Origin of the sequence: Lelliottia jeotgali (genome assembly GCF_016771845.1) — a bacterium.
Lineage (GTDB): Bacteria > Pseudomonadota > Gammaproteobacteria > Enterobacterales > Enterobacteriaceae > Enterobacter > Enterobacter jeotgali.
On record NZ_JAENMQ010000001.1, the window covers coordinates 1 to 56,845 of the forward strand.

Below are 56,845 nucleotides of genomic sequence, written 5' to 3' on the forward strand. Positions count from 1 at the left end.
TGTGGTGGTACAGCACGAAAGTGGGGGTGATCGACCTGAAGAAAAAGTCGATCACCATGGGTAAAGGATGTTAAATAGTGTTCACCATGTCCCCGAACACCTGTCTACCATGTCCCCGGACCGTACACCCATAGGGAGAGGGTGCAAAAACTAAAAACGGCAACTTGCGTTGCCGTTTTGCGTTTACCTTGCCGCCACCCGGCAAATAAACTCAAATCTTACACGCATCACCGCAATCATCGTCGGCAACCACTGCCTGCGCTTTTTTATCCGCATCTTCAAGACGTTCCGCATTGCGCTCTTGCGCTTCTTCCAGTCCGTTAAACACCAGATTCTCGAGATCAATTTCCATCATGCACCTGCTTAGTTCAGTTTTGCTGTTGGCAGATTATAGGATAAAAAAGTCAGGGAAAGTACCTCACCGCACGTAACGCCAATCCCTGCCATACTCATTCTCGAACGGATAAGAGGAGGGAAAATGATCACACTCTGCAAAACCTGCGGGACATCCTATGACTCTGCGCCTGCACGCTGCGCGATTTGCGAAGACGAGCGCCAGTATGTTCCCGTCAGCGGGCAACAGTGGGTTGATTTTGATACCGTTACACGAAGCCACACCAACAAATGGCAGCAGCTTGAGCCTGGCCTTTTAAGCCTCAAAACCGTACCCAAATTTGCCATCAACCAGCGTGCATTATTGCTGACCACGCCGCATGGCAACGTGCTGTGGGATTGCATCGCCACGCTCGACCCGGCCACGTTAACGCTGATTAAGGCGCTGGGCGGAATCCACGCTATCGCCATTTCCCATCCGCATTATTACACCACCATGCAGGACTGGGCGGCGGCATTTGACGCCCCGGTCTATCTCCACGCCAGCGATCGGGAGTGGGTGATGCGCGACAGTTCGGCGCTGCATTTCTGGGACGGTGATGCTCTGGATATTTTGCCCGGCGTCCGGCTGCTGCGTCTGGGCGGGCACTTTGCCGGTGGCACGGTACTGCATTGGACTAACGACAGCGGCGTTCTGCTGGCCGGGGATATTTTGCAGGTCACGCCCGGCGCGGATCGCGTGTCGTTTATGTGGAGTTACCCGAATATGCTCCCGCTGCCTGGAGCCACGGTAGAGGCGATCACCGACCGTCTGAACGCGGTGGCTTTCGAACGGCTGTACGGCGCATTCGAAGGCCAAAACATCACTGAGAATGCTCATGAAATCGTCATGCAATCAGGGCGGAAATATATTTCTTGTATGAAGTAAAGCGCGGTGGGTAAACTCAGGAAGCGTGATCTTGATCATGCCTAAACTAAAACAGATAAAAGAGACATTGCTATGCAACATATCATTGAAGGTTTTCTCAGCTTTCAAAAAGAGATTTTCCCGCAACGTAAAGAACTCTTCCGCAGTTTAGCGTCCAGCCAGAATCCCAAAGCGCTTTTCATCTCTTGCTCAGACAGTCGTCTGGTCCCAGAACTGGTGACGCAGCAGGAACCGGGACAGCTCTTTGTCATTCGTAATGCTGGCAACATAGTGCCGCCGTTCGGTCCTGAACCGGGCGGTGTCTCTGCGACGATCGAGTATGCGGTTGTGGCGCTGGGCGTGACTGATATCGTGATTTGCGGTCACTCTAACTGTGGTGCGATGAAAGCGATTGCCGACAACGCCAACCTCGATCCGATGCCTGCGGTCTCCCACTGGTTGCGTTATTCCGACGCCGCCAAAGCGGTGGTTGAGAACAAAACCTGGGATACGCCGACCGACAAAGTGAACGCGATGGTGCAGGAAAACGTCTTTGCTCAGCTGAGCAACATCAAAACCCATCCATCCGTAGCGGTGGGCCTGCGCAATAACGCCATCCGTCTGCACGGTTGGGTTTATGACATCGAAAGCGGCGCAATTCTGGCGCTCGATAAAGACAGCAAAACCTTTATCTCCCTGTCTGATAATCCGCAGGTTTACTTCGAGTAAACCCGCGTCAGGGCGGGAATTTTCCCGCCCTGAAACGCTCATTATCCCGGCATGACTTCCCGCTTCAGACCCGCCTTACGCGCCGTTACCGGCAGCAGATCCGCCGCCGCGACGTACCCGTCCGGGTCGAGACAGCGGTTTAATTCCCGCGCTTTCGCCAGAATTTCTTCATTCCAGTAAACGCGTTTACGCTGATCGCCTTGCGTGGTGATGATACATTCCACGTCGCCGTCGACGGCGCGATATTTTCGCCAGCTATTGGCCGGAACGGAAATCACCGAGCGCTCAGGTGCAATCACGCTGACTTCCTCGCCCGCCTGATTCCACGTCACCTCCAGCTCGCCTTTAAACACCATGATCACCTGCACGTCCGGGCACAAATGACGCCCGACCACATGCTCTGGCGCAAGGCGCAGCCATTCCACGGAGAACCCATGCGGATTCACAATCGCTGGCGCGGCGTGGCGATCCTGCGAAATGCCGTAGCCAATCACCGGCGCAATTTCGCCACCGTGACCCGGCAGCACGGAATCCAGCAGACCGTCAGCCGACCAGCGGCGTTCGTCCCCGGTCACTGCACGCTGGCGCATCTCTGCAACAGAATAGTGGCGCAGGGCGGCGATCTCTTCCGGCGGCAGCGGGGCTAACAGCTGTGACGCGTCCGGCAGCGTATCGCCCGCGTTGACGTCGAGCAGCATATTGTCTTTGCTCAGATACAGCCCGTATTCGCTGGCCGCCGCCAGAATCGACGGGTGCCAGATGATCCCCCCGGTGTTATTTCCGCCGAGCACCGTATACACCATCCCGCAGGTCTCTTCTTTACTGACGTTGGTGAAGCCACGGAAAATCCACGTCGGAATCGACAAAATGGCGGGCGCGCTGAACTCGGCTTCGTTTTCGCCGTTCGCCCCCCAGCGAAAACGCCAAGTGCCTTCGTGAATCAAAAACACTTCCGCCGTGAAGTGCAGATGCAGGTTATTGGTCACGCCTTTCGGCATCGCCGCCGCGCCAATGTTAAAGCCGTGTGGTTCAGGAATGTTCACCACCTGCGCCGATGACTGCGTCACGCCAGGCCCGATAAACGAGTAGTTCTGCTTCAGATGCGAGCCAGGCAGCTTGCAGTCAATGAACGCCAGATTGCAGGACACCATATCGTCCGGTGTGATAACGCGGGTTTTGGCCTGCGCCGGGGTAATCGATTGTACTTTCATGTGTTCTCCTGTTAATAACCGGATGCACCCGTGGTCGGGGCGGATGTGCCGCGTGCCTGCGCGATGGCAACGCGTGCGGCACGGCCAAGCTGCATGACGTCGTTGGCGGGGGTGACAAACTGAAAACCTTGTTCGATGCGCAGTCGCGCCGCATCGCCGGAGGTGCAAAATATCCCCGCCAGTTTTTGCCTCTCGCGGCAGCGGCTGACCACCCGCTCAACGGCAGCGAGCATGTCAGGATGCTGAGATTCCGCGCTGGCGCTGCCTGTGAGGGTGAGCGACAGATCGTTTGGGCCGATAAACACCCCGTCCAGCCCGTCGGTTGCCAGAATGGCGTCGAGATTCGCCAGCCCTTCGCGGGTTTCAATCATCGCCAGGGTCAGGATCGCCTGATTCGCGTGCTGCGGATAATCCGCACCGCCGTACAGCAAACCGCGTGCCGGGCCAAAGGAACGCACGCCGTACGGTGGATAGCGGCAGGCGGCGACAAAGTGCGCGGCCTGTTCGGCAGTCGAGATCATCGGGCAGATAATCCCGTACGCTCCGGCGTCGAGCATGCGCATGATCTGCGCCGGGTCGTTGTGCTGAACACGCACCAGCGGCACCGCCGGGGTGGCGGAGAGTGCTTGCAGCATCGTCAGGGCGCTGGCGAAATCGATCATTCCGTGCTGCAAATCCACGGTCACTGCGTCATAACCCTGATGGCCGACAATTTCCGCACTGTAGCTCGACGGGATCGCCAGCCAGCCGTTGATGATTGGCGTGTTTTCCTGAATCAACTCTTTGAGTTTATTACGTCGCATTAAGAGACTCCTGAATCCACTGGCGCAGCGGCGGGGCGATTTCGTCGGGCGCTTCGAGCACCGCGAAATGTCCAGCGGTGTGCACGGTTATCCGTCGCGAGCGAACCGCACTTGCCGAGGCCAGTTGATGATGATGGGGCGTGCAGATCGGATCGTGCGCGCCGTTGATGATAATGATTGGGCATGAGAGTGCGGCCAGTGCCACGCGGTTATCCCGACGGGTGATGGCGATTTCCGTTTGACTGGCAAAGGTATCGTGGCCGCTCTCTTCTGCCATCTGGCAGATAATTTCCCTGAGCGCCGGATCACCCAGGCGCTCGGGTGCAACATACTTATGCCACAAATTTGCAGAGAGCCACTCCGCCAGCCCCTGTTCATGCGCCGTACTAACCGCTTCGCGCCGGGAAGACGCATTTTCCGGCGCATCGGCGAGCGGATTCACCGAGATTAGCGCCAGTCCGGCCAGCCGCTCGGGGGCGTCGGCGGCCATTTGGAGCGCCACGATAGCCCCGAGAGAAAACCCGGCCAGCAGAAAACGTGGCGGCAGGTTTTGCAGCAGACGCCGTGCGGCCTGTGGTGCGGAATCTGAACCCGTCAGGCTGATACACATCACGCTGGAAAGCGCTAATTGTTCAACCAGCGGCTGCCACAGCCGGGCAGTGCAGAGCGTGCCGCCAATCAGCACCAGCGGCAGTTCGGTATTATCGAGCATGACTTACCTCAGGTTGCCGTCCAGCCGCCGTCGACCAGCAGGGCGGTGCCGGTGATCATCGCCGCCGCGTCGGAGGCCAAAAACACGACCGGCCCCATCACATCTTCGACGCGTCCGAGCCGCCGCAGCTTGATGTTCTCCAGCACGTAGCGGCGAAAATCGGGGTTATCCAGCGATTGTCGCGACAGCTCGGTTTCGATAAAGGTCGGGCAGATCGTATTGACCCGAATCCCCGCATCGCCCAGCTCCAGCGCCATCGTTTTGCTCAATCCCTCCAGCGCAAATTTTGATGCACAATAGACGCTGCGATTCGGGCCGCCGACGTGGCCCATTTGGGATGACACATGAATAATGGAACCGGCAATCCCTTCGTCGCGCATCCGCTGCGCCACCCGCTGGCTGATAAAGAAGGTGGCCCGCAGATTTAGCGTCATTACGGCGTCAAAATTATCTTCGCTCACCGTCAAGAAAGGCTCATGGCGGGCCAGTCCGGCGCTGTTCACCAGAATGTCAAAAGCGGGCAACTGCCCCAGCGCCGACTCGACGCTGGCGCTGTCCGTGATATCCAGCGCCAGCGGATGCAGCGTCAAACCGCTTTCGCCCGCCAGCGCGGCGGCGTGTTCCAGCGTGAGGGGATCGCGCGCGGCAATCCACACCTGAGCGCCCGCCTGAGCGAGGGCCACGGCGCTGGCAAATCCCAGTCCTTTGGAGCCGCCGGTCACCAGCGCCCGTTTTCCTCTTAGAGCAAAAGAAGGCGTTTGCGGAAGCGTCATGAATTACACCTTTTCCCGTACGGGCGCAGGCGTGGCGTAGGGCACGTCGGTATTCCCGTAGCGACGTACGCGAATGTTGGCCTGCTCCGCATGTCCGGCAAAACCTTCCAGCAGTGATAAACGCGAGCAGTAGCTGCCGATTTCGGCGGTCGCTTCGTCGCTGAGGACTTTTTGCCAGGTGCAGGTTTTCATAAATTTGCCGACCCACAGGCCGCCCGTGTAACGCGCTGCTTTTTGCGTGGGAAGGGTGTGATTGGTGCCGATCACTTTGTCGCCATAGGCCACATTGGTGCGCGGGCCGAGGAACAGGGCGCCAAAGTTGGTGAGATTTTCGAGGAACCAGTCATCGCGGTCGGTCATCACCTGCACGTGCTCGGAGGCAATGCTGTCCGCTTCAGCCAACATTTCGTCGTAGCTGTCGCAGACAATAATTTCGCCGTAATCTTGCCAGGACTGGCGGGACACGTCGGCGGTTGGCAGTTTCTCCAGCAGGCGCTCGATTTCTGTCAGCGTTTCTTTTGCCAGTTTTAGCGAGTTGGTCAGCAGAATGGCAGGCGTGGTGACGCCGTGTTCCGCCTGACCCAGCAGATCGGTGGCGCAGATTTCCGCATCGACGGTGTCGTCGGCAATCACCAGCGTTTCCGTCGGACCGGCGAACAGATCAATGCCGACGCGGCCAAATAGCTGGCGCTTGGCTTCGGCCACATAGGCGTTGCCCGGCCCGACCAGCATATCAACCGGGGCTAGGGTGTCGGTGCCGAGCGCCATCGCGCCAATCGCCTGAATCCCGCCGAGGGCGAAGATCTCCGTCGCGCCCGCCATTTTCTGCGCGGCGACGATCGCCGGAGCCGGTTCGCCGCCAAACGGTGGGGCGCAGCTGATGATGCGCGAACAGCCCGCGACGTTGGCGGTGATAATCGACATATGCGCCGAGGCCAGCAGCGGATATTTCCCGCCCGGCACATAGCAGCCAACGGCGTTTATCGGGATATTTTTATGGCCTAGGATTACGCCGGGGCGGGTTTCAATTTCCAGGTCACGCAGGCAGGCTTTTTGCGCACGGGCAAAATTAAACACCTGCTCCTGGGCAAACTCGATATCGTGAATATCCTGACGGCTGAGCCTTTTCATGCAGCTGTTTATTTCTGCTTCCGACAGGCGATAATCACGGCGGTCGTAATTGTCGAATTTAATTGATAATTCGCGAATCGCTTTATTCCCGCGTTTTTCAATATCCATCAGAATCAGCTCTACGGTTTCGCGTATTTGCCGCTGCGCTTCCTGACGTTCCTGCACCGGTTTACTGGATTTAAGTTGATAAGCCACGATGTTCTCCTTTCATATTTGAAATGACAGATACCCTCCCGGCGAGCCGGGATAAATAGTAATAAGCGGTTAAATTATTCTCGCGCGGAGGCGAGGGAACGGTTTGCCGATATTTCTGCTGGCAGACTGGCTTTACGTGAATGAACCCAGCGCACCGAAAGCGGTGTTGCGATGGCTGCGAGAATAGACAGACCGGCAATAAACAGATACCCGGACGAGAGATTAATATGCTGCATCATTACGCCCATGATCACCGGGCCGGCAAACATACCGCATGAATAAATGGTCTGGAATAATCCCATGCGGGTGGACTGTTCATCTGAAGAGGTGTTGACCACGCTCAGCGACATAAATGCCGCGAAAGCCATACCAAATGAGAAACCGGCCAGCGCCTGTAACAGATAGATGAGATACAGATTGCTGGTAAACGGAATGCCAAACGAGGAAACCACCTGCAGCAGAATGCCCAGCACGGCGGTTTTGACCAGCCCAAGCCGCTGATAAAACACCGAGCTGCACAGGGCAATTGCCAGAGCGTAGAAGATCAGGTGAATGTTACTCAGCAGAGTTAGAATGCCAGCCTGCGCGCCCAGCTGTTCAGCGTAGATAGGTGTGAGCGTGTCGCGGGTGGCGAACGGCACCAGAATCACGATGGTCGCCAGAATGCCAATCAGCCAGACGGAGCGGTCGGCCAGCTGGAGTTTCGCGCCTGCAATACAGGCTTTCAGAGACGGAGCCTTAACCGGATCGTGAACGTCGCGGATGCGGGTGGTCAGGAACAGGGCCAGCAGGGCGGACACACAGGAGACGAAAAATGCAATGTTGTTCGCAAAATAGTGAATCAACACGCCGCCGATGCAGTTGCCAAGAAACACCCCGATAGGGCCTGCCAGCGCCAGCAGAGCGACCGCTGCCGGGGCTTCTTTGCGATCAAAATAACGGATAAACAGAATGTTATACAGCACCCAGGTAGCCGCGGTGACGCCATCGGCGGCTTTGGCGAGATACAGCGTAATGGCGTTTGGCTCCAGCCAGGCAATCGGCCAGGCGACAATCGGCAGCACCAGCGCTATCTGGATAAAAATTTTGCGGCTCTTCACCACATCAGAAATGATCCCCAGCGGGAAGCGAATCATCAGCGTCGCCAGACCGCTGGCGCCCATGATGATGCCCATCACCTGCGGTTCAATGCCCTGATTGATCATCATCGGCGCAAGAAACGCATCAATGCTGTGAATACAGATGTAAAACAATACGCTGATGATAAAAAACAGCCGGGCTTCCGGGCGGCGTAACAGTGCTCGAAACATGGTTGTGAACCTCTTAATAATTAATGGGTTATAACCAATCAAGTACAACGTTTACCGGTTCATTCCCTCTGGTGACGACCCAATTCGCCCGGTACAATTGACGGTGTGCATACGTATTCAAAAATTGAAGTTACGAAAAGGTTTCAATTTTGTAAAGGTACAAGATCACCATTGTGAAAAAAATAATTTAGACGGTTGCATACGCATGCAAAGATGGTGTAAGACTAAAAAGCACTCACTTTCCAGGCGCTCCTGACGGGGCGATTGTGATACAAAACCTGAATGTGGCAGTGACAGGATAAGGAACCCAGGGTAATGAAGCGTAAGACTTTTGCGGCGGTGACCAGCCAGCAGGTGGCACAGTTAGCAGGTGTATCTCAGTCAGCGGTATCGCGGACTTTCACGCCGGGGGCGAGTATTTCGCCCGCCACGCGTGAAAAAGTGCTCAAGGCGGCACGCGAGCTGGGCTATCGGCCAAATGCGATTGCCCGGTCGCTCAACACCGCCCGGTCACGCATCATCGGCGTGGTGATCTCTTATTTCGATAATCAGTTTTACCCGCAGGTGCTGGAAGCGTTGGCGCAAAAACTGGATACCCTCAACTATCACTTGCTGTTGTTTGTCGGTGACAGGGACGGCAACGTGGACCGGATTTTTGACCAGATCATGCAGTACCGCGTGGATGGCATTGTGCTGGCGTCGGTCACGCTGTCGCTGGATCTCTCGCAGGAGTGTCTGGCCGCCGGCATTCCGGTGGTGCTGTTCAATCGCAGCGAAGAGAGCGGTATGGCGTCGAGCGTCAACAGCAATAACGAAGCCGCTGCGCGCCAGATCGCAGAATTTTTGCTGGCCGGGGAACATAAGCGCTTCGCCTACGTCGGCGGCGTGGCGGACTCGTCGGTGAATATCGCCCGTCAGCGCGGGTATCTTGAGACGCTCGCGGAACACGGCGTCACAGACGTACAGGTGGTGAATGGCAACTATGACGCGCAGCAAACCACGCGCGCGGCGTATTCTCTGTTCACTAACGCACCCGCACCGGACGCCATTTTTGTCGCCAACGACCATATGGCGGTGACGGTGATGGACGTGGCGCGTTACGAATTTGGTCTGCGGGTGCCGGAAGACGTGTCGATCATTGGTTACGACGATATTGGCCCGTCGGGCTGGCCGTCTTATGCCTTAACGTCGGCCTCCCAACCGGTGGAGGCGATGGTGACGGCAACGGTAGAGTTACTGATGAAGCAAATCGACAGCGGCAACATCGAGCCAGAACAAATTACGCTGCCCGGTATGCTGGTGGTGCGCCACTCGGCGCGGCGTCCGCGCACCGGTGTTATCGAAAAAGACGGTTTATCTCTGTTCCAGCCTCAGGAGGTCAAATGAGCAGATTGCCGGGGTTCAGCCCCCAGTTCGACTCCATTCAGCAATTTATTTTGACTCTCACCCACGTGGTGTGGGAGCAAAAGGACATCGGCCAGCTGGCTGACTTTTACGCCACGCCAGTGGTGTTTATCACCCCGGAAAAACAGCTCACTGAACTGTCGCAATTTATGCGCCTGACGCTGGAGGCGATGCACAGTTTTCCGCAACGCTCGGTGCTGACGGAAGATATTCTTTGCAGCCACACTCCGGGTGAAGAGTATTACGCCGCCCAGCGTACGATGGCCTCGATTCGCCATCAGGGGGAAGGATTCTTCGGGGCGCCGACCGGGAACAATGTTTGGGTGCGCACCTGGGCTGACCGAATCTGCGCTGACGGCGCGGTGCGCCAGGAATGGTTGCTTCAGGATCGGGCGGCGATAGTGTCGCAGCTGGGATTGGATGTGCGCGAGTTTGCCCGCAATCTTGCCGCCACCCAGCAGCAGCTCGGTATCCAGCCAGAATCGGCGGAAATCCTGGACGCGCGCTGGTCGGGCGGGCCAGAAGGTGATGATATCGACGGGCCGCTGGCGGGCGTGGTTGAGCGCTATATGACGATGTGGGCTGGCGGCAATGGCGGAACGGTGCCGGGGTTGTATCATCCCGCCGCCACGCTATACGCTCCGGGGCATCACGTCGCCACCGGCGAGCAGGAGATCGGTGCCTGGCTTTCCGGCTATCGCGCCTCGTTTGCGGACAGCGAAACCCAGCTCCACCATCTGATCGTGCGCAAAGACGTGAATGAACCGGTGCGCATTTCCCTGCGCTGGTCGCTGCTCACCTGGCATGACGGTTACGGTAAATTTGGTTCGCCGACCCGTAAACCGGTTTCAATTACCGGTATTACTCAGCTGGAATTACGCGATGGTTTAATTATTCGTGAATATTTAGGTATTGATGAATTAGCTATCTGGTCTCAGGTAGTGAATTAATAAAGGGGAGGTTCGCCTCCCGTCACATTTTTATTAACGCTGTGAACGTTCATTTCTCCATCCATTCCGGGTGCGGGAACTTATTGTCTGAAAATAGATGCAGGAGGTCACATGTCTTCAACTGAAGCAACAAATAAAGCTCCAGCCGTACCCGAGAAAAACAGCTCAAAACCTACGCGAGACGAACCGGTATTACAGGTCGAACGTCGTGACTTTATTGATTTAGTGCCGGAAAAACGCCCGCGCGCCCAATCATTAAGAGGCTTCGACGACTGTTATACAGATATTGTCGATTATATCGTTCGCTGTACCCATAAAATTTGGGATGAGCGCGATGTGGGATTAATTTATACCCATTACACCCACAACTGTGTTTTATATAATGCGCTGGGAACGCTGTATAACCGTGAACAGGTGGTGCAGGATACGCTCCAGCGCTTAATTGCTTTCCCGGAACGTCGCGGCATGGCGACCCAGGTTATCTGGAACGGTAATGACGTCGATGGTTTTTACACTTCCCATCTGGTGACCGGCAGCGGACGTCACACCCAGTTCAGTCATCTTGGCAAGCCGACCAATCGCACTTTCGTTACCCGTACCGTCGCCGACTGCATGATCCACGAGAACAAAATTTATCGTGAGTGGGTGGTGAGCGACAACATGTCGATGATGAAACAGTTGGGTCTGGACACCGATGAAGTCGCCTTTAACATGGCGAAAGAGCAGTTTGATAAAGGCTTCCGCGTCACCGATATCGGCGAGAATGGCCGGATGCTTGGCCAGTATCCGCCGGATGTGGCCTGCGATGTCTCTATCGCCCATACCGACACCGAAGAGCAGCTCCTGCGCTGGCTGCATGAGATTTATAACCGCCGGATGTTGGGCAAAATCAAAGAGATTTACGCCCCGAATGTGCAGTGGCATGGCCCATTAATGAAAGAGCTGTACGGCACGGCGGCGGTGACGCACCAGACGCTGGCGCTGATTGGCATGATCCCGGATGGCGCGTGGCTCCCGCAGCATATCTGCTCCAATCCGTGCGACGAGGGCGGCGTCAAAGTGGCGGTGCGCTGGATTATCGAAGGCCATCATCTGGGCTACGGCGAGCTGGGGAAACCGACCGGTGAACGCCTGTTCGTGATGGGGATGTCCCATTACCACATTATCAACGGCAAAATCGTCGACGAGTGGGTGGTGTATGACCATCTGGCGCTGCTGGCGCAGATCAAACTCGGCCAGATGGAGGACGCGTAATGTCAGCTCAGTCTATTACCGAACAGGTGCGCTGGATCAAGCGCCCTCAGGGTCAGGATGCTCTGGCCGATCGCTCATTGACGGATAAAGTGAGCGCGATTATTGAGCGCGTGAAAGGTGAGGGTGACAGCGCGCTCAGGGCTTTTTCACAGCAGTTCGACAAAGTGGTGCCGGAGCAATTTGAAGTAACGGCGCAGGAGATTGAAACCGCGCTGAGGGAACTCGATCCGCAAACCCGACGCGACAGCGAATTTGCGATTGCTCAGGTGCGCCGTTTTGCCCAGGCGCAGCTGGCGACCATGCAGCCGCTGGAAATCGAAACCCTGCCGGGCGTGCATCTCGGGCATCGTATAATTCCGGTGCAAACCGTCGGATGTTACGTCCCTGGCGGGCGCTATCCAATCCTTTCTGCGCCGGTGATGTCGATTGTTCCGGCGACGGTGGCGGGCTGCGAGCAGATTATTGCCTGTCTGCCGCCGGGTGCACATCCGGCGATGATTGCGGTGTGTCATCTGGCGGGCGCACATCGAATTTTCAAAATTGGCGGTGCGCAGGCGATCGCGGCGATGGCCTGGGGGACTGAAAGCGTTCCGGCGGTGGACAAAATTGTCGGGCCGGGCAATGCCTTCGTCAATGAAGCCAAGCGCCAGGTGTTTGGCAAAGTGGGCATTGACGCCCTGGCCGGGCCGAGCGAAATCTTCACCGTGGCCGACGACAGCGCCGATCCGCGCATACTGGCGGCAGATTTACTGGCGCAGGCCGAGCATGACGTTCATACCCGCGTCGGGCTGGCGACCACCAGCCAGGCGATTGCTGAAGGTACGCAGAGGGAGATCCAGCGTCAGTTAAGCTCGTTGCCAACGGCGGAAACAGCAGGTGAGGCGTGGCGTCGGCAGGGTGAAATCGTGGTGTGTGACACAGAAGAGCAGCTGATTGCCTTCGCGGATCACATGGCGACGGAGCATCTGCAGGTACATACCCGCGATCCGCACGGCACGGCGGCGAAGATCCGCAACTACGGTTCGCTGTTTATTGGTCAGAACGCCAGCGTGGTGTTCTCGGATAAATGCTGCGGGACCAACCACACCTTGCCGACAATGGCAGCGGCGCGTTACACCGGCGGACTGTGGGTGGGAGCGTATGTGAAAGTCTGTACTCATCAATGGATTGACGAGCAGGGCATCGCAGCCATTGCAGAACCAGCGATTCGCCAGAGCCGCACCGAGGGTATGCAGGGACACCGCCGTGCGGCGGAAATTCGCCTCCGGCCAGGGGAGATTGATGCGATTACCTCGGGGATGAGAGACTAAGTTTTGTAGGCTGGGGGCTGTTTCCCCTCACCCTAACCCTCTCCCACAGGAAGAGGGGACTGTCCGGAGGGAGAGGGGACTTTACCACCCTCTCCCTGTGGGAGAGGGCCGGGGTGAGGGCATCAGGCCGCACTTGTTTGTCACTCTTCCAAAAACGGCAATCGACGACGTGCGCGCGACGCGCGTTGTGTTATCGCTTTCGCCATCGCATCACCGATTTCTGCGCACACGGTCAGCCCCTGAACGAAGGGCTGATCGTGCATCAGATAGGGCAACGCGCCGAAGGCGATGCGCCCACGCACGCTGTCGGGCGCAAGTAGTGTGTAATCTTCGCTGACGTCCGGGATCTCATCCCCGTTTTCCTGTAACTGATGGCGCAGGGTCGGGAACGGCAGGTCTTTCGTTTTCAGCGGTTTTTGCCCTCTGGCATCAATAAACAGATCAAATTCAACCTTTTTACCGTCGAAGACAATCACCGTCCGGTTCTCCTGCACGTCCATTTCATACTCTGCCCCCAGCGCCAGGACGCTAATAATCCCCGCTTCGCGCAGCGCCAGCAGACGACGAATCGACTGAGAAGGAATGGCCGCGTAGTTGTCGATGAAAATACGGGAAAGCCCGCCGTCGAAGCGCTTTCGATCCTTGTCGGTCAGATGCGGAACAATTTCCTGCACCACTTCATGCATTCGCAGAATGGTGTAGCGCCACGGCACCGTGCGTTTGTCGCGCTTGTTGCGCTCGACTTCATCGAGATTGGTTTGCGCCCAGCTGAAGGGATCATGTTTGTGGCGTTCGGCGAAGTAGGCGTCATGGAAACTGTCGGCGTCCAGCGCTGTTAAGGCGATGGAGGCGCTCCACTGCGGATCAGCGAGCTCAAGTTCCTCAGCCATCAGGCTGAAAACGCGATCCAGCAGGCCGTCCGACCCGGCGGAAATCTCTTTTTCGATCGCCTGTTCCGTTACGATGCTTAAAGGTTCATAAGGCAGTGGGCAGTAAAAATCCGCTTCCGGCAGAATGCCCGAGCGGGACATCAGCACCATGTTGAGCGCTTCGCTACCTTCGTCGAGCCTGAATTCAACGGGCTGGTTTTCCGGCTCGATAAAGTCACCGTGCTGAATGGCGACCGCCATTACCGCGTCCAGTCCACTAAGCGAGGTGCCCATAATGCCGACACGACAGGCGTCGATTTTGGCTTCCATCAGCCCTGACCACGGGCTTGGGAAGTATGAACGGGTCGACTCGTCGTCGTCCGGCCAGACGTGCCCGGTAGCTATCACGGTGAGATCGTAAATTGCGGGTTCCGCACGGTTCTTCGCCCAGACGCTGACGCCTTCGGGCGTAGCTTCCAGATCTGTGACCTGGCAGGATTCCTGCACGTTGACGTCAAAACCGCGCTGTTTTGCCTGATCGATCAGCTGCAAAAATTGGTCGCGATAATACTCGCCTAACAAAATGCGCGGCAGGAACTGACGGTCGTGAAGCGAGGATTTCTCCACGCCGTAGCGGGCCAGATGCGCGCTGCTTTGGGTGCGCAGCCAGTCGAGGTAAGTGGAAAAGAGGGGGGGAATTTCGATACTGGCAATATTCGCCAGCATCATCCGCGAGTTGTCTTCATCGCTGTAGGGCATTCCTACGCCAGCCTCTTCGGCCTGCTCGTAGATATCGATACTAAATGGCGTCTTATTTTTTAGCAGCGAGAAAAGGGTGTAAATCCCCGTAGGTCCGGCGCCGATAATCGCAATTCTTTTCATTCATCGTTCCCTTGTCCGATTCCTTAGGATGCTGACGCTAATATTTGGCCGGGAGCTTATTCACTTTAATCAATCTGCCCTCGTTCATTTCAACATATCCCCCCGTTTTCAGCTCTGCCAGTATTTTTAAGATCCCGCTGCGGGATAAATTTGTTTTTGCACGGATATATTTTTCAACAGTAGTGCTGGCGCGAAATTCTTCGGTTTCGGTCATCAGTTCCAGCAGTTGATAACGAATAATCTCATATGCCGAAGGCGCGGTATTCTGCAGGGTGTGGTAATAGAGTTTACCCAGAACGCCATTAATATGGCCCACTAGCGTTTCCATCAGGTCATTTTTTCGAATAATCTCATACGCTTGTTCCAGATCCAGGGTGGCTATCTGGCAAAGCTCGCGCGATTCAATCCAGGATTCGCGAAACGTGGAAAATTGCACATCGGCCAGACCCACAATAGCGGGCGCGTAGATGTGGGTAACGACCATTCCGTCGGGGCCTCGGTGAAATTCCGTCGTGCCTTCGAGCTGAATGTAACAGACGGCAACATCATTCACACACAGGGGGAACTTTTGTCCGGGTGGATACGTGGCGAGGGTGGCATGAGGAAGCAGCGCACCGATTAATGTTTCGGCCAGAGGTGTCGCGCGATTCATAGGAAAAGCAGGTTTGTCGTTGTTGCTCATAAAGCGCGTCCTGTCTTCAATGCCGGATTACCCGTACATCAGAGAGTATACACGCTGTTAATATTTCAATGGCAGATGGCGAATCTCAATCAGAATGCCCTTATCCATAATGATGTAACCGCCGGTGCGTAGCTCGGACAATATGCGCATCGTTCCGCTTCGCGACAGATAGCTCCTGTCGATGATGTAGTTTGCTGCGGTGATGTGCAGGCGAATATTGTCCGGTTCGCCGATTAATTCCATCAACTGGAAACGAATGATGTCATAGGCCGACATTTGGGTAATCGCCATGCAATGGTCGTATACCCGCCCCGTGGTATATATCACCAGATGCGAAAGACTCTCCCAAAGATCGTCTTTGGCAATAATTTCATTGGCGAGTGCCAGCGGCACCTGGCCCACGCAGCATTCGTCGAGGGTACGGATGTACATATGCTCTTCGTTTGAGAGCTGGTTACTGATTCCGAAAACAAACGGGGTTGATTCAGAATTCAAAACCATTCCGTCGCCGCGACGGTGCAGGGCGACACTGCCTTTATAAAGCAGGAAGCAGTAGCGAATATTTTCTTCTGTGTAACGAATAACGGCACCTTTGGGATACATCACTTCTGTCGAGAAAGGCTGGAGATGTAGCAAGATCCTTTCTATGTGGTTCAAGGGCTTATGCGTTGAAAATGTATAGCCGCTGGCAAGCCCATCGAGAGACATACGCGTATTCATATTTAATTACACCTGCGAGGATGATTCATTGAGACCATTAATTATTGCTACTGCAAACATTTTTAAAAGTAGTTAATACGGTCTAAGTGTAGACCGAGAAAATGCTTGAAATGAGGAAGGGAGTTGTGAGTTGTCAATAACTTTAGTGTGGTCAATCAATTATTGATCGCGGAAGGGCCTTAAAACACAGAATTTTCGCAGGTTAGTTTATAGTCTACAGATAGACCCAGAAAAAAATTGAGTAACCTAATATGTTTCTATAAATTACTGTTCAGCAAAACAACGTCAGGCAGTACGAATATATCGATAATGTATTATCGATATGCGCACCGCAATATTTAATAGCCACTTCAGTGGCAATAAAGATGATGATAGTTGTTTGTGCTTTACATTGAAGTAGGAAAAAGCTAACCGCAATAAATTAATTCAAATTAATTTGAATGGTTTTCTATTCCGGTGAGCAATTAATACTATATTTTAAGGAATTTATGATGAAAAAGAATCTGATCGTTGCTGCTTTTGCTGTTACTGCTGCTGTGTCTATGTCTAACGTGTTTGCTGCTGCTGGCACCGTGAACTTCACCGGGGAAATTCTGGAGAACGCCTGTAACGTTGATGTGGCTTCTCAGAACCAGACCGTTGACCTGGGCCGCTACAACAAAACTGAATTCAACAATCTGGCAGGGAGTAAAACTGCGGCTAAAGATTTCAACATCGTGCTGAAAAACTGCCCGGCCAGCGTCTCTGCGGCAAAAGTACGTTTTGACGGTACTCCAGAAGTCACAGACTCTACGTTACTGGCCATCGACAGCACCACCGCTGGTGCGGCAACCGGCGTGGCTATCCACCTGATGTCAGCTGATAAAGGTGACTTACCGCTGCATGGTCAAAACAACTACACCTACATGCTGAGCTCAACTCAGGATAACACCCTGAAATTCTACGCACAGTATCAGTCTACTAATGCAACTGTGACTGCAGGTCCAGCAAACGCCGTTGCCAGCTTCTCTGTTGTATACAACTAATTTTCCTTTTTAAGGAAAAGAGTATGAGGTCGTTAATCGGCCTCATTTTTAATTGAGGTATAAAATGAACTTTCTTCGTAAGACTTTTATTGTCGGCGCATTTGTCGCGGCAGGAATTTCTGCAGCCCACGCCGGAGTAATTATTGGCGGCACGCGTGTTATTTATGATGGCAATAAAAAGGAAGCCTCTATTAGCGTTAATAACCCGGATGCCACGCCTTATTTAATTCAGTCCTGGGTCGAAACGCAAAATGGAGGGGCTGAGAAAGCTCCTTTTGTTATTACCCCGCCGCTTTATCGCCTCGATAAAGATCAGCAGAACGTTGAGCGTATTATGCTGACGGGAGCGTTACCTCAGGATAAAGAAAGTCTTTACTGGCTCAATATTAAAGCCATCCCTTCGGCACCAAAAAAAGATAATAGCCTGCAAATTGCCATTAAAACGCGAATTAAGCTGATCTATCGTCCTGCGGGATTAAAAGGCACGTTGCCCGAAGAACTCGCGGAAAAGCTGACCTGGAGTCGGTCTGGCAATCGAGTCAGCGTCAGCAATCCAACGCCCTACGTCATGAACTTCAGTCAGATCAGCGTCAATGGTAAGGAACTGGAAGAGGTGAGCTATGTCATGCCGGGAGCGACCGCTCAGTTTGCGTTACCGAATGGGGTGAGCGGTGGCGCCCTGAAATTCAAAGTGATCAATGACTACGGTGGGCCGGGGAAAGAGCATAACGCCAGTATTTAAAAAATGACCGCAACGTAAGACGGACTTCTGGTTAATGATGATGACAAAACAAAAACAACACTTTAAACCTGCCAGGCTGGCACTTTTTATTGCGGTCGCGCTGGGGACGATAATACACGATGCCGGGGCGCGGGATTTTTTTAACCCTGAACTGCTTGAGGTGGGCAATCCCGGCTCGGGTAAGACCGATCTGTCGATGTTTGAAGCCGGTTCCCAGGCTCCGGGGGTTTATCACGTTGATATTCTTATTGGCGATCAGACGGTGGATACCCAGGACATTGAGTTTGCGTCGGTGAAAGATAAAGACGGCGATTCGGTACTACAACCCTGCCTCAGCCTGGAGCAACTAAAAAGCTGGGGCGTTCGCACCCACCTGTTCCCTAATCTGGCCTCCAGCGGGAAGTGCGTGGATCTGTCTGCGATCCCTCAGGCTGCGGCCGATTTTCAGTTCAGTACCCAGCGTCTGCTGATCAGTATTCCGCAGGCGGCATTGGAACCTCAGGCGCGCGGATATGTGTCGCCTGAACAGTGGGATGAAGGCATCAATGCGGCGATGCTTAATTACAGCCTGAGCGGTGCTAACAACTGGCAGCGTGGCAACAACGGTCGTGCCGACGATGCGCAGTATGCCAACCTGCGTCCTGGTGTGAATATCGGGCCGTGGCGTTTGCGCAATTACACCACCTGGAGTCGTGACACACATGGTCAGGACAAATGGGATACGGTCTATACCTACGCTCAGCGTGATGTGATCCCGCTGAAAGCGCAGTTCACTGCGGGCGATAGCAGTGCGCCAAACGATGTGTTTGACGGTATGCCGTTCCGGGGCGGGCAGTTGGCATCCGACGACGATATGCTCCCGGACTCGCTGAAAGGCTATGCGCCTGTAGTGCGTGGCATTGCCCGAACCAACGCGCAGGTCACGATTCGCCAGAATGGGTATCAAATTTATCAGAGCTACGTTTCACCGGGTGCCTTTGAAATTACCGATATGTACCCGACCGGCGGGGCGGGCGATCTGCAGGTCACGGTAAAAGAGGCCGACGGCAGCGAGCAGCACTATACCGTGCCGTTTGCCTCTTTGCCGGTGCTCCAGCGTGAAGGCCGTCTGAAATTTTCCGTCACCGGCGGCCAGTATCGTTCCTATGACAGCAGCGTAGACAAAACGCCGTTTGCCCAGGGCACCGCGATTTATGGTCTGCCGCACGGCTTTACGATTTACGGCGGCGTGCAGGAATCGAGTAAATATCAGTCACTGGCGAGTGGCGTCGGTAAAAACTTGGGTGATTTCGGTGCGCTTTCAGCCGATGTCACCCAGGCCTGGTCAACGCCGCAGGATGGTCTAAAAACTGACGGTCAGTCATGGCGTGCTCGCTACAGCAAAAACGTGCTGGAAACGGGGACTAACTTTGCTATTGCCGGATATCGCTATTCGACCAGTGGCTATTACGGCATGCAGGAAGTGCTGGACACTTATAGCGACACATCCGGGCTGGTCGAGCGACGCCGAAATCGCATGGAGCTGACCATGAGTCAAACTCTTGGACAGGATTTAGGCACCCTGATGCTGAGTACGGTTCGTGAGGATTACTGGAATTCAGGCCGCACGATGGCCTCCTGGAGCCTGGGTTACAATAACGGCTGGCGTGGGATTAACTACGGCCTGACCTATACCTACAGTAAAAACGGATCATCCACCGGGCGCGGCGAACAAACGTATTACGACAAAGATCAGCAGCTGGCACTGACCATCAGTATTCCGCTGGATAAGTTCCTGCCGCAAACCTGGGCTAACTACAGCATGAACGCCAGTAAACAAAGCGGTACCACGCACTCCGTGGGCTTAAGCGGTATGGCGATGGAAAACAACGCGCTGAACTGGAACGTCCAGCAGGGCTACGGCACCAACGACGTGGGCTACACCGGCGCGATGAATGCCGATTATCGTGGCACCTACGGCGAAGCGACAGTTGGATATGGCTACGACAAAAACAGCGATCGCATGAACTATGGCGTACAGGGTGGGATTTTAGCCCACGCCGACGGCGTGACCTTCAGCCAGCCATTGGGTGAAACCAACGTACTCATCAAAGCACCGGGCGCGAAAGGGGTCAGCATTCAGAACCAGACCGGCGCGAAGACTGACTGGCGTGGCTATACCACGGTGAGCAACGTCACTGTTTATCGTAAAAATGATGTGGCGCTGTTAACTGAAACTTTGCCCGAGGACGTCGAACTTGAACTGACCAACCGCACTGTAACTCCGACGCGCGGCGCGGTGGTGCGTGCGAATTATGTAACCAATGTGGGTCTGCGCGCGCTGATCACGTTAATGCAACCTGGTGCTATTCCCGTGCCGTTTGGGGCCATCGTGAATGTGGATGGCCAGAGTGGGCAGGGCTTTATTGTCGGTGAGGGCGGGCAGGTCTATTTAACTGGGTTGAATCCGAAAGGAAGCCTGACCGTTAAATGGGGTAATGACTCAGATAAAGCATGCCGGGCCGAGTATTCCAGTCGTGCTGAAAATAACCATTCTGGTGTCCAGTCGATGAACGTTATTTGTCGTTAGAGGAAATTATGAGAATTTCTAAATTATTATTTCTGATTATATTATCGTGTTTATTCTCTAAGTCTTCACTTGCGATGACCTGCACGTTAGTCAGTTACTGGAATCCCGTCGTCTCTATTGGCGCAATGACCGTTCAGCGTGACGCTCCTGTCGGAACAATTATTGGTACGGTGACATTAACAAATAGTACCCGGTCAGTAAATTGCTCGGACGCGGGAACCATGTCGCGTTATCGCACATTAACTTATTCAGGTGGTGTGCAATCACCTTTGCCGAATATATACAGAACGAATTTAACGGGTGTAGGTATTCAAACGGATCCTTCCGAAGCGTATTTTACAAATCCGGCGCAGCTCTTCCAGAGTACCAATAGTGGGGCCGGCATTGTGTTTGCAAATCATCATACGATTATTATTAATGTCATCAAAACGGGTGATATCGTGTCAGGCACGCTGGCGATGGGAGAAATCGCCAACGAACAGTTTGATAATGGGTCTGGGGGGAGAATAACGTCTGAATCCGTCACTATGTCAGGCGGTAATTCTATCACCGTATTGGCATGTGGTCTGAGCACCCAAACGTTAACATTCCCGATTGGTGATGTATTTGCATCAACATTTGGCAGCACGCCAGGAACAATTCCTTCAGGCGCGCAAACAACGCAAAACCTGGGGCTGAACTGTGCCACAGGCGCCAATATAAACGTCACGCTTTCAGGGATTCAAAACCCTGATGTTTCTGATAACAGTGTTCTGGCTTTAACCGGGCAGGGAAGTGCGGGCGTAGCTCAGGGCGTTGGCGTTCAACTTCTTTATAACGGTTCTCCATTACGAATTAATAGCCGAATGGTGATGAAACAATCATCAGGGGGCCAGGAATCTCTTCCGCTGACGGCCCGTTATTATCAGACCAAAACGGCAGTTACAACGGGTTCGGCCAATACGTCGGCCACGTTGAATTTAACGTACCAGTAATCAAAAGGACCGAATAATGAACATCAGGAAACTGATAATAATCGGCTGTACTGCGCTGAGTGCAATCATGAATTTGTCTGACGTGAAGGCTGCCGACCCGGTGACCATTAGTGTAACGGGGAGAATTATTGCTTCACCTTGTGAGATCAAAAGCGACAGTGTCAATATCAACGTCGATCTTGGTATGAATATCGAGTCTTCATCATTACAGACACCGGGTTCAGCGACTGGATGGGTTCCCGTAGATGTGAATGTGATTAACTGCCCATCTGCCACCACAAAAGCCACCATCTTGTTTCAGGGCACGGCGGATAGCCTCAATCCCAATGACATGTATCGAAATACAGGGACGGCGACAAACCTCGCCGTCCAGCTGCAGGGCGTCGGTGGAGAACCTTTTGGGAATGGGAAAAGTTTTACCGGCATTATCGTAGGCAATGCCTATTCGTATCACCTGCGAGCGCGAGCCTGGACCCAAAATGGCAACGTTATGCCTGGCACGATTAGCGCCGTCGTGACCGCCACCTTTACTTATCAATAAAAATGAATGCCCCTGCGGGGGCATCCTGGAGAGACCTATGCGCGTTTTTGTAACCTTCAGCGCAGTGATATTGATGGCAGCAGCGTTTTTTGCTCTTGCGGATACGGAAATAAATCTTCGCGGCAATGTGGTCGCAAGCCCGTGTTCGGTTGATACCGACACGGTGAATAAACTGGTGGAATTTGATCCGCTACAGCGGACAGACCTCATCACCGCCGGAACAGGTGGCGCGTGGCAGAACTTTTCGCTACTGGTAAAAAACTGCCCGGCAGGCACACGTCAGGTTACGGTGAAATACCTCGGCACAAATGATATTCAGGACGCGACGGCGTGGAAAAACACCGGCACTGCCACTCACGTTGCGCTGCGCATGACCAATGCCGATCACTCGGTTATTTACAGTAACGGGAGCGCTCAGCAGATTTCGGTGAACTCCAGCACTAACAGCGCTGAATTTCCCCTGTCGGCGAAAATATTTACCCCGCAGGGAAATGCCGGGGCTGGAACATTTGCGGCGACGATCAACCTGGAATTTACCTGGCAGTAAGTCTCTTATTATGCCGAATATCAAAATGGTGACGGTTTGTTAAGCCGTCGCCTGCATTTCGTTTTTGAGGTTACATGATTAACGTCCTGATTAAAGATGATAATGCGTTTTATGACTGGTCAATACACAACTTTCTGAGCGAGATATTTTCACAGGAATATCAGAAGAGGGTGAAATTAACGCTGGAGTTTACACATCAGACGGTGCGCCAGGCCGATATGATTATTATGGGGATGTGCCAGGGCGAGCATTTCACCTGTCACCCTGAGCTGCATTCGCGCACCAAAGGGGTGATCGTTGGTTTAATGGATAAAAAACCGGTGAATACCGCACCGTCACCGGAGTGCATCCGGGATATTGTTTATATCGAACGCAGAGCGCCGCTTCGCGTGATACGCGATGGCATAATCCATGTCTGGAAAGGTCATGAGGAAACGCGTTGTAGCAATTGTTATACCTGCCGACACCGGGCGTTGTCACCCCAGCAAACACGGATTATGGCTGGTTTCTACAGCGGTAAAAATGTGCCGCAAATAGCGCGTGAGCTTAATTTGTCTGAGAAGACGATTTTTTCTCACAAATATCACATGATGGCGAAATTTAATCTCTCCACCGACTATGAATTGCTCCTGCTGCTCGACAGGTTGCACGAACGTCGGCTTTATCCCCATCTCTTCACAAAGTAACAGGGCATAAGGATATGTCTGTTCAAGGATGAATAAGGGGCATTACGTTGGGCTGGATAAAAAGGGATTTAAAACTGAAGAGGAGTATCACGAAATGGTGCGTCCGAGTGGACTCGAACCACCGACCCCCACCATGTCAAGGTGGTGCTCTAACCAACTGAGCTACGGACGCACTGTATAGAATTTTTGATGGTGCGTCCGAGTGGACTCGAACCACCGACCCCCACCATGTCAAGGTGGTGCTCTAACCAACTGAGCTACGGACGCATCATGTTGTCTGTGACAACGGGGTCGAATATTAGCGGCAGTGAGGGGATGAGGCAAGAGGGAAAATGCAATTTTCTTCCGTATTTCACGCGATTGCTTCATTCCCGCGCAAAGTGAAGAGAAAGTAGCCGCCCGAAGGCGGCTCGCGGATAATTAACGCGCAGCGCGTTGCAAAATCACGGCTGATGGTTGGCGTTGCAGGAAGCGCATGCGCAGCATCATCAGGACGGCGGCGGAGGTTAAACCTATGATAAAGCCCATCCAAAAACCGGCGGGGCCCATTCGGTCCACCACCAGGTCGGTCAGAGCCAGCACGTAGCCGCACGGCAGTCCCAGCACCCAGTAGGCGGTGAAAGTGATAAAGAAGATCGAACGTGTATCTTTATACCCACGCAAAATGCCGCTACCGATAACCTGAATCGAATCAGAAATCTGGTACACCGCTGCCAGCAGCATCAGCTGAGAGGCGAGGATCACCACTTCAGGATTGTCGTTGTAGAGCAGGGCAATCTGCTCACGCAGCAGCACGGTAAAGATGGCGGTGCACGCCGCCATGCACACGCCGACCATCAGGCCAGTACGTGCCGCGGTTTGTGCATCCAGCGTCGAGCCTTGTCCCAGACGATAGCCTACGCGGATGGTTACCGCAGCCGCCAGCGACATTGGCAGAACGAACATCAGCGAGCTGAAGTTCAACGCAATCTGGTGGCCCGCAACGTCGACAATACCCAGCGGCGAGACCAGCAGCGCGACAACCGCGAACAGCGTTACTTCAAAGAACAGTGCCAGTGCGATAGGCAGGCCGAGCTGAACCAGACGTTTCATCACCGCCATATCCGGCTTGCTAAAGCTTTGCTCGTTGCGAATGTCACGCATCGAGCGCGCTCTTTTGACGTACGACAGCATGCTGATGAACATCACCCAGTACACCGCCGCCGTCGCCACACCACAGCCCACGCCGCCCAGTTCAGGCATCCCGAAGTGGCCGTAGATAAAGACGTAGTTGACCGGAATATTCACCAGCAGTCCGATAAAGCCAAACACCATGCCGGGTTTGGTTTTTGCCAGCCCTTCACATTGGTTACGCGCCACCTGGAAGAACAGGTAGCCGGGTGCGCCCCACAGCAGCGCACGTAAATAGCCGACGGCTTTATCGGCTAGTGCCGGGTCGATATTGTGCATTGAGCGGATAATGTGGCCCGCATTCCACAGCACAATCATGACGAGAATGGAGACGAATCCGGCGAGCCAAAATCCCTGACGGACCTGATGGGCGATGCGTTCGCGTCGACCTGAACCGTTAAGCTGGGCGATAACCGGCGTTAAGGCCAGCAGCAGACCGTGGCCGAAAAGAATGGCCGGAAGCCAGATGGAGGTCCCGATCGCGACGGCGGCCATATCAGTGGCGCTGTATCCGCCCGCCATGACCGTATCCACAAATCCCATTGCGGTTTGGGCGACCTGCGCGATGATCACCGGTATTGCCAGGGGTAATAACTGACGCGCTTCATTCATGTACTTCTGCACGTGAACACCTTTTAATTTGTTGTTATTTGAGAGACTAAAAAAACCCGCCGAAACTGGCAGCAAGAAGAAAATGCAGGGGGAGTGCCAGCTATTGTAGCGGGGTTTAGCTATTTATCTAGTGAAAAAATCGCCAGAAAATGCCCCTTACTGGCAACCTGTTTTTCCAGATGTTATTGTGATGCGATTAAAACGGTGTCACCACCGTTGGCATAAAACAGGAGTGGTAAGCATGTTTACTGGTATCGTGCAGGGCACAGCAAAACTGGTGTCCATTGAGGAAAAACCCAATTTCCGTACCCATATTGTCGAGCTGCCGGAATATATGCTCGACGGGCTGGAAACCGGGGCATCGGTTGCACACAATGGCTGCTGTCTGACGGTGACAGAGATTGACGGTAATCGTATTAGCTTTGACCTGATGAAAGAGACGCTGCGTATTACCAATCTCGGTGAGCTGGTGGTGGGCGATATGGTCAACGTCGAACGCGCGGCGAAATTCAGCGATGAGATCGGCGGGCATTTAATGTCGGGCCATATTATGACCACCGCTGAAGTGTCGAAAATCCTGACCTCGGAAAATAACCGTCAGATCTGGTTTAAAGTGCAGGATGCCTCATTAATGAAATACATTCTGTATAAAGGATTTATTGGCGTGGATGGGATTAGTCTGACGGTAGGTGAAGTGACCCCGACGCGTTTCTGCGTGCATTTAATTCCAGAAACCTTACAGCGCACGACCCTTGGCGCGAAAAAACTCGGCCATCGGATTAATATCGAAATTGATCCGCAGACCCAGGCGGTCGTGGATACCGTTGAGCGGGTTCTGGCGGCGAAAGAACTGGCAAGTAAATTGACGGCGCAAGACGAATAAAATAAACCCCGGATATCCGGGGGTTATTCATTGAAGATGACCTCGTTTGTTGCCGGGTGGCGCTGCGCTTACCCGGCCTACAAAACAACAAATTTCCCGGTTTTGTAGGCCCGTGCAAACGAAGTGCCGCCGGGCGATTTTCATTCACCGCGCCACGCGCAATCCATGCTCTACACCACGGCTAAACACCACCTGCCATAGCTGAATATCCCGCGCGCGAAATGCCCCTGCGCAGGCATTCAGGTAATAGCTGAACATCCGTTTGAAGCGTTCCGAATAGTTATCAGCGATTTCTGGCCATGCGGCCTGAAAACGTGAATGCCAGGCCATGAGAGTTGTGTCGTAGTCTGCGCCAAAGTTGTGCCAGTCTTCGACTATAAAGTGCGACTCACTGGCATCGGCAATCTGGCGAACGGAGGGCAGGCAGCCGTTCGGGAAGATGTATTTGTTGATCCACGGGTCAACCGAATGGTCCGTCTTTTTGGAACCGATAGTGTGTAGCAGGAAAATCCCCTCGGGTTTCAGGTTGCGGTCGGCAACCGTGAAATAGGTACTGTAGTTCTTCGGCCCTACGTGCTCAAACATCCCCACCGAGACAATACGGTCAAACTGGTCATCGAGGTCACGATAATCTTGCAGCAGAATGGTCACATCCAGCCCGGCGCAGCGCTCTTGCGCCATTTTTTGTTGCTCGGCGGAAATGGTCACGCCGACGACGCTGACGCCATAATTTTTGGCCATATAATACGCCAGTCCACCCCAGCCGCAGCCGATATCCAGGACCCTCATGCCGGGCTGAAGCTGCAGCTTTTCGCAGATTAAACGCAGTTTAGCCTGCTGTGCATCTTCGAGAGTGGTAGCGTCTTTCCAGTAGGCACAGGAATATTGCATGAAGGGATCAAGCATGCGGCTGAAAAGATCGTTACCCAGATCGTAATGTTCTTTGCCGACAATCCATGCCCGCTTTTTACTTTGCAGATTGAGCAATCGCGCAGAGGCGATACGCAGGGTATCTTTCAGGCGGTGAGGGAGCTGGTTTTCCAGCCCAGCGCGCAGAACGTTATGGAAAAACATATCCAGCCGTTCGCAATCCCACCAGCCGTCCATGTAGCTCTCGCCCAGACCGAGCGAACCTTCCTGCAGAACGCGTTTGAAAAAATCGGGGTGTTTTACCTGAATATCGGAGGGGGCAGACCCGTTAATCGCGACGCCCGCCCGACCCAGTAATTCATTGACGATCCGAAACCAGTCATTGTCCCGGACATTGACTTCTTCTATACACGATGAACTCATAGCTTCTCCATCACCTGCTGTGATCAGAACCTTCAAACAGCGTAGCCGTTTTTTATGGTTTGTGAGAAATCCCACGGTTTTTCCGTGAGGCTAATATCCGACGTAGAACAGAGGAAGGGAGATAACCCTTACCGAAAGGCCTTCCATGGTAAAACGGGAGCACTCCGGCTCCCGTTAACACATAATATTTATCGTATTTGTGTGAAGCAAATTTAGTATAGGCCGCAAAAATCGGTGATTCAACAGAAAGTTATTAGCAGCCTAATCACTGAAATGTCACATAATTGCTGGCGCGATTATGCCCGAGAGGATTCTGTCTGCGAAGTGACGTCAGACGAGTCCTGTGCCGAAGACTGCATGCGATAACCCAGCGCGGCGAGCAGTACGGTGGCGAGCATCACGCTGGTCGTTGTCATCAGCGGCGTGGCGATAAGCGCTGAAACAATCAAACTTGCCAGGAAACACAGCCCCAGTTGCAGGGTATTTTGCAGCGCAGCGGCGCGACCTGTCGCATGAGGGAACGGACGCAGCGCCTGAGCTACCACGATAGGGTAGATTGCACCGTTCGCCACCGCCATCACGCAGAAGGGGATCAGAATTTCAGTCAGCCCAACGTGCGGGATAAAGCCAACGGCCCAGGTCGCAATGACGCTGATTGCGAAGAGTACCAACAGCCACGGCAGCATCTGCTGTCCCTGCCATTTTTGCAGCGCCGCGCGGCAGCCGTAACCGCCGACCAGGAACGCGATGGTCTGCGGAACATAGCTCAGGCCGATCACCGCCGGACTGTAGCCCATGTCATGCAGAATAAACGGCGAACCGGTCAGCCACGCGAAGAAGCTGGCGGAACAAGCGGCGTAAACCAGTACGTTGCCACGATAGGCGCGTGAGCGCAGCAGTGACAGGAAGGTCACGCGGTCATCGTTGTTCTCAGCGGGTTTTGCTGGTGCAGGTTTGAGCGTAAACGCCGGTAACATCAGCACCAGTGTGATGATGAACAGCGTGGCGAAAATCGCCTGCCAGTCAAAGTGCACCAGGATCCAACTGCCGAGCAGGGGCGCCAGCGCCGGTGAAAGACCGACCAGCGGCATAATGGTGGCAAAAATGCGGTTCACGCGTGAGGCGGGATAGTAGTCGGTGACCAGCGCCTGCCAGGTTACGGCGGCCGCACACACCCCGAATGCCTGCACAAAACGTAGCACCAGCAGCCAGGTGGCATCGCGCACCCACAGCATCCCCAGACAGGCGACGGCAAAGATCGCCAGACCTAAAAGTAAAATGGGCTTGCGGCCATAGCGGTCGGAAAGCGGTCCCCACAGCAGCTGCGCTAAGGCAAAACCGGCGAGGAACAGGCTCAGGCTGGCGCTGATCGCGGCGGCAGGCGTCTGTAAATCTTCCTGCATCGCGGCGAACGCAGGCAGATACATATCGGTGGCCAAAAAGCCCAGCACGCTTAAACCGCCGAGCCAGATCAGAAATCCTTTGTTGGGTTGCATTGTTTTTATGTCCTAAAGAGGCAGGTATTCATTGGCGCAAAGTGTAGGGAGTGCAAAGTTCCTTGTGAAACGCTAATATTTGGTGGTTGCATTCAAAAAATTTGCAGGCAAAAAATGTGGTCTGAATATTCGTTAGAAGTGGTGGATGCGGTCGCGCGTAACGGCAGCTTTAGCGGCGCGGCCCAGGAACTGCACCGCGTTCCGTCTGCGGTGAGTTACACTGTGCGCCAGCTTGAAGAGTGGCTGGCGGTTCCGCTGTTTGAACGCCGCCATCGCGATGTCGTGTTGACGCCTGCGGGCGTGTGGTTTTTGAAGGAAGGGCGATCTGTTATCAAAAAAATGATGATCACCCGCGAACAATGTCAGCAGATTGCCAACGGCTGGCGCGGTCATCTCGCCATTGCGGTGGATAACATCGTCAAACCCGAACGCACGCGCCAGATGGTGGTCGATTTCTATCGCCACTTTTCAGACGTTGAGCTGCGCGTGTCGCAGGAGGTGTTCAACGGCGTGTGGGATGCGCTGTCGGACGGCAGGGTAGAGATGGCCATCGGCGCAACGCAGGCGATCCCGGTGGGTGGACGCTATGCGTTTCGGGATATGGGGGCGTTGAGCTGGACCTGCGTCGTCGCCCGCGATCATCCTCTCGCCGCGATAGAAGGGCCGCTGAGCGATGACACGTTGCGCAACTGGCCGTCGCTGGTGCTGGAAGATACGTCGCGATCGCTGCCGAAACGCATCACCTGGCTGCTGGATAACCAACGGCGCGTGGTGGCCCCTGACTGGGAAACCTCGGCGACCTGCCTGTCGGCTGGCTTGTGCGTCGGGATGGTGCCGGTGCATTTCGCACGTCCGCGTATAGATCGCGGCGAATGGGTGGCGTTAACCCTGGAAAACCCGTTCCCGGATGCAGCGTGTTGCCTGACCTGGCAGCAAAACGATATGTCACCGGCGCTGGAATGGCTGCTGGCCTATCTGGGAGATAGCGAAACGCTGAACAGAGAGTGGTTGAAGGAGCCGGAATAACCGGCCCCTCAGAGGCGATTAACGACGATAGTCGCGGAACGGACCGTCAGCGACGGAGCGGCGTTCAATCAGGCGCGGGTGGACTTCAATCGACTGTGACTCTTCACGTTTGCTGACGATGCGGTCCATCAGCATGTTAAAGGCGGTTTCACCCAGCGAGTCTTTCGGCTGGTGAATCGTCGTCAGCGCCGGAGTGAAGTAACGGGCGTTGCGCACGTTATCGTATCCGATTACCGAAATATCCTGCGGCACGCGTAAACCAAGCTCATCTGCTGCGCAAAGTGCGCCCATCGCCATAATATCGCCACCGATAAAGACCGCGGTTGGGCGATGTGACTGGGAGACAATCTGCTGCATCGCGCGATAGCCGGATTCCGGTTCGAAGTCGCCCTGCACGATCCAGTTTTCTGGCACCGTGATCAGCGCTTCTTCCATCGCTTTCATAAAGCCAGCCAGACGACCAGCACCAGTATTACGCTCCAGTGGGCCTGGGATCACGCCGATTTCGCGGTGACCGCGTTCAATCAGGTAACGGCCCGCCATATAGCCACCTTCAAAGGCGTTGTCGTTCACTGAATCGGTGAAATCGGCGCGGGTATCGCCCCAGTCCATGACCACCATAGGGATGTGACGATACTCTTCGAGCATCGACAGCACGGATTCCGGATATTCAGAACACATTACCAGCAGGCCATCGACGCGCTTTTGCGCCATCATCGACAGGTAAGCACGCTGTTTTTCCTGGCTGTTCCAGGCGTTACCCAGGATCAGGGTGTAGCCCTTCTGGAAACAGTTTTTCTCAACCGCTTCGATGATTTCCGCAAAATAGGCGGCTTCGCTGCTGGTCGCCAGCAGTCCGATCGATTTAGTGTGATTCACTTTCAGGCTGCGCGCTACGGCACTTGGGGAGTAGTGCAGTTCTTTGATAGCTGCCCACACGGCGTTGCGCGTCTCTTCCGCAACAAAACGTGTTTTGTTAATTACATGTGATACGGTTGTAGTGGAAACGTTTGCGCGTTTCGCCACATCTTTAATTGTTGCCATTACATGTCACTCCAGACCATATCTTAAACTCCTGAAATACTTAAAGGTAAACGTTTGCCTTCTCTCACCCTTATCTCGCAATGTGAATTGCGATACGCCGGGAAAACGACTCAAAACGTCAGGAGGGGGTCAGTGGCCGGTACGCTTATAAATTTAGCGTGGAATTTTGTCTTATCTTGATGAAAAGGGGAAGCGCAAAAACGGTTATCAGTCTAAATCCAGGAAGATTTTTGGGGTAAACTGTGTAAAAATGAGCAAGCTCACTTTTCGTGGGGTGATTAAAAGGAGAAAAATTGATGAGTGCCGATCTTAAGTTTTCGCTGACCACTACCGTTATTGTGCTGGCTTTGATTGTTGCAGCAGGTCTTACCGCAGCCCTGCACTGATTTAAACGGGGGAGAGTTCTCTCCCTCGTCTCTTCTCCCGATTGTTACTCATCCCGCAAAAATCTTTTGCTAATTTGTTAACTTCTCATTTTTTGTGATTGATGTCATGCTTTTGACATCTTAGTCCCGTGTCGCGCGATGACACGGTTTGCGGAGTTAACAATGAAAATCAACTTTCCCTTGCTGGCCCTGGCGATTGGCGCTTTTGGCATCGGCACTACCGAGTTTTCCCCGATGGGACTCCTGCCGGTGATCGCCAAAGGCGTGGACGTCTCTATTCCGGCAGCGGGTATGCTCATCAGCGCTTATGCGATAGGGGTGATGGTCGGTGCGCCGCTCATGACCTTGCTGCTCTCACATCGCGCCCGCCGCAATGCGCTGATCTTCCTGATGGCGATTTTTACCCTCGGCAACGTGCTGTCGGCGATTGCGCCGGATTACACTACGCTACTGCTGTCGCGCATTCTGACCAGCCTGAACCACGGCGCGTTCTTTGGTTTAGGGTCGGTGGTAGCCGCGAGCGTAGTGCCAAAACACAAGCAGGCTAGCGCGGTGGCGACCATGTTTATGGGCCTGACCATCGCCAACATTGGCGGCGTTCCGGCGGCGACATGGCTCGGTGAAGTGATTGGCTGGCGCATGTCTTTCCTCGCAACGGCCGGACTTGGCGTGGTGGCGATGGTCGCACTGTTATTCTCTCTGCCGAAAGGCGAGGCAGGCGAGCGCCCGGATGTGCGCAAAGAGCTGTCGGTGCTGGTGCGTCCACAGGTGCTGTCTGCTCTGTTAACGACGGTGCTCGGTGCAGGCGCGATGTTCACGCTCTACACCTATATCTCTCCGGTGCTGCATGACATTACCCATGCGACACCGCTGTTCGTTACGGGGATGCTGGTCCTGATTGGTGTCGGTTTCTCGCTGGGTAACTATCTTGGTGGCAAGCTGGCGGATCGTTCTGTGACCGGCACGCTGAAAGGATTTCTGACTCTGCTGATCGTGATTATGCTCGCCATTCCGTGGCTGGCGCGCAATGAGTTTGGTGCGGCCATTGCGATGGTGGTGTGGGGGGCTGCGACCTTCGCGGTGGTTCCACCGTTGCAGATGCGCGTGATGCGGGTGGCGCACGAAGCTCCCGGTCTGTCGTCTTCCGTGAATATCGGTGCCTTTAACCTCGGCAATGCACTTGGTGCGGCTGCGGGTGGGGCGGTGATTTCGGGCGGGCTGGGGTACAGCTTTGTTCCGGTAATGGGGGCAATTATCGCCGCACTGGGTCTGTTGCTGGTCCTGACGTCGGGGCGCAAACAGCCGGAACCCGTTAGCGTCACCGAGTAATCAAAAAACGCAGAAGGGCTGCCCCTTCTGCGTCTCAGTTATGCAGCGAAGTTTTTCGCCACAAATTCCCAGTTAACCAGTGCCCAGAAGTGCTCAAGGTAGTTCGGGCGAGCGTTACGGTAATCGATATAGTAAGCGTGCTCCCACACATCGACGGTCATCAGCGGTTTGGCGCTGGTGGTCAGTGGGGTGCCTGCGTTAGAGGTGGAAACGATAGCCAGTTTGCCATCCGCCTCTTTTACCAGCCACGTCCAGCCAGAACCGAAGTTCTTAATGGCTGCGTCAGTAAACTTCGCTTTAAAATCAGCAAAGCTGCCGAAGGCCGCATTAATCGCCGCAGCCAGTTCACCGGTCGGTTCACCGCCCGCGTTTGGCGCCAGGCAGTGCCAGTAAAACGTGTGGTTCCACACCTGAGCGGCGTTATTGAATACGCCGCCTTCAGAGCTACGCACGATCTCTTCCAGTGTTTTGCCTTCAAACGCGGTGCCTTTCACCAGGTTGTTCAGGTTTGTGACATAGGTCTGATGGTGTTTGCCGTAGTGGTATTCCAGGGTTTCCGCCGAAATGTGCGGAGCCAGGGCGTCTTTTGCATACGGTAATGCAGGTAATTCGAACGACATTGCTTCTCTCCTTATTATAGTTTGCGCATCAATAACCCTATTGAGTGCAGGGATAGAGTAGCAAATTGAAAGGGGAGGCAAAAGAGGAACTTACCCTGCTGGCGGAGCAGCAGGGCAGGGATTAGCGGATCGTTTTTGGCGTCATCACGCGGCGTGCGCCGACGTAGTGGCGAACCCAATAATCTTCGCTGAGGGAAGTGATTTGAATATCCTGACCGCTACGCGGAGACTGAATGAATTTTCCGTTGCCCACGTAAACGCCTACGTGGTCAGCGGTGCCACGACCCTGAGTGCGGAAGAACACCAGATCGCCGCTTTCGAGTTCACCGCGATCGACGGACGCCGCATCGCGCAGGTGATACATCTCGTTTGCGGTACGCGGAATACGGAATTTCACCAGATCTTTATACGCGTAGTAAACCAGACCACTGCAATCGAAGCCGGTACGCGGTGAAGTGCCACCCCAGTGATAAGGTTTGCCTATTTGTCCCATCAGCTTGTTCATCGCGGTTTTTTGCGCTTTCTGCACGCGAACTTTATGCACCTCAGAGAGTTTTGCCGTTTTACCCACTTTTACGCAGTTAGTTTTATGCCCTTTACGAACGGTGCATTTTTCCGGAGCGATTTTTGCGGTGGTGCGGGTCGGTTTGCTGCGGGTTTTACTGGTGAGGGCTTTGCCGGAGGTGGTCTTCTGCTTGTGAGCTGTGGTGGTTTTTTTCTTTTCGCTTTTACTGGTGCTGGTCGTTTTTTTCTTACGTTCTGTGGTTTTCGCCAGATGAGATTTTTGCACGGCAGAATGCCGCGCCTGCTCAGAGGCATTAGCCGCTGGCATGAAAGCGAGAGATGTAAATAGTAAAGCACAGAGCGTGATCGAGACTTTTTTTATCCGCGCCACTGAGCATTCCCCTGAATTAGATGCGGGTCATCAATAATACCCACGTATGATTTACAAAGCCCGTCGATTCTAATGCATAAAACTGCGAGATGTTAATAGCATTTTTCAATCTAAAATTCTGTTTCGTTAGCAAGTGCAAAAAAAAACGTCAATCTGTTGCACTATTGCTCGTCCCTTAAGCAAAACCACAGCTTACGCAGGGATAAGCTATCTTAGAAATGCAACTTCAACGGATAACCGTTAAGATATATACAGGTGACGAAAATGTTATTTTCCGATGTCTCTCTGACCCGCTACAATGTCAGACGATTGCCGTAACAGAAGTTAAAGGAAGCAAGACATGAGCACTACTATTGAAAAAATCCAGCGCCAGATCGCTGAAAACCCAATTCTCCTGTACATGAAAGGTTCACCGAAGCTGCCAAACTGCGGTTTCTCTGCGCAAGCCGTTCAGGCTCTTTCTGCCTGTGGCGAGCGCTTTGCTTACGTTGATATCCTGCAGAACCCGGATATTCGCGCTGAGCTGCCGAAATACGCTAACTGGCCGACCTTCCCGCAGCTGTGGGTGGACGGTGAGCTGGTCGGCGGTTGTGACATTCTGATTGAAATGTATCAGCGTGGCGAACTGCAGCAGTTGATCAAAGAGACCGCTGCGAAGTATAAAACTGAAGAGCCAGACGCAGAGTAAGTTTTGCATCAGGCAAAAAAAAGCGACCATTACGGTCGCTTTTTTTATTCCTCGCTTTCGCCCATCGGCAGCGGCCAGCCGCCCAGACGCTTCCAGCGATTCACAATCTCACAGAACAATTCTGAGGTGCGTTCCGTATCGTACAGCGCCGAATGCGCCTGGGTGCCGTCGAAATCAATACCGGCGGTGATACAGGCTTTTGATAACACCGTTTGGCCCAGCGCCAGCCCGCTCAGTGCGGCAGTATCGAAGGTCACGAAAGGATGGAATGGGTTACGCTTAAGCGAGGCGCGCTCGGCGGCGGCCATCATAAAGCTGTGATCGAAGGTGGCGTTATGCGCCACCATGATCGCGCGATTGCAGTTGCTGTCTTTCATGCCTTTACGGACCATTTTGAAAATGGCGTGCAGGGCGTCATATTCACTCACCGCACCGCGCAGTGGGTTCGTGGGGTCAATGCCGTTAAAGGCCAGCGCTTCTGGCTGTAGGTTCGCGCCTTCAAACGGTTCAACGTGGAAATGCAGCGTGGTGTCCGGTATCAGCCAGCCCTGTTCATCCATTTTCAGTGTGATGGCAGCAATCTCAAGCAGCGCATCGGTCTTAGCGTTAAATCCAGCTGTTTCTACATCAATAACAACAGGATAAAAACCACGAAAACGGTCACACAGACCGGTAAGTTGAGCGTTATCGGACATCAGGGTCTCTTACAAGGGAAAAAAAGCAGTGCGTATTATGGCAAAATTTGCGAGGGGATGCAGCAAAACAACGGGCGCAGAACGCGCCCGAAGGGATCAATTGCCCAGACCGCGACCGGCGTCTTTGGCTTCGATCAGTTCGATTTTATAACCGTCAGGATCTTCAACGAAGGCAATCACAGTGGTGCCGCCTTTGACCGGACCCGCTTCGCGCGTCACGTTACCGCCGTTGCTGCGAATGCGCTCGCAGGCTTCGGCCGCGTTATCCACTTCCAGCGCGATGTGGCCGTAAGCGGTGCCCAGCTCATAGCTATCGACATCCCAGTTGTAGGTCAGCTCAATTACCGCTTCGTCACTTTCCGGGCCATAGCCCACGAACGCCAGAGAATATTTATATTCCGGGTTTTCGCTGGTGCGCAGCAATTGCATACCCAGTACGTTAGTGTAGAAATCGATAGAACGTTGCAGGTTGCCAACGCGCAGCATGGTGTGAAGTAGGCGCATATTTTCCTCTTAACCAACTCAATGGCTTATCTTTTTGAACAGAAACGATGTTTTAGTATAGCGGCGAATCATCGCCGCTATCAATGGACAACCGAGGAATTACAGAGAAGGGTAGTCGGTGTAACCTTCAGCGCCGCCGCCATAGAAGGTCTCTGGACGCTGTGGGTTTAGCGCCGCTTTGCGCTGCAGGCGTGCGACCAGGTCCGGGTTGGCAATGTAATCACGGCCAAAGGCTACGGCGTCGATCAGACCTTTGCCGATCAAGTCTTCTGCTTTCTCTGGCGTATAGGCACCGGCACCGATAATCACTCCCTGGAAGCGCGCACGCACTTTCTCACGGAAGGCATCAGAATACGGCGCACCGCCTGCCCAGTCTGGCTCGGACATGTGCAGATACGCAATGCCGCGTTTCGCCAGCTCTTCAATCAGATACAGCGCGTCAGCTTCTTCGTTCGGGCCGTTGTCGACGTTCTGGAAGGAACCGATCGGAGAAACGCGAATACCGATACGATCCGGGCTCCACTCCTGGCACACCGCATCGACCACTTCCAGCACCAGACGGGCGCGGTTTTCTACGCTGCCGCCGTACTGATCGGTACGTTGGTTAGAAGAGGGAGACAGGAACTGGTGCAGCAGGTAGCCATGCGCAGAGTGCAGTTCAACCAGGTCGAAACCGGCTTCACGGGCATTGGCGACGGCCTGGCGGAAATCATTCACGATGCCAGGGATTTCATCGAGTTCCAGCGCGCGAGGGGTAGAAGTATCGACGCGGATCGCATGACCGTTTTCATCACGCAGCGACGTACGTGTACCTGCATTCAGCGCGGAAGCGGAAACCGGTGCCTGCCCGCCAGGCTGGATGCTGTTGTGCGAGATACGGCCCGTATGCCACAGCTGAACTGCGATGCGGCCATCATCAGCATGAACGCCCGCAGTGATTTTTTTCCACGCAGCGATTTGCTCAGGGCTGTGCAGACCCGGTGCGCCAGCATAGCCTTTCGCCTGAGCGGAGATTTGAGTGGCTTCGGAAATGATCAGGCCAGAGCTGGCGCGCTGACGATAGTATTCGCCCATCAGCGGGGTCGGGATATCACCCGGCTCAATGCTGCGCAGACGAGTCAGCGGGGCCATCAGTACGCGATTTGGTGCAGTAACCGCACCGATTTTCAGTGGGGTAAATAATTTTTCAGTTGACATCATGACTCCTGAGTAGACCGGTCGACTAGTGATTTGATAAATAAAAACGCCTGTTAAACGCCAGGCGTCGTAATACTGTTCTTCACATGCGCCAGCGCGCTTTCAAGCGGCACGGCGCTGCGGGAAATTTTGGCCTGCAAATTTGCGCCTAACCACAGCGCATATAACACCTGGGCCTGAGTCAAAGGATCGCCGCTGAAATTCAGCGTTTTTTCTTCGCGACCTTTTTCCAGCGCCTGAGCCAGCAGGGCAATAACACCGCTGGCCCCTTTGTCCATCGCCGTGCGCATGTCTTCTGAGAGATCGCACACTTCGGCAGACAATTTGACGGTCAGGCAACCGCTGATAATGCCCTGCTGGCAGAACTGGTTCAGCGTTTCCTGATAGTAGTTGAGCACACGATCGCGATAACACCCTTCGCCGCTGGCAAAGTGGGTGGCGAGACGCTGATGGTAGCCGGCATAGTGCCGTTCCAGCATTGCCACGCCAAACGCCTCTTTGGAGCGGAAGTAGTGATAGAACGAACCCTTCGGCACCTCAGCGGTTTTTAACAGCTCGCTAAGGCCCATTCCGGTAAACCCACGATGCATGCAAAGACGCTCGCCGGTAGCCAGAAGATGTTCGCGTGTATCGTGTTCAGTATTTTTGCTCATGGCGCTGAATGTACTAGACCAATCGGTCTAATGCAAGTCTCACGATTTTCGACAGGTGTTCATGATGTCCATCTGCTGCTGATAAACCGCTGATTTTACGTTCATCATACCGAGAACTGTCGAGAACAAATTATCCTGAGAAACCGCTGTTTTCGCCGCCTGGTCACGCAAGCACGGCTCATTGACGCCGAAGTTATTCACGTAATCGGGCGACAGCCAGAACATAAACGGAATATGCGTCTGTTGCGTTGGGGCCAGCATATAAGGTGTGCCGTGCAGATACAGCCCGTTTTCGCCCAGCGATTCGCCGTGATCGGAAAGATACACCAGCGCGGTATTCATCGTCGTCTGACGCGCTTTCAGAGCATCAATGGTTTTACTGACAACGCTATCCGTATACAGAATGGTGTTGTCATAAGTGTTCATGAGCGCCTGATGGTCACAGTCCTGAATCTGATTGGTATCGCAGGTCGGGGTAAACTGGCGATATTCCTGCGGATAGCGTTGATAATAAGCCGGGCCGTGACTGCCCATTAAATGGATAACCAGCACGGAATCTTGCTTCAGCCCGTCGAGCACGTTATCCAGACGATGCAGGTTCACGTCGTCGATACAGGATTTATCTTTGCAGAACTGATCCAGTTTCCACTGGGTCATGTCCGTATGCGGGATGCGATCGCACGCCCCTTTACACCCCCCGTCGTTTTCACGCCACAGCAGATTTACCCCCGCGTGCGCAAGCACATCGAGCAAACCTTCCTGATGACGGGCTAAATCTGCGTCGTATTTTTTGCGCGGCATACCAGAGAACATGCACGGCACGGAGACCGCGGTTTCTGTGCCGCAGGAGGAGGCCTGCGGGAAGTTAATCATGCCTTGTTTTTTCAGCTGCGGATTGGTTTCACGCCCGTAGCCGTTAAGAGAGTAGTTTTCTGCGCGAGAGGCTTCACCAATCACCAGTACCAGCACTGTTTTTTTCTTCTGCGCCAGAATAACCGGGCCTTTGTGCGCATCCTGTCCGATACGGACCAGAGTCTGATCGCCCGCAAACCAGCGGTTTTTACTGTATTTGGCAATGGCGCTGACGTAGTTCGCCGGTGTTACCATTTTGACGATAGCTTTGTTATTGCGAAACAGGGAGGCGTAATCCTTATAAAAGACCGAGGCGACCAAAATAATCACCATCAGTGCGCCGAGGATAGCGGCGACGCGCATCAGCAGCGTGTACCACCATTTGCCGGAACGAATGCGAACAAACATCAGTACGATGGACGGGATCAGACCGATAACCGCAATCCACAGCAGCATCTGTGGTGTCACCAGTGCGGTGGCTTCCTGCGAGTTGGTCTCGAAGATGTTGACCATCATGTTCTGATCGATGACGGCTCCGTAGGTGTACATAAAGTACGTCGCGCCGGCACAACCCAGCGTCAGCAGGATCATCAGCGGCTTGCGGATAAACGGAATATTAATCAGGCTGAAAATAATCACCCAGCCACAAAACAGAACCAGCGGAACAGAGGCTGCAAACAAGATATCGTGCAGATGGGCAGGGGCAATAATCTCCCAACTGCGTTGAATAAACAGCGCATTCAGGAGCGTGAAAAACAATGCACAACCCAGAGTAAATTTAATATCGTTACACTGTAACTTTTTTGCAAACCACATCATAAAGAAAACCGTCTGTTTTTATTGATGGGGCGAGTATAGGGAACGAAGATTAGTGAAACCTTAATGCCACATTTGTGTGCTAAAGCCCTTGCAGATGGCGCAGTTAGCGTCTTCACTGAAGGTGATAATCGATTTCGGGAGGTGTGTGTGGCAGAGCAACTGGAGTTTTTCCCCGTCCAGAGCCCGTGCCGGGGAATTTGCCAGTCGGATGAGCGCGGCTTTTGTCGGGGCTGTATGCGCAGCCGCGATGAGCGTTTTAACTGGCAAAGTATGAGCGACGCGCAAAAGCAGGATGTGATACGCCTGTGCAGACAGCGTTTGTTGCGTAAATTACGCGCAAACAAACCGTCGGATGCCGAAGAACCCCAGCAACCTTCACTTTTTTAGCGGCGGATATGCGTATACTCATGACATCACTTCCTTGAGGTAATTGTTATGGTTCAGCGTATTGCCCTTGCCCCGCAGGGCCCGGAATTTTCACGTTTTGTTATGGGTTACTGGCGTTTGATGGACTGGAATATGTCCCCGCGCCAGCTGGTCAGTTTTATCGAGGAACATCTTGATCTCGGGATCACCACCGTCGATCATGCCGATATTTACGGCGGATATCTGTGCGAGGCTGCTTTTGGTGAGGCGATGAAACTGGCTCCGCATCTGCGTGAGCGCATGGAAATCGTCACCAAATGCGGTATTGCCACCACTGCCCGTGCGGAAAACGCGCTGGGTCATTACATCACCGACAGCGACCACATTATCAAGAGCGCTGAGCAGTCGCTGGTCAATCTGGCGACCGACCGTCTGGACCTGCTGCTGATTCACCGCCCCGATCCGCTGATGGATGCGGATGATGTGGCAAAAGCGTTCCTTGCGTTGCATCAGAGCGGGAAAGTGCGTCACTTTGGTGTGTCGAACTTTACCCCGGCGCAGTTTGCGCTGCTGCAATCTCGTCTGCCGTTTACGCTGGCGACCAACCAGGTCGAAATCTCCCCGGTTCACCAGCCGCTGCTGCTGGACGGCACGCTGGATCAGCTGCAACAGCTGCGCATTCGCCCAATGGCCTGGTCTTGCCTGGGCGGCGGGCGTCTGTTCAATGACGACGAATTCCAGCCGCTGCGCGATGAGCTTGAGACGGTTGCGCGTGAGCTGAACGCAGAAAGCATTGAGCAGGTGGTGTACGCGTGGATCTTGCGCTTGCCGTCTCAGCCGCTGCCGATTATTGGTTCGGGCAAAATTGAACGCGTACGTTCTGCAATTGCTGCAGAAGAGCTGCAGATGACACGCCAGCAGTGGTTCCGCATCCGCAAAGCGGCGCTGGGTTACGACGTTCCGTAATCGCCCATACCTATGACATTCCGGTGAAATCATTGCCCCTGGTCTAAACTTTAGGGGCAAAAATAAACCCGAGGAGGTCATATGAAGCGTTTTGCTCTGGCAGTTATGACGCTGGTGGTTTGCGCAGGCGCGCAGGCAGCCAGCGACAAAGTTGAAATGAATCTCGTCACCTCGCAGGGGATTGGCCAGTCCATAGGCTCTATCACCATCAGCGAAACCGATAAAGGGCTGGAGTTTGCGCCCGATCTCAAAGCACTTCCTCCCGGTGAACATGGTTTTCATGTTCACGCCAAAGGCAGTTGTCAGCCGGCACTGAAAGAAGGGAAAGCCTCTGCGGCAGAAGCTGCTGGTGGTCATTTTGACCCGCATCACACCGGTAAACACGAAGGGCCGGAAGGCGCCGGGCACGAAGGTGACTTGCCCGTGCTGGTGGTCAATAACGACGGCAAAGCCACCGATCCGGTGGTGGCTCCGCGTCTGAAAAAACTGGATGAGATAAAAGGCAAAGCGCTGATGATCCACGTCGGCGGGGATAACATGTCCGATCAGCCTAAACCCTTAGGTGGTGGCGGGGCGCGTTACGCTTGCGGAGTGATTTGATCGCTAATCGTGCCCGGTGGTGGGGCTTGTTCCAGCTGAGAGAGCGAGCAGTGTAAACGCCAGATCAGTGAGGCTAAATCGCGCGCTACCGGCAGATGGTGGTGCGCGAGCGTGTCGCAAATACGTTGCAGTTCGGCGAGGGTAATGGCCAGCGGGCGCTGCTGGACGCCGCGAGTACTCATCACATCCCGTAGCAAGGAAATACAAATATCGCGCACCTGAGACAGCGGGTCGGAACGGGTTTCCCATGCCCGCAGTTGCCACACCACGTGCGAACAGTTCAATAACACTACGCCCCAGCGCAGCAACCAGCGACGTGATAACTCGTCCTGACTGTTGTTCAACTGGCTAACGTGATGATATACCAGTGATTCATATTCGCTTTCGCTAAGGTGGGGTTTGCGGCTGAGCTGATCGACAAACCCCGTGCGCAGTTCTCGAATGTGACGCCGACTTTTACGCGCATCGGAGCCAGGGCGCAGAACCGCAAACGCCAGCCAGGCCAGTCCAACGCCCAAAATCTTCGCCAGATTGTCATTCAGAAAATCACCAAAATCATATACCGGTGGATTGGTGACTGAAATAAACGAGCCCATAAAGACGATCAGTTGCCCCCATAATCCCGCGAGTTTTGGCATTTGCAATTTCAGTAGCTGCATCGTGGTGAGCAGCGGGAACAGGAATAACAGGAATTGCCACAGATCGGTTATCTGTACCATCAGCCCAAATTTCACGGCGAAGCTGAACAGCGAAAGTAAAATCAGGGTGCGCAGGAGCAGCGTCAGGGAGTTAAAGGGCGAGGCCGCGACGGAATAGAGCACGCAACTGATGGCCGCCAGCGTCAGCGCCGCCGAACCGGATTCCCACTGGGTGGTGATGCTCCACGCGCCAACCAGCGTCAGGGCGCAGAAGGTGCGAAACCCGCTCCATAACGCTTCCATATTGTCCGTGTGTCTTGCCAGCGCGGGGCTGCCCGGTACATTAAATTCGGTAATCGGCGTGGCATCCTCAACGGCTTTTATCCAGCGGCTGCTGCGTAAATATAAGCGGCAGAAATAGAGCAGGCGCTGCCAGAACGCGCGATGTCGATAATCATATTCATCCGTTGGGGCGAGAGGGGCAAGAATGCGCGCTACTGCTAACATATCCGTCTGCGGATTCGCCAGCGCCGCCAGAAGGCGATCGATAATTTCGCGGGTGTTTTCAGGCGGATTTGGCCAGTTGAGCAGCATTCTTCGCAGACCGGAGAGGGCGCTGGTCATTCTTAACTGCTGATGGAGAAGATAATTCAACAGCTTATTCTGCCGACGAAAGCGGTAATGGCTCCAGAAAGCCTGAATACGCAGCAAGTTCATGGTGAGGATCTGCCCGATAACTTTTTCGTGGGCAAGACGAATGGTATCACTGGAATCAGGTTGCCAAAGCAAACTCGCGTGTTCCAGCAGACGCACATGCATGGTTTTTAACGCCGAGATGAGCGTGGTACCGTCAGAAGTGCTCGGCAGGATCATCATCATTACGCCGCCACACAGGATACCGATGATCACTTCGCATACGCGCGCCTGGGCGATATCCCACAGCTCAGTGGTATCCAGAATATTGACCACCGGGAAGGCGATAATGGCGGCGGTGTAACCCGCCAGCTGGAAAGCATAGGCGACGTTATTGGTGAAATGGGCACAGGCCCAGGTGCAAAACCCCAGCCAGGCGGCCATGCTGAATAAAAATAGCCACGGATCGTTAAGCGTGTGTCCGGCGATAATTAATGCCGCCGTTGCCCCTAACAGGCTCCCTGCAACGCGCCCGAGACTTTTGCTGATTACGCCACCGACGGTGGGAAAGCTGACCACCGCGGCAGAGGTCATGGCCCAGTAGGGCTCATCCAGATTCAGATAATAGGCCACCGTGAGCGCCAGACACATGGCGATACCGTTGCGCAAAGCATATCGCCACTGCGCCGGGGAAGCTTTAAACCACGGCATATTGCGCCACGAGAAAGCGCGGATGTTCATCAGCGCGTTCCGATAGACACGGTGCAGGTCGTACCGGAGACCAGGGTGATATCCTTCGGCAGGTTATCAAATTCAACGCGAACCGGCACCCGCTGGGCCAGACGCACCCACGGCACATTCGGTTTAATATCAGGCACTAAGCCAGAGTCAGTTTCGACACTCTGATCGTAAATAGCGCGCCCGATACTGTAAACGTGACCCTGTAACACCGTCGAGCCGCTGTACAGAGTGATTTGCGCAGAGGCGCCTTCCCGAATATGGCGCAGTTTGGTCTCTTCAAAATAGCCGACGACATAGAATGAGTGGCTATCCACCAGGGCAAAAACTGGCTGGCCCTGGGTGGCATAGTTACCTTCGCGTGTGGATAAGTTGGTGACCCATCCGTCAACGGGCGCTTTAACCACCGTTTGCGTCAGCTGCCACTGGGCTTCTTTGAGCGTCGCTTCCGCCACTTCTACGCTAGCCTGCATGGCTTTTACGTTGATATTAGCGGTATCCAGATCTTCAGCAGAGATGAAATTTTGCGGCAGGTGGCGGCGACGATTAGCTTCATTATTCGCTTTTGCCAGATCGGACTGCGCCTTTGCTACCTGCGCCTGGGCGTTGAGCACAGCGATATGGAATGGCGTCTCATCAATGCGGAACAGCACATCTCCTGCTTTGACTTTCTGATTATCTTTAATGAGCAGAGAGGTGATACTGCCAGACACCTGTGGGGTGATACTGACCTGCTCGGCGCGGACTTTGCCGTCGCGCGTCCACGGAGACTGCATGTAATAATTCCACAGCCACCAGCCAGCAATCACAGCCAGGGCCAGAACAAACAAACTGGAAAAATATTTAAGGGTTTTCAGGGACATATTCACCACGCAATCAACAGAGCCAGGCCAAGGCATACGGAAAGAGTAAACAACGACAGATCCATCAGCATGGGATGCCAGATTTCACCGGAATACATCCAGTCACGCAGCAGTCGGTGGGCCACAAGCCAGATCAGAAAACCCAGCATAACGGCTTTAAAAATAGGCGGGAAATAGACGGATGCACCGACAATCAGGTCCTGAAGGGGTAACCCTGCACAGCTAAAAGAGAACTTCACGAGCAGAGATCCTTTGCAGTGGTAAATGGACCCAGAGGGTCTGTGTTAACACGATGAAGTGCCTTAATTAAGTGTAAATCATTCGTTCAAAATTGATGAATGCAGTATTGCATTTGTTTTGCCAATATAAATGCTGCACACTATTCTAAAATCAGTATAATAACTTAGCAAGCTAATTATAAGGAGATGAAATTGGAATCGCCACTAGGTTCTGATCTGGCAAGGTTGGTACGCATCTGGCGTGCTCTGATTGACCATCGCCTGAAACCTCTGGAATTGACGCAGACGCATTGGGTTACGCTGCATAACATTCATCAGTTACCGCCCGAGCAGTCGCAAATCCAACTGGCAAAAGCGATCGGCATTGAGCAGCCGTCACTGGTGCGTACGCTCGATCAGCTGGAGGAGAAGGGGCTGATTTCCCGGCAAACCTGCGCCAGCGATCGCCGTGCCAAACGCATTAAGCTCACTGAGAAAGCAGCACCTATCATCACTGAGATGGAAGCTGTTATCAGTAAAACGCGAGGGGAGATCCTGTCCGGGATAACGCCTGCTGAGCTGGAACAGCTGATTGATATGATTGCTCGTCTTGAGCAGAACATCAATGAGCTCCAGACCCGCGATTAACGCCATAAAAAAGCCTTGCTACGCAAGGCTTTCTTTTTATTTGGACACGACTACCCGATTTCGCCCCGTCGCTTTAGCTTCATACATGGCTTTATCCGCGCGTTCGACGCACTCCTCGGCAGTGACCATTGGCGACTGCGCAGTATAAATGCCCATGCTGATGGTAATCGGTTCCGGAAGTTCGCCATGCGTTGTGTCACGGTCAAAACTGCTCAGCGTCAAGCGAATGCGTTCCGCCACCTGTTTTGCTGCCTCAGAAGGCGTATTCGGCAGCAGCAAGACAAACTCCTCTCCGCCGATGCGTGCGGCGATATCCTGCGGGCGTACTGAATCCATCAGCAGATTGGCGACAAACTGCAAGACCTTGTCACCCTGCAGATGCCCGTAGGTGTCATTAATGCGTTTGAAACGATCCAGATCGCTGACAATCACCGACACGGGTTTGCTTGCAGAAGTCGTACTGAGCGAGTGACTCAAGGATTCGTAAAAGTAGCTGCGGTTGTAGAGTCGCGTCAGGGCATCGCGGATGGAATTCTGGTAAGACTGCTGGTATTTAAGATGTGAAACCCGGTAGAGACTAAAAACATCGTGAAGTAGGGCAAAAATAATCAGCAGGGTGGCTGTCGTTTCGAATAGCCGTGAGTGATACCAGGCAAACCCCTCAACGTGATCTGACGATAAAAGAGTGGCCAGGGTAATTACATAGCAGACACATAAAAAACTGCCGCTGACCCAAAATAGATTACGCAGACGCGTAATGGCCAGCATGGTTATTAATGCGGTTATCCAGAGGACAATCAGAATAATATTAACCACCTGACTCCATAATACCGTCATCTGTCGACTTTCATTATTGACCAAATCCAGTGACAGCAAACTGCTATGGCTTGACCAGAGCCATGTCAGGGTAATCATGGTTGCCGTAAAAATAAATATCCCGCAGATGATGAATTTATACATCAAACGCGTTAATGGATAGTGACGCAATGTAAAAAGCACCGTTGCGAGGATGAACAGGCAGGCCATCATGATGTTACGCATCATGAAGAAAATCATCGCGTCATTGTAGTTGATACGATGCGTGCCATAGGGGTTTAGCCACCCTGGAAAGTTGCTCATCGTTCCGGCCAGCAGAATGGCAGAACCCGCAAAGGCAAACGCAATGGCGAGCAGGAAAACCCGATCTTTATCGCACCAGTATTTCATCGCCATAAAAAAGGCAATAAACAAATGAAATACCAGCAGAAATATCGTCAGGGTTGGGAATAAAAAGGGTGACAGCGCCGGGACAAAAACGGCTATTTTCGAATAAAAGGCGTGAAATAGACCAAAAAAAACCAGGCAGGCAAAGAAAAAGGAAACATAGCGGTTTCCCATATGTCGATTAATCAAAATCATAGGCAATTTAACTGGCAGATAGTGCGTTATTTAACAGGGGTAATGAGACGCGATCTTATCAAATTCCAGAGGAAATACTTTGCGCGGGGACAATATAATGCTGCGTTATTAATTTGTGCGGTGAATGTATTTAAAGCGAATAAAGAATATGAATGATACTTAATAAGTATGGATGTGGCCGTGAGCCACATCCATCAGAGAATTAGCGCGGGGATACAGTAACCTGGCTACCGTTACTCGCCAGTACAACACGTTGGCCGCTAGAAAAACGAGTGTTGCCCTGTTTCTGCACCACCATAATGGTGTTGCCGTCGTCTTTACGGATTTCCAGCTCAACGCCCTGAGTTTTGTTCATTGAGCCTTGAACGCCTTGACCGGCTACGCCACCCGCAACAGCACCTGCAGCGGTTGCCAGAGAACGCCCAGTGCCACCACCGACGGTGTTACCCAGGAAACCACCCAGCACGGCACCGCCAATTGCGCCAATCACGTTGTTGTCGTCGCCACCCTGGATCTGAACCGGGCGAACGTTAACAACAGTACCGTAAGTGACGTTCTGAACTTGTTTGGCTTCGGAGGCGGTGTAAACGTCACCAGAAAGGGAGTCGTTGTTCACGCAGCCAGCCAGAGTTAACCCAATCAGTGAAACGCCCAGTACACGTAAAATCATTTGAATCTCCTGTTCACCCAAAACGCTCAATCTGAGCATCCGTTATGGCTAAATTATATGGCATTGGGAGCCATAGATCATATCTTTGCACTAACAATAAGAAAATTGTACTTGAATTTGACTTAACGAGACATAAACAAAGCGCCTGGGATGTTTGAGATCTGACATTGTTAAAAAAATATTAGTGCGTCATAGAAATACCCCTCCGTTTATGGTGGAGTGGTGACCCCACGCCCAGGCTAATTAAGGAAAGTGCATGAAATCGGGTCGCTATATCGGTGTTATGTCCGGCACCAGTCTTGACGGAGTCGATGTTGTCCTTGCCGCTATTGATGAAAACATGGTGGCGCAACAGGCAAGTTTGACCTGGCCTATCCCCGTCGAACTGAAGGAAGCGATTCTGAGCATTTGTCAGGGCCAGCAATTGACCCTGTCGCAGCTTGGGCAGTTGGACGTAAAACTGGGATCGCTGTTTGCCGATGCAGTTCTGGCGCTGATGAAGCAGGAAAATCTTCAGCCGCAGGACGTGGTAGCGATTGGCTGTCACGGGCAAACCGTCTGGCACGAACCGCTGGGTGATGCGCCGCATTCAATGCAAATTGGCGATAATAATCAGATTGTGGCGAAAACCGGTGTCACCGTGGTCGGGGATTTCCGTCGTCGTGATATCGCCCTTGGTGGGCAGGGCGCGCCGCTGGTTCCGGCCTTTCATCAGGCGCTGCTGGCGCATCCGGTTGAACGTCGTATGGTGCTCAATATTGGCGGTATTGCCAATCTGTCGATGCTGATTCCTGGGCAACCGGTGCGCGGCTACGACACGGGACCGGGTAACATGCTGATGGACGCCTGGATCTGGCGTCAGCGCGGCAAAGCCTATGATAAAGACGCGCAGTGGGCCTGCGAAGGGAAAGTCATTCTCCCGCTGTTACAAACGATGCTGAGCGACCCATATTTTGCGGCGCCGGCTCCAAAAAGCACCGGACGGGAATATTTCAACTACGGCTGGCTTGAACGTCTGCTCGCCCCGTTCCCGGCACTGGCCCCGCAGGATGTACAGGCGACGCTGGTGGAGCTGACGGCCATTTCTATTTCTGAACAGGTCTTGCTGAGCGGCGGCTGTGAACGTCTGCTCGTTTGCGGTGGCGGCAGCCGTAATCCGCTGGTGATGGCGCGCCTCGCTGCACTGCTGTCTGGTATCGAAGTGACAACCACCGACGCGGCCGGGATCAGCGGTGATGACATGGAAGCGCTGGCCTTCGCCTGGCTTGCCTGGCGTACGGTTGCTGGATTGCCTGGTAATCTGCCTTCTGTCACCGGGGCGCGTGAAGCCAGCGTGCTGGGCGCGATTTTTCCGGCTAACCCGCGTCAGAATCAGAGTTAACTGAAACAAAGGTCTGGCTGTTACGGTTAAAATCCACAGGAATACAGGAGGGTGACTTCACCCTCCATGACCAGGATAGTCTTCGGAACAGGCCCATGAAAAAATACCTTCTCGTTTTCGCCCCTCTCTTACTCGCGGGTTGCAGCTACTACAACCAGTTCGTCGATCGCATGAATACCGACACGCTGGAGTACCGCTGCGACGAAAAACCGCTGACCGTGAAGCTGAATAACCCGCGTCAGGAAGCCAGTTTCATCTATGACAATAAAATGCTGAACCTGAAACAAGGAATGTCCGCGTCCGGAGCGCGTTACACCGACGGGATTTATGTTTTCTGGTCGAAAGGGGATGATGCTACGGTCTACAAACGCGACCGCGTGGTGCTAAGCAACTGCGAGTTGCAGAATCCGAAGCGTTGAGATTTTTCCAGGGGCGGCGCACAATAGCGCCACCCAATTCTAATTTCAGCTAACGCCATGTCAGATAACGAAGAATTGCAGCAAATCGCGCATCTGCGCCGTGAATACACCAAAGGCGGCCTGCGCCGTCCGGACCTTCCCGCTGAACCACTCGTGCTTTTTGAACGCTGGCTGAAACAGGCCTGTGAGGCCAAACTGGCCGATCCCACGGCGATGGTCGTCGCGACGGTGGATGAAAACGGTCAGCCGTATCAGCGTATTGTTCTGCTGAAACATTACGACGAAAAAGGGCTGGTGTTTTATACCAACCTCGGCAGCCGTAAAGCCCATCATCTCGAAAACAACCCACGCATCAGCCTGCTGTTCCCCTGGCATATGCTGGAGCGTCAGGTGATGGTGACGGGCAAAGCCGAACGCCTGTCGACGTTTGAAGTGCTGAAGTATTTCCACAGTCGTCCGCGCGACAGCCAGATTGGCGCCTGGGTCTCCAGACAGTCGAGCCGTATTTCGGCGCGCGGCGTGCTGGAGAGCAAATTCCTCGAACTTAAACAAAAATTCCAGCAGGGTGAAGTGCCGCTCCCGAGCTTCTGGGGCGGATTCCGCGTGCCCATCGAACAGATGGAGTTCTGGCAGGGCGGCGAACATCGCCTGCATGACCGATTTTTATACCAGCGCGACAACGACGCGTGGAAAATCGACCGTCTGGCTCCGTAATCGGCGAAATTTGTTGTCTTAAGCGCTAGCGCTGGATGGGCTGGCGCTTTATTCTATGTCACTTTCGCGTTAGGCGAAAAGTCGTGTACCGACAGAGGTGCAGTCGTTTATACATGGAGAATTTGATGGCAAGCAGTAACTTGATTAAACAATTGCAAGAGCGGGGCCTGGTGGCCCAGGTGACGGACGAAGAAGCGTTAGCAGAGCGACTGGCGCAAGGCCCGATCGCGCTCTATTGCGGCTTCGATCCCACCGCTGACAGCTTGCACTTGGGGCATCTTGTTCCATTGTTATGCCTGAAACGCTTCCAGCAAATGGGCCATAAGCCTGTGGCGCTGGTGGGTGGTGCGACCGGTCTGATTGGTGACCCGAGCTTCAAAGCCGCCGAGCGTAAACTGAATACGGAAGACACTGTGCAGGAGTGGGTGGACAAAATTCGCAAGCAAGTTGCGCCATTCCTCGATTTCGATTGTGGTGAAAACTCCGCGATCGCAGCCAACAACTACGACTGGTTTGGCGGCATGAACGTGCTGACTTTCCTGCGTGATATCGGCAAGCACTTCTCCGTTAATCAGATGATCAACAAAGAAGCGGTTAAGCAGCGTCTGAACCGTGACGATCAGGGCATCTCCTTCACCGAGTTCTCCTACAATCTGCTGCAGGGTTATGACTTTGCCTGCCTGAACAAACTGCACGGCGTGGCCCTGCAAATTGGCGGTTCCGACCAGTGGGGCAACATCACGTCCGGTATCGACCTGACGCGTCGTTTGCATCAGAACCAGGTCTTCGGCCTGACCGTTCCGCTGATCACCAAAGCGGATGGCACCAAATTCGGTAAAACCGAAGGTGGCGCAGTCTGGCTCGATCCGAAGAAAACCAGCCCGTACAAATTCTACCAGTTCTGGATCAACACCGCCGATGCGGACGTTTATCGCTTCCTGAAATTCTTCACCTTTATGGACATTGAAGAGATCAATGCCCTGGAAGAAGAAGACAAAAACAGCGGCAAAGCCCCTCGCGCGCAGTATGTGCTGGCCGATCAGGTCACCAGCCTGGTGCACGGTGAAGACGGTCTGGCAGCGGCGAAACGCATCACCGCAAGCCTGTTCAACGGAACCCTGAGCGACCTGAGCGCTGAAGATTTCCAACAGCTGGCGCAGGATGGCGTGCCGATGGTTGAGATGGAAAAGGGTGCTGACCTGATGCAGGCGCTGGTTGATTCCGAGCTGCAGCCGTCTCGCGGCCAGGCGCGTAAAACTATTGCGTCGAACGCGATCACCATCAACGGTGAAAAGCAGGCCGATCCGGAGTACACCTTCTCCGACAGCGATCGCCTGTATGGCAAATACACGCTGCTGCGTCGCGGTAAAAAGAATTACTGTCTGGTTTGCTGGAAGTAATAACATGTGTTTGAGGGGCGTGGGAAACCACGCCCTTTTCTTTTGTCAGGGTTGTGGTAAGAAAAATGAATAACATCCTCGCCATTCAGTCCCACGTTGTTTTTGGTCATGCCGGCAATAGCGCTGCCGAGTTCCCCATGCGCCGCCTGGGGGCCAACGTTTGGCCACTCAATACCGTTCAGTTCTCTAACCATACGCAATACGGTAAATGGACCGGCTGCGTGCTGCCTGCCTCGCATCTGACGGAGATAGTGCAGGGTATCGCGGATATCGACCAACTGAAGCGCTGTGACGCCGTTCTGAGCGGTTATCTGGGGTCGGCGGAGCAGGGTGAGCATATCCTCGGTATTGTACGTCAGGTGAAAGCGGCGAACCCGTCGGCCAAATTCTTCTGCGACCCGGTGATGGGTCATCCGGAAAAAGGGTGCATTGTGGCGCCGGGCGTGGCGGAGTTCCACGTGCGTCATGCGATGCCTGCCAGCGACATTATTGCGCCAAATCTGATCGAGCTGGAAATCCTCTGCGAGCATCCGGTGAATAGCGTCGAAGAAGCCGTTGTCGCATCACGGGAACTGATCGCTCAGGGGCCTGAAATCGTGTTGGTGAAACACCTGGCCCGTGCGGGAATCAGCGGTGACCGCTTTGAAATGCTGCTGGTGACAAAAGACGAAGCCTGGCACATCAGCCGTCCACTGGTCGACTTTGGTGTGCGCCAGCCCGTTGGCGTGGGCGATGTCACCAGCGGGTTATTGCTGGTGAAACTGTTGCAGGGTGCCTCGCTTCGAGATGCGTTAGAACACGTGACCGCCGCGGTGTACGAAATCATGATCGCGACAAAACAGATGGATGAGTATGAGTTGCAGGTGGTTGCGGCGCAGGATCGTATCGCGAAGCCGGAGCATTACTTTAGCGCGACACAGCTTTAAAATATTGCCGGGTGGCGCTGCGCTTACCCGGCCTACAGAAGCAACAACACGTAGGTCGGGTAAGGCGAAGCCGCCACCCGGCAAAAACGACTTAATTCAACCCTTCAGCTTTCAACGCTGCCGCCACGCCCGGACGCGCCGCTACACGTTCCATATACGACTCAATATGGCTTAACCCTTCCATATTCAGCTTCACCGCACGCGCCCAACGCAGAACCGTAAACAGATACGCATCGGCGATGGTAAAGCGCTGACCGCTAATCCACTGATCGTCTTTCAGAGACTCGTTAACGTACTGCAGCTTTTTCTCGAGCAGGGCACGAACGGTTGGCTTGTACTCTTCTGGGGTATCAGGGCGGAACAGCGGGGTAAAGCCTTTGTGCAACTCGGTGGCGATGTAGTTAAGCCACTCCAGCGTCTTGTAGCGTGAAATACTGCCTGTCGGTGCCAGCAGTTGGCGATCCGGTACGGTGTCCGCGAGGAACTGCATGATCGCCACGCCTTCGGTAAGCAGGGTACCGTCGTCCAGCACCAGAGCCGGAACCTGTCCTTTCGGGTTAATCGCGAAATAGTCCTCGCCATTTTCCAGACGTTTTTTCATCAGGTCTACGCTGTCCAGCGTGAAATCTTTGCCGCTCTCGCGCAGAGTGATGTGCGATGCAAGTGAACAGGCACCTGGTTTGTAGAACAGTTTCATCGGTAACTCCTTTTTGCTGAGGTTATGGACATGTTAATGCGCGAGCTAATAAAAAAAAAGCCGCTAACGCACAGTTAGCGGCTTCTCTTCAGTCGTTTCCCGATGACAATTACGCGGTAGCGGTATCCGTCGCTTTCGCCGTTTTGTCGTCGTCCTGAGTCATACGATTCAGTTTAGGTGCTGTCAGCAGCATCAGCACAGCGATAACCGCAGTGGCGATACCGATCTGCATAAATACGCGACCATAAACTTCCAGAGAGACCAGAGGATCTGTGACGTTTTCTGGAACCGCCATCAGGTTTGCAATTTTACCTGCAATCAGTGCTGCACCCGCAGTGGTCAGGAACCAGCTACCCATGATGAAGCCCATCAGACGCTGTGGAACCAACTGCGCAACCATCGCCAGGCCCAGACCAGAGATCATCAGCTCACCGATAGACTGCAGCGCGTAGCTCAGAATCAGCCAGTTTACAGACACGATACCAGCGTCGGTAGCAAACTTGGTGCCCAGTGGCAGAACCAGGAATGCACCAGAGCACAGCACCATACCGATAGCGAATTTGTGCGGCATCGGCAGACGGTCACCCATCTTGTTGTAGATAGCGGCCAGAATCGGGCTACCAATCATGATCCAGAACGGGTTCAATGCCTGGAACTGCTCAGGTTCAAACGCGATGCTCAGGATTGAGTGCTCAACGTTACGAATCGCGAAGAAGTTCAGGGACGTTGGCATCTGGCTGTACAGAACGAAGAACACAATCGCCTGCAGCATCAGAATAAAGGCGACAACCATCTTACGACGGGCTGCGCCGTGCAGTGCAAAGGCTTCTTTCGCAAAGATGCAGATGATACCCAGAGCAACAACACCCAGAACCGCACGAGCAACACCCTGGTTGTGCAGCAGCCAGGTCGCGATAGTGGCAAGGATTACCACGCCCACGATAGTTGCCAGCAATTTGCCCATATGAACCGGTTCGAAGTCAGGCTTGGAACCGTAGTCTTTCACCCAGCGTTTGCAGAAGGCAAAGTTCACCACGGTGATCAACATACCGACTACAGACAGTGCGAATGCCACGCTCCAGCCGAATTTCGCCGCGAGCCACGGTGTTGCCAGCATAGAGAAGAAGGAACCGATGTTCACCGACATATAGTACATGGTGAATGCGCCGTCGAGACGCGGGTCATCTTTGTTGTAGCAAGTAGAGAGCAGGGAAGACGGGTTCGCTTTGAACAGACCGTTACCAACTGCAATCGTCGCCATACCCATATAAACAATGGCTGCATCGTGACCGGACCATGCAACCAGCGCATAGCCGATTGCCAGAACGATGGCACCCAGCATAATTACGCGTTTGGTACCCAGTACTTTGTCACCTAACCAGCCGCCGACGGCAACCAGACCGTACACCAGAGCACTGAAAGAGGAGAACAGAGTGATGGAATCCGCTTCAGACATACCCAGTTGTTTAACCAGGTAAACAGCCATAATCCCTTGCAGGCCGTAAAAACCAAAACGCTCCCACAACTCAATAGAGAAAATGAGATAGAACGCTTTAGGTTGTTTGAAAGCGTTTAAACTTACGCTCTCTTCTGTTGGTTTATTGTTTGCAGTAGACACATATACCTCTTTTTTTACATCCCATATTAACGGGGGTGTTCATAGCGTAATTGACCGGAGTCCATTCGCCTTATAGTTATATTGGGAGGGGAAACGGCGGGTAATGTTCACTATCCTGACCCATCTGGCAAGGTGTTTGTAATACTCTGTTACATATAACCGAAGTGGTATAATACGCAGGTCATGCAAATGTTATTTAGCGTTAAATCTCACAGCCAGCGAATTAGTGGTTTTTTTCACTGCGCAGACCCGCAAATAAGCCCTGTATGGCGATATGTTCTGCTAAACCGTCATTAAAGCAGTGGTATGGTCCATAATCTTAAAAATGACTGGTTTAATCTGTCGCTGTAGATCGGTCATGGCTTGTCTGTGCAAGGGCTTAGCCCTCGTTTATACACAAAAATCCAACATCACGTTATCACAGTGATCGCGATCACAGATGTATAGAAAATTTCGCTGACGAAAAAACAATTAACCTGCTTGAGTGTTAATGAACCGAATAATCGACAGGTGAAGAACACAGTGAGGCGGATAATTATTGGTCAAAAGGAAGGTTTACGGTTAGGCCTTCCTTTAGTAAGGGATTGATTTCGTGAGGGGATAATACACAAGCAGCCAATATCAGAGATCGACCTTCTCTTTAAATTCGCATAAATCTTCAATCAGGCACGAGCCGCAGCGGGGCTTACGGGCGATGCAGGTGTAGCGCCCATGCAGAATCAGCCAGTGGTGGCAATCGACTTTAAACTCGGCAGGAACCACTTTCAGCAGCTTTTCTTCAACCTGTTCGACATTCTTACCCGGCGCGAAATGGGTGCGGTTACAGACGCGGAAGATATGCGTATCGACGGCAATCGTCGGCCAGCCGAAGGCGGTGTTGAGCACCACGTTCGCGGTTTTTCGCCCTACACCCGGCAGCGCTTCCAGCGCAGCTCTGTCTTCTGGCACTTCACCGCCGTGCTGTTCCACCAGGATACGACAGGTCTTAATCACGTTCTCGGCCTTGGTGTTGAACAGGCCAATAGTTTTGATATACGACTTCACGCCGTCCACGCCCAGCTCAAGCATGGCCTGCGGCGTGTTGGCGACAGGGTAGAGCTTCGCCGTGGCTTTGTTGACGCTCACGTCAGTTGCCTGGGCGGAGAGCAGCACCGCGATCAGCAGTTCAAAAGGCGAGCTAAAATTCAGCTCCGTTGTCGGATGCGGGTCGTTATCCCGCAGGCGCGTCAGGATCGCAATGCGTTTCTCTTTATTCATACAGCCTTCTCAGGGAGTCCTTCCTGCACGCTACGCTCGGCGGCGCGGCGTTTACGTTTCTCATCAATGAGGTATTTTATCGCCAGCATCATGCCCAGGCCAATAAAAGCGCCCGGTGGCAGCATTGCCAGCAGGAACGGCGTGTCGGTGTGGAAAACTTCAATGCGCAGGACTTTTGCCCAGCCGCCCAGCAGCGCATCCGCGCCGTCAAACAGCGTGCCGTTACCCAGAATTTCACGCAGCGAGCCAAGCACGAACATCGCGCAGGTTGCACCCATACCGATAGCAAAGCCGTCCAGCGCCGAGATCAGCGGATCGTTCTTCACCGCAAAGGCTTCCGCGCGGCCCACGACAATACAGTTGGTGACGATCAGCGGGATAAAAATCCCCAGCGACTGATACAGACCGAACGCGTAGGCGTTGATCAGCATCTGCACGATACTCACCACCGAGGCGATGATCATCACATAAATCGGGATACGAATTTCCGAAGGCGTCCAGCGGCGCAGGGCGGAGATCGACAGGTTGGTCAGGGTCAGCACCAGCGTTGTCGCCAGCCCTAATCCGAGTGCGTTTGTTGCGGTCGATGTGACGGCCAGCAGCGGGCACATCCCCAGCAGCTGGACCAGCGCGGAGTTGTTTTTCCAGAGACCCTGGACAATAACCTCTTTAACCTGGCTCATTACTACTCCTCACAGCTGGGCAGATTGTTGAGTTGCGCGGGCAACGTTTCGGCGTACAGCCCCGCGCGTTTCACCGCATTTACCACTGCGCGCGGTGTAATGGTCGCACCGGTAAACTGGTCAAACTCGCCGCCGTCTTTTTTCACCGCAAAGGCGGTGTCATTTTCACCGTGAATGACTTTCCCGGCAAAATGCAAAATCCAGTTACCGAGGCGAAGCTCAATTTTATCGCCAAGACCTGGGGTTTCGTGGTGTTCTGTCACGCGCGTGCCCAGAACCGTACCTGAGAAATCAGTCCCCACCAAAAGCCGAATCGCACCAGAATAGCCATCCGGTGCGGTTGCTTCCATCACCGCGCCCACGGCGTCATCACCCTTGCGTGCGATGAAAATACGGTGCTCACCTTTGCCTAGCTGCGGAGCCTGAACGATAAAGCAGCTTTTCTGCAGGTCATTATCGTAAAAATCCGATGGGATCACCTGGTCAAATAGCGCTTTTTGCTGCTTTGAAGCCTGTTCATCAATGGTGTTTTTTGTGAGTTCATTCACCAGCGCGGTCAGTCCCGTCAGGGCTGCGGCGAAAATCGCCAGC

58 protein-coding genes and 2 tRNA genes (1 of these 60 cut by a window edge) are annotated in these 56,845 nt (G+C 53.7%); 27 read left to right on the plus strand and 33 right to left on the minus strand.

Features of this window, described 5'->3' with window-relative positions; translation table 11 throughout:
• Positions 1–211 precede the first annotated feature (211 nt).
• Positions 212–352: a hypothetical protein gene (locus JBO43_RS00005; protein ID WP_103949095.1), complete on the minus strand. Its 141-nt coding sequence runs from the start codon at positions 350–352 to the stop codon at positions 212–214.
• Between the two features lie 126 nt (positions 353–478).
• Between JBO43_RS00005 and JBO43_RS00010 the strand changes: the two genes are divergently transcribed.
• Both JBO43_RS00010 and JBO43_RS00015 read left to right on the plus strand, forming a co-directional pair.
• The gene (locus JBO43_RS00010) at positions 479–1,261 is read left to right on the plus strand and encodes an MBL fold metallo-hydrolase (RefSeq protein ID WP_202673431.1); all 783 of its coding nucleotides are present in this window, start codon (positions 479–481) and stop codon (positions 1,259–1,261) included.
• Between the two features lie 72 nt (positions 1,262–1,333).
• Positions 1,334–1,969 (plus strand): carbonic anhydrase, encoded by a 636-nt coding sequence (locus JBO43_RS00015; RefSeq protein ID WP_095281775.1) that lies wholly within the window; start codon positions 1,334–1,336, stop codon positions 1,967–1,969.
• A gap of 41 nt (positions 1,970–2,010) precedes the next feature.
• On the opposite strand, the gene JBO43_RS00020 is transcribed toward JBO43_RS00015, so the two are convergent.
• The 6 genes from JBO43_RS00020 to JBO43_RS00045 all read right to left on the minus strand — a co-directional run bounded on the left by JBO43_RS00020 (position 2,011) and on the right by JBO43_RS00045 (position 8,104).
• On the minus strand, positions 2,011–3,180 hold the full coding sequence (locus tag JBO43_RS00020) for a cupin domain-containing protein (protein WP_202673432.1): 1,170 nt from the start codon (positions 3,178–3,180) through the stop codon (positions 2,011–2,013).
• Between the two features lie 11 nt (positions 3,181–3,191).
• Complete coding sequence (locus JBO43_RS00025) at positions 3,192–3,983, minus strand: HpcH/HpaI aldolase family protein (protein ID WP_202673433.1); 792 nt, start codon at positions 3,981–3,983, stop codon at positions 3,192–3,194.
• Positions 3,973–4,695 carry an alpha/beta fold hydrolase gene (locus tag JBO43_RS00030; RefSeq protein ID WP_237729894.1) on the minus strand — a complete coding sequence of 241 codons (723 nt, stop codon included), beginning with the start codon at positions 4,693–4,695 and terminating at the stop codon, positions 3,973–3,975. Before JBO43_RS00030 ends, JBO43_RS00025 begins: the two co-directional genes overlap by 11 nt.
• 8 nt (positions 4,696–4,703) lie before the next feature.
• Complete coding sequence (locus tag JBO43_RS00035; protein ID WP_103949091.1) at positions 4,704–5,468, minus strand: SDR family NAD(P)-dependent oxidoreductase; 765 nt, start codon at positions 5,466–5,468, stop codon at positions 4,704–4,706.
• 3 nt (positions 5,469–5,471) lie between these two features.
• Positions 5,472–6,794, minus strand: coding sequence for a histidinol dehydrogenase (gene hisD / locus JBO43_RS00040; protein WP_202673434.1), 1,323 nt, complete (start codon positions 6,792–6,794; stop codon positions 5,472–5,474).
• A 74-nt stretch (positions 6,795–6,868) separates the two neighbouring features.
• Complete coding sequence (locus tag JBO43_RS00045; protein ID WP_202673435.1) at positions 6,869–8,104, minus strand: MFS transporter; 1,236 nt, start codon at positions 8,102–8,104, stop codon at positions 6,869–6,871.
• 315 nt (positions 8,105–8,419) lie between these two features.
• Between JBO43_RS00045 and JBO43_RS00050 the strand changes: the two genes are divergently transcribed.
• The 4 genes from JBO43_RS00050 (at position 8,420) to hisD (JBO43_RS00065) (ending at position 13,022) form a co-directional block, all read left to right on the plus strand.
• Complete coding sequence (locus JBO43_RS00050) at positions 8,420–9,490, plus strand: LacI family DNA-binding transcriptional regulator (RefSeq protein ID WP_095281781.1); 1,071 nt, start codon at positions 8,420–8,422, stop codon at positions 9,488–9,490.
• On the plus strand, positions 9,487–10,458 hold the full coding sequence (locus JBO43_RS00055) for a nuclear transport factor 2 family protein (RefSeq protein WP_202673436.1): 972 nt from the start codon (positions 9,487–9,489) through the stop codon (positions 10,456–10,458). The genes JBO43_RS00050 and JBO43_RS00055 overlap by 4 nt, the downstream gene beginning before the upstream one ends.
• A 111-nt stretch (positions 10,459–10,569) precedes the next feature.
• Positions 10,570–11,712 (plus strand): nuclear transport factor 2 family protein, encoded by a 1,143-nt coding sequence (locus tag JBO43_RS00060; protein ID WP_103946424.1) that lies wholly within the window; start codon positions 10,570–10,572, stop codon positions 11,710–11,712.
• Positions 11,712–13,022, plus strand: coding sequence for a histidinol dehydrogenase (gene hisD / locus JBO43_RS00065; RefSeq protein ID WP_237729895.1), 1,311 nt, complete (start codon positions 11,712–11,714; stop codon positions 13,020–13,022). Before JBO43_RS00060 ends, hisD (JBO43_RS00065) begins: the two co-directional genes overlap by 1 nt.
• Before the next feature lie 140 nt (positions 13,023–13,162).
• Here hisD (JBO43_RS00065) and JBO43_RS00070 read toward each other — a convergent pair whose 3' ends face one another.
• From JBO43_RS00070 to JBO43_RS00080, 3 genes are read right to left on the minus strand one after another with little or no spacing between them, the layout of a single operon-like run.
• Complete coding sequence (locus JBO43_RS00070) at positions 13,163–14,773, minus strand: FAD-NAD(P)-binding protein (RefSeq protein WP_202673437.1); 1,611 nt, start codon at positions 14,771–14,773, stop codon at positions 13,163–13,165.
• Between the two features lie 37 nt (positions 14,774–14,810).
• Complete coding sequence (locus JBO43_RS00075) at positions 14,811–15,455, minus strand: winged helix-turn-helix transcriptional regulator (protein WP_202673438.1); 645 nt, start codon at positions 15,453–15,455, stop codon at positions 14,811–14,813.
• Positions 15,456–15,512: 57 nt separating this feature from the next.
• Positions 15,513–16,175, minus strand: coding sequence for a helix-turn-helix domain-containing protein (locus JBO43_RS00080; RefSeq protein ID WP_095281786.1), 663 nt, complete (start codon positions 16,173–16,175; stop codon positions 15,513–15,515).
• A 491-nt stretch (positions 16,176–16,666) separates the two neighbouring features.
• Here JBO43_RS00080 and JBO43_RS00085 point away from each other — a divergent pair, with 491 nt between their 5' ends.
• The 7 genes from JBO43_RS00085 (at position 16,667) to JBO43_RS00115 (ending at position 23,259) form a co-directional block, all read left to right on the plus strand.
• Positions 16,667–17,200, plus strand: a complete 534-nt coding sequence (locus JBO43_RS00085) for a fimbrial protein (protein WP_095281787.1) — start codon at positions 16,667–16,669, stop codon at positions 17,198–17,200.
• 64 nt (positions 17,201–17,264) lie between these two features.
• Positions 17,265–17,942, plus strand: a complete 678-nt coding sequence (locus tag JBO43_RS00090) for a fimbrial biogenesis chaperone (protein ID WP_095281788.1) — start codon at positions 17,265–17,267, stop codon at positions 17,940–17,942.
• 40 nt (positions 17,943–17,982) lie between these two features.
• Positions 17,983–20,511, plus strand: a complete 2,529-nt coding sequence (locus tag JBO43_RS00095; protein ID WP_202673929.1) for a fimbria/pilus outer membrane usher protein — start codon at positions 17,983–17,985, stop codon at positions 20,509–20,511.
• An 8-nt stretch (positions 20,512–20,519) separates the two neighbouring features.
• Positions 20,520–21,485, plus strand: a complete 966-nt coding sequence (locus tag JBO43_RS00100; protein WP_103946419.1) for a fimbrial protein — start codon at positions 20,520–20,522, stop codon at positions 21,483–21,485.
• Between the two features lie 16 nt (positions 21,486–21,501).
• On the plus strand, positions 21,502–22,026 hold the full coding sequence (locus JBO43_RS00105) for a fimbrial protein (RefSeq protein ID WP_202673439.1): 525 nt from the start codon (positions 21,502–21,504) through the stop codon (positions 22,024–22,026).
• Between the two features lie 37 nt (positions 22,027–22,063).
• The gene (locus JBO43_RS00110) at positions 22,064–22,573 is read left to right on the plus strand and encodes a fimbrial protein (protein WP_095281791.1); all 510 of its coding nucleotides are present in this window, start codon (positions 22,064–22,066) and stop codon (positions 22,571–22,573) included.
• 74 nt (positions 22,574–22,647) lie between these two features.
• Positions 22,648–23,259 (plus strand): helix-turn-helix transcriptional regulator, encoded by a 612-nt coding sequence (locus JBO43_RS00115; RefSeq protein WP_095281792.1) that lies wholly within the window; start codon positions 22,648–22,650, stop codon positions 23,257–23,259.
• A 95-nt stretch (positions 23,260–23,354) separates the two neighbouring features.
• Here JBO43_RS00115 and JBO43_RS00120 read toward each other — a convergent pair.
• The 3 genes from JBO43_RS00120 to mdtK all read right to left on the minus strand — a co-directional run bounded on the left by JBO43_RS00120 (position 23,355) and on the right by mdtK (position 25,053).
• Positions 23,355–23,431: transfer RNA gene (locus JBO43_RS00120), tRNA-Val, on the minus strand.
• 18 nt (positions 23,432–23,449) lie between these two features.
• Positions 23,450–23,526, minus strand: a tRNA-Val gene (locus tag JBO43_RS00125).
• Between the two features lie 153 nt (positions 23,527–23,679).
• Positions 23,680–25,053 (minus strand): MdtK family multidrug efflux MATE transporter, encoded by a 1,374-nt coding sequence (gene mdtK, locus JBO43_RS00130; RefSeq protein WP_095281793.1) that lies wholly within the window; start codon positions 25,051–25,053, stop codon positions 23,680–23,682.
• Between the two features lie 229 nt (positions 25,054–25,282).
• Here mdtK and JBO43_RS00135 point away from each other — a divergent pair, with 229 nt between their 5' ends.
• Positions 25,283–25,924, plus strand: coding sequence for a riboflavin synthase subunit alpha (locus tag JBO43_RS00135; RefSeq protein ID WP_103946415.1), 642 nt, complete (start codon positions 25,283–25,285; stop codon positions 25,922–25,924).
• A 144-nt stretch (positions 25,925–26,068) separates the two neighbouring features.
• On the opposite strand, the gene cfa is transcribed toward JBO43_RS00135, so the two are convergent.
• Together cfa and punC are read right to left on the minus strand one after the other, a co-directional pair.
• Positions 26,069–27,217: a cyclopropane fatty acyl phospholipid synthase gene (gene cfa, locus JBO43_RS00140; RefSeq protein WP_103946414.1), complete on the minus strand. Its 1,149-nt coding sequence runs from the start codon at positions 27,215–27,217 to the stop codon at positions 26,069–26,071.
• A gap of 296 nt (positions 27,218–27,513) precedes the next feature.
• Positions 27,514–28,713, minus strand: a complete 1,200-nt coding sequence (gene punC / locus JBO43_RS00145; protein ID WP_202673440.1) for a purine nucleoside transporter PunC — start codon at positions 28,711–28,713, stop codon at positions 27,514–27,516.
• Between the two features lie 114 nt (positions 28,714–28,827).
• On the opposite strand from punC, the gene punR reads away from it, so the two are divergent.
• Positions 28,828–29,739 carry a DNA-binding transcriptional activator PunR gene (gene punR / locus JBO43_RS00150; RefSeq protein ID WP_095281797.1) on the plus strand — a complete coding sequence of 304 codons (912 nt, stop codon included), beginning with the start codon at positions 28,828–28,830 and terminating at the stop codon, positions 29,737–29,739.
• Positions 29,740–29,757: 18 nt separating this feature from the next.
• On the opposite strand, the gene purR is transcribed toward punR, so the two are convergent.
• The gene (purR, locus tag JBO43_RS00155) at positions 29,758–30,783 is read right to left on the minus strand and encodes an HTH-type transcriptional repressor PurR (protein WP_095281798.1); all 1,026 of its coding nucleotides are present in this window, start codon (positions 30,781–30,783) and stop codon (positions 29,758–29,760) included.
• Positions 30,784–31,079: 296 nt separating this feature from the next.
• Between purR and cydH the strand changes: the two genes are divergently transcribed.
• Complete coding sequence (gene cydH, locus JBO43_RS00160) at positions 31,080–31,169, plus strand: cytochrome bd-I oxidase subunit CydH (protein ID WP_095281799.1); 90 nt, start codon at positions 31,080–31,082, stop codon at positions 31,167–31,169.
• A gap of 162 nt (positions 31,170–31,331) precedes the next feature.
• Positions 31,332–32,498, plus strand: a complete 1,167-nt coding sequence (locus tag JBO43_RS00165) for an MFS transporter (RefSeq protein ID WP_202673441.1) — start codon at positions 31,332–31,334, stop codon at positions 32,496–32,498.
• A 38-nt stretch (positions 32,499–32,536) separates the two neighbouring features.
• Here JBO43_RS00165 and sodB read toward each other — a convergent pair whose 3' ends face one another.
• Together sodB and JBO43_RS00175 are read right to left on the minus strand one after the other, a co-directional pair.
• Positions 32,537–33,118 carry a superoxide dismutase [Fe] gene (gene sodB, locus JBO43_RS00170; RefSeq protein WP_103946411.1) on the minus strand — a complete coding sequence of 194 codons (582 nt, stop codon included), beginning with the start codon at positions 33,116–33,118 and terminating at the stop codon, positions 32,537–32,539.
• 121 nt (positions 33,119–33,239) lie between these two features.
• A complete protein-coding gene (locus tag JBO43_RS00175; protein ID WP_095281802.1) occupies positions 33,240–34,013 on the minus strand; it encodes a C40 family peptidase in 774 nt (257 codons plus the stop codon).
• Between the two features lie 340 nt (positions 34,014–34,353).
• On the opposite strand from JBO43_RS00175, the gene grxD reads away from it, so the two are divergent.
• Positions 34,354–34,701 carry a monothiol glutaredoxin 4 gene (grxD, locus tag JBO43_RS00180; RefSeq protein WP_095281803.1) on the plus strand — a complete coding sequence of 116 codons (348 nt, stop codon included), beginning with the start codon at positions 34,354–34,356 and terminating at the stop codon, positions 34,699–34,701.
• A 44-nt stretch (positions 34,702–34,745) separates the two neighbouring features.
• Here grxD and rnt read toward each other — a convergent pair whose 3' ends face one another.
• The 5 genes from rnt to eptA all read right to left on the minus strand — a co-directional run bounded on the left by rnt (position 34,746) and on the right by eptA (position 39,418).
• Positions 34,746–35,396: a ribonuclease T gene (gene rnt / locus JBO43_RS00185; protein WP_095281804.1), complete on the minus strand. Its 651-nt coding sequence runs from the start codon at positions 35,394–35,396 to the stop codon at positions 34,746–34,748.
• Positions 35,397–35,492: 96 nt separating this feature from the next.
• A complete protein-coding gene (gene gloA, locus JBO43_RS00190; RefSeq protein ID WP_012017189.1) occupies positions 35,493–35,900 on the minus strand; it encodes a lactoylglutathione lyase in 408 nt (135 codons plus the stop codon).
• Positions 35,901–35,999: 99 nt separating this feature from the next.
• Entirely contained in the window at positions 36,000–37,097 is a 1,098-nt protein-coding gene (gene nemA / locus JBO43_RS00195; RefSeq protein ID WP_095281805.1) for an alkene reductase, read from the minus strand.
• A gap of 53 nt (positions 37,098–37,150) precedes the next feature.
• Complete coding sequence (locus JBO43_RS00200) at positions 37,151–37,750, minus strand: TetR/AcrR family transcriptional regulator (protein ID WP_095281806.1); 600 nt, start codon at positions 37,748–37,750, stop codon at positions 37,151–37,153.
• A 39-nt stretch (positions 37,751–37,789) separates the two neighbouring features.
• Positions 37,790–39,418, minus strand: coding sequence for a phosphoethanolamine transferase EptA (gene eptA, locus JBO43_RS00205; RefSeq protein WP_202673930.1), 1,629 nt, complete (start codon positions 39,416–39,418; stop codon positions 37,790–37,792).
• Positions 39,419–39,568: 150 nt separating this feature from the next.
• On the opposite strand from eptA, the gene JBO43_RS00210 reads away from it, so the two are divergent.
• The 3 genes from JBO43_RS00210 to sodC all read left to right on the plus strand — a co-directional run bounded on the left by JBO43_RS00210 (position 39,569) and on the right by sodC (position 41,353).
• Positions 39,569–39,808 carry a DUF1289 domain-containing protein gene (locus tag JBO43_RS00210; RefSeq protein ID WP_103946474.1) on the plus strand — a complete coding sequence of 80 codons (240 nt, stop codon included), beginning with the start codon at positions 39,569–39,571 and terminating at the stop codon, positions 39,806–39,808.
• Between the two features lie 48 nt (positions 39,809–39,856).
• Complete coding sequence (locus JBO43_RS00215; protein WP_095281807.1) at positions 39,857–40,753, plus strand: aldo/keto reductase; 897 nt, start codon at positions 39,857–39,859, stop codon at positions 40,751–40,753.
• 81 nt (positions 40,754–40,834) lie between these two features.
• Positions 40,835–41,353, plus strand: coding sequence for a superoxide dismutase [Cu-Zn] SodC (sodC, locus tag JBO43_RS00220; RefSeq protein ID WP_202673442.1), 519 nt, complete (start codon positions 40,835–40,837; stop codon positions 41,351–41,353).
• Here the strand turns inward: sodC and JBO43_RS00225 are convergent.
• The 3 genes from JBO43_RS00225 to JBO43_RS00235 are packed head-to-tail and all read right to left on the minus strand — an operon-like array spanning position 41,332 to position 44,464.
• On the minus strand, positions 41,332–43,365 hold the full coding sequence (locus JBO43_RS00225) for an FUSC family protein (protein WP_202673443.1): 2,034 nt from the start codon (positions 43,363–43,365) through the stop codon (positions 41,332–41,334). The two genes, sodC and JBO43_RS00225, sit on opposite strands and share 22 nt — an antisense overlap.
• Positions 43,365–44,225, minus strand: coding sequence for an efflux RND transporter periplasmic adaptor subunit (locus JBO43_RS00230; RefSeq protein WP_202673444.1), 861 nt, complete (start codon positions 44,223–44,225; stop codon positions 43,365–43,367). Before JBO43_RS00230 ends, JBO43_RS00225 begins: the two co-directional genes overlap by 1 nt.
• Before the next feature lie 2 nt (positions 44,226–44,227).
• The gene (locus JBO43_RS00235; RefSeq protein ID WP_095281811.1) at positions 44,228–44,464 is read right to left on the minus strand and encodes a DUF1656 domain-containing protein; all 237 of its coding nucleotides are present in this window, start codon (positions 44,462–44,464) and stop codon (positions 44,228–44,230) included.
• A 186-nt stretch (positions 44,465–44,650) separates the two neighbouring features.
• On the opposite strand from JBO43_RS00235, the gene slyA reads away from it, so the two are divergent.
• Positions 44,651–45,091, plus strand: coding sequence for a transcriptional regulator SlyA (gene slyA / locus JBO43_RS00240; protein ID WP_095281812.1), 441 nt, complete (start codon positions 44,651–44,653; stop codon positions 45,089–45,091).
• Positions 45,092–45,127: 36 nt separating this feature from the next.
• Here the strand turns inward: slyA and JBO43_RS00245 are convergent, their stop codons facing one another.
• Both JBO43_RS00245 and slyB read right to left on the minus strand, forming a co-directional pair.
• Complete coding sequence (locus tag JBO43_RS00245; protein WP_202673445.1) at positions 45,128–46,489, minus strand: sensor domain-containing diguanylate cyclase; 1,362 nt, start codon at positions 46,487–46,489, stop codon at positions 45,128–45,130.
• Between the two features lie 202 nt (positions 46,490–46,691).
• Positions 46,692–47,159: an outer membrane lipoprotein SlyB gene (gene slyB / locus JBO43_RS00250; RefSeq protein ID WP_095281814.1), complete on the minus strand. Its 468-nt coding sequence runs from the start codon at positions 47,157–47,159 to the stop codon at positions 46,692–46,694.
• Positions 47,160–47,415: 256 nt separating this feature from the next.
• Between slyB and anmK the strand changes: the two genes are divergently transcribed.
• The 5 genes from anmK (at position 47,416) to pdxY (ending at position 51,999) form a co-directional block, all read left to right on the plus strand.
• Entirely contained in the window at positions 47,416–48,540 is a 1,125-nt protein-coding gene (anmK, locus tag JBO43_RS00255; RefSeq protein WP_202673446.1) for an anhydro-N-acetylmuramic acid kinase, read from the plus strand.
• 95 nt (positions 48,541–48,635) lie between these two features.
• Positions 48,636–48,959 carry a C-type lysozyme inhibitor gene (gene mliC, locus JBO43_RS00260; RefSeq protein ID WP_095281816.1) on the plus strand — a complete coding sequence of 108 codons (324 nt, stop codon included), beginning with the start codon at positions 48,636–48,638 and terminating at the stop codon, positions 48,957–48,959.
• A gap of 57 nt (positions 48,960–49,016) precedes the next feature.
• Positions 49,017–49,673, plus strand: coding sequence for a pyridoxamine 5'-phosphate oxidase (gene pdxH, locus JBO43_RS00265; protein WP_202673447.1), 657 nt, complete (start codon positions 49,017–49,019; stop codon positions 49,671–49,673).
• 125 nt (positions 49,674–49,798) lie between these two features.
• A complete protein-coding gene (gene tyrS / locus JBO43_RS00270; RefSeq protein ID WP_202673448.1) occupies positions 49,799–51,073 on the plus strand; it encodes a tyrosine--tRNA ligase in 1,275 nt (424 codons plus the stop codon).
• Positions 51,074–51,138: 65 nt separating this feature from the next.
• On the plus strand, positions 51,139–51,999 hold the full coding sequence (pdxY, locus tag JBO43_RS00275; protein WP_202673449.1) for a pyridoxal kinase PdxY: 861 nt from the start codon (positions 51,139–51,141) through the stop codon (positions 51,997–51,999).
• 91 nt (positions 52,000–52,090) lie between these two features.
• Here pdxY and gstA read toward each other — a convergent pair whose 3' ends face one another.
• From gstA to rsxG, 5 genes are all read right to left on the minus strand, one after another.
• Entirely contained in the window at positions 52,091–52,696 is a 606-nt protein-coding gene (gene gstA, locus JBO43_RS00280; RefSeq protein WP_103949074.1) for a glutathione transferase GstA, read from the minus strand.
• 109 nt (positions 52,697–52,805) lie between these two features.
• Entirely contained in the window at positions 52,806–54,314 is a 1,509-nt protein-coding gene (dtpA, locus tag JBO43_RS00285; protein WP_103946402.1) for a dipeptide/tripeptide permease DtpA, read from the minus strand.
• A gap of 621 nt (positions 54,315–54,935) precedes the next feature.
• Positions 54,936–55,571, minus strand: a complete 636-nt coding sequence (nth, locus tag JBO43_RS00290; RefSeq protein WP_095281822.1) for an endonuclease III — start codon at positions 55,569–55,571, stop codon at positions 54,936–54,938.
• Positions 55,568–56,254, minus strand: coding sequence for an electron transport complex subunit E (locus JBO43_RS00295; RefSeq protein ID WP_095281823.1), 687 nt, complete (start codon positions 56,252–56,254; stop codon positions 55,568–55,570). The genes nth and JBO43_RS00295 overlap by 4 nt, the downstream gene beginning before the upstream one ends.
• Positions 56,255–56,256: 2 nt before the next feature.
• Positions 56,257–56,845: the 3' portion of an electron transport complex subunit RsxG gene (gene rsxG / locus JBO43_RS00300; protein ID WP_095281824.1), read on the minus strand. The gene runs 32 nt beyond the window's last position; only the last 589 of its 621 coding nucleotides appear in the window; its start codon lies beyond the right edge, outside the window; it ends in the stop codon at positions 56,257–56,259.

Coding starts and splice junctions, on each gene's coding strand:
- JBO43_RS00005 (WP_103949095.1), bottom strand. CDS start 352: ATGGAAATTGATCTCGAGAATCTGGTGTTTAACGGACTGGAAGAAGCG.
- JBO43_RS00010 (WP_202673431.1), top strand. CDS start 479: ATGATCACACTCTGCAAAACCTGCGGGACATCCTATGACTCTGCGCCT.
- JBO43_RS00015 (WP_095281775.1), top strand. CDS start 1,334: ATGCAACATATCATTGAAGGTTTTCTCAGCTTTCAAAAAGAGATTTTC.
- JBO43_RS00020 (WP_202673432.1), bottom strand. CDS start 3,180: ATGAAAGTACAATCGATTACCCCGGCGCAGGCCAAAACCCGCGTTATC.
- JBO43_RS00025 (WP_202673433.1), bottom strand. CDS start 3,983: ATGCGACGTAATAAACTCAAAGAGTTGATTCAGGAAAACACGCCAATC.
- JBO43_RS00030 (WP_237729894.1), bottom strand. CDS start 4,695: ATGCTCGATAATACCGAACTGCCGCTGGTGCTGATTGGCGGCACGCTC.
- JBO43_RS00035 (WP_103949091.1), bottom strand. CDS start 5,468: ATGACGCTTCCGCAAACGCCTTCTTTTGCTCTAAGAGGAAAACGGGCG.
- JBO43_RS00045 (WP_202673435.1), bottom strand. CDS start 8,104: ATGTTTCGAGCACTGTTACGCCGCCCGGAAGCCCGGCTGTTTTTTATC.
- JBO43_RS00050 (WP_095281781.1), top strand. CDS start 8,420: ATGAAGCGTAAGACTTTTGCGGCGGTGACCAGCCAGCAGGTGGCACAG.
- JBO43_RS00055 (WP_202673436.1), top strand. CDS start 9,487: ATGAGCAGATTGCCGGGGTTCAGCCCCCAGTTCGACTCCATTCAGCAA.
- JBO43_RS00060 (WP_103946424.1), top strand. CDS start 10,570: ATGTCTTCAACTGAAGCAACAAATAAAGCTCCAGCCGTACCCGAGAAA.
- hisD (WP_237729895.1), top strand. CDS start 11,712: ATGTCAGCTCAGTCTATTACCGAACAGGTGCGCTGGATCAAGCGCCCT.
- JBO43_RS00070 (WP_202673437.1), bottom strand. CDS start 14,773: ATGAAAAGAATTGCGATTATCGGCGCCGGACCTACGGGGATTTACACC.
- JBO43_RS00075 (WP_202673438.1), bottom strand. CDS start 15,455: ATGAGCAACAACGACAAACCTGCTTTTCCTATGAATCGCGCGACACCT.
- JBO43_RS00080 (WP_095281786.1), bottom strand. CDS start 16,175: ATGAATACGCGTATGTCTCTCGATGGGCTTGCCAGCGGCTATACATTT.
- JBO43_RS00085 (WP_095281787.1), top strand. CDS start 16,667: ATGAAAAAGAATCTGATCGTTGCTGCTTTTGCTGTTACTGCTGCTGTG.
- JBO43_RS00090 (WP_095281788.1), top strand. CDS start 17,265: ATGAACTTTCTTCGTAAGACTTTTATTGTCGGCGCATTTGTCGCGGCA.
- JBO43_RS00095 (WP_202673929.1), top strand. CDS start 17,983: ATGACAAAACAAAAACAACACTTTAAACCTGCCAGGCTGGCACTTTTT.
- JBO43_RS00100 (WP_103946419.1), top strand. CDS start 20,520: ATGAGAATTTCTAAATTATTATTTCTGATTATATTATCGTGTTTATTC.
- JBO43_RS00105 (WP_202673439.1), top strand. CDS start 21,502: ATGAACATCAGGAAACTGATAATAATCGGCTGTACTGCGCTGAGTGCA.
- JBO43_RS00110 (WP_095281791.1), top strand. CDS start 22,064: ATGCGCGTTTTTGTAACCTTCAGCGCAGTGATATTGATGGCAGCAGCG.
- JBO43_RS00115 (WP_095281792.1), top strand. CDS start 22,648: ATGATTAACGTCCTGATTAAAGATGATAATGCGTTTTATGACTGGTCA.
- JBO43_RS00135 (WP_103946415.1), top strand. CDS start 25,283: ATGTTTACTGGTATCGTGCAGGGCACAGCAAAACTGGTGTCCATTGAG.
- cfa (WP_103946414.1), bottom strand. CDS start 27,217: ATGAGTTCATCGTGTATAGAAGAAGTCAATGTCCGGGACAATGACTGG.
- punC (WP_202673440.1), bottom strand. CDS start 28,713: ATGCAACCCAACAAAGGATTTCTGATCTGGCTCGGCGGTTTAAGCGTG.
- punR (WP_095281797.1), top strand. CDS start 28,828: ATGTGGTCTGAATATTCGTTAGAAGTGGTGGATGCGGTCGCGCGTAAC.
- purR (WP_095281798.1), bottom strand. CDS start 30,783: ATGGCAACAATTAAAGATGTGGCGAAACGCGCAAACGTTTCCACTACA.
- cydH (WP_095281799.1), top strand. CDS start 31,080: ATGAGTGCCGATCTTAAGTTTTCGCTGACCACTACCGTTATTGTGCTG.
- JBO43_RS00165 (WP_202673441.1), top strand. CDS start 31,332: ATGAAAATCAACTTTCCCTTGCTGGCCCTGGCGATTGGCGCTTTTGGC.
- sodB (WP_103946411.1), bottom strand. CDS start 33,118: ATGTCGTTCGAATTACCTGCATTACCGTATGCAAAAGACGCCCTGGCT.
- grxD (WP_095281803.1), top strand. CDS start 34,354: ATGAGCACTACTATTGAAAAAATCCAGCGCCAGATCGCTGAAAACCCA.
- rnt (WP_095281804.1), bottom strand. CDS start 35,396: ATGTCCGATAACGCTCAACTTACCGGTCTGTGTGACCGTTTTCGTGGT.
- gloA (WP_012017189.1), bottom strand. CDS start 35,900: ATGCGCCTACTTCACACCATGCTGCGCGTTGGCAACCTGCAACGTTCT.
- nemA (WP_095281805.1), bottom strand. CDS start 37,097: ATGTCAACTGAAAAATTATTTACCCCACTGAAAATCGGTGCGGTTACT.
- JBO43_RS00200 (WP_095281806.1), bottom strand. CDS start 37,750: ATGAGCAAAAATACTGAACACGATACACGCGAACATCTTCTGGCTACC.
- eptA (WP_202673930.1), bottom strand. CDS start 39,418: ATGTGGTTTGCAAAAAAGTTACAGTGTAACGATATTAAATTTACTCTG.
- JBO43_RS00215 (WP_095281807.1), top strand. CDS start 39,857: ATGGTTCAGCGTATTGCCCTTGCCCCGCAGGGCCCGGAATTTTCACGT.
- sodC (WP_202673442.1), top strand. CDS start 40,835: ATGAAGCGTTTTGCTCTGGCAGTTATGACGCTGGTGGTTTGCGCAGGC.
- JBO43_RS00225 (WP_202673443.1), bottom strand. CDS start 43,365: ATGAACATCCGCGCTTTCTCGTGGCGCAATATGCCGTGGTTTAAAGCT.
- JBO43_RS00230 (WP_202673444.1), bottom strand. CDS start 44,225: ATGTCCCTGAAAACCCTTAAATATTTTTCCAGTTTGTTTGTTCTGGCC.
- slyA (WP_095281812.1), top strand. CDS start 44,651: ATGAAATTGGAATCGCCACTAGGTTCTGATCTGGCAAGGTTGGTACGC.
- JBO43_RS00245 (WP_202673445.1), bottom strand. CDS start 46,489: ATGATTTTGATTAATCGACATATGGGAAACCGCTATGTTTCCTTTTTC.
- slyB (WP_095281814.1), bottom strand. CDS start 47,159: ATGATTTTACGTGTACTGGGCGTTTCACTGATTGGGTTAACTCTGGCT.
- anmK (WP_202673446.1), top strand. CDS start 47,416: ATGAAATCGGGTCGCTATATCGGTGTTATGTCCGGCACCAGTCTTGAC.
- mliC (WP_095281816.1), top strand. CDS start 48,636: ATGAAAAAATACCTTCTCGTTTTCGCCCCTCTCTTACTCGCGGGTTGC.
- pdxH (WP_202673447.1), top strand. CDS start 49,017: ATGTCAGATAACGAAGAATTGCAGCAAATCGCGCATCTGCGCCGTGAA.
- tyrS (WP_202673448.1), top strand. CDS start 49,799: ATGGCAAGCAGTAACTTGATTAAACAATTGCAAGAGCGGGGCCTGGTG.
- pdxY (WP_202673449.1), top strand. CDS start 51,139: ATGAATAACATCCTCGCCATTCAGTCCCACGTTGTTTTTGGTCATGCC.
- gstA (WP_103949074.1), bottom strand. CDS start 52,696: ATGAAACTGTTCTACAAACCAGGTGCCTGTTCACTTGCATCGCACATC.
- nth (WP_095281822.1), bottom strand. CDS start 55,571: ATGAATAAAGAGAAACGCATTGCGATCCTGACGCGCCTGCGGGATAAC.
- JBO43_RS00295 (WP_095281823.1), bottom strand. CDS start 56,254: ATGAGCCAGGTTAAAGAGGTTATTGTCCAGGGTCTCTGGAAAAACAAC.